Here is a 57,671-nt window from a genome sequence, read left to right as displayed (position 1 = left end):
ATGTTATTAGTCGATCAAAAGGATGATATCGCCCTCGCTGCCTTTGATCGCTATATGGATAGGCTCGCCCGATCACTGGCCCATGTGATTAATCTGCTCGATCCCGATGCGATTGTGCTGGGTGGCGGTATGTCAAATGTTGAGGCGATTTATCCAAGATTACCAGCCTTATTAACCCGTTATGTGGTTGGCCGTGAATGTCGTACCCCTGTGGTCCAAAATTTTTATGGCTGCTCATCGGGCGTTCGCGGCGCCGCTTGGTTGTGGGAAAAATAATCCCTGCGAATGCATTTCCCGTGTTTACTTTTATACCATCGCCCAGCGTAATGCTGGGCGATGCGTTTATGGCACTTTTGATGCTATGATGGCGCTTTTTTGAGGGGGCTTGGTATGGATATCCTGTTTTGGGTCAAAAAAGTGGTTTCTCAGGGGATCATGCCTATTCCCTTTATCCTGTTGTTATTGCTGGTTTCAATATTCGTTTGGCGCCGTCGCAGCCTAGCTAAATGCCTAGTCGCGAGTGCGTTTTTCCTGTTACTTTTTCTTGCTAGCCAACTGAGTGTCAATACCCTAGTGCGGCCGTTAGAAGCGCAGTATCCCGTTAATTCCACTCCTATTACTGGCCAGTGTTATGTGATGGTATTAGGTTCGGCCCATTCTGATATCCAAGGTGCAACGGCGGTGCAATCACTTTCAGCCGTAGCCCTTGCAAGACTTTCTGAAGGCATACGGCAACTCAACTTAGGTCAGGATTGTAAGTTGCTGGTGAGTGGCTGGGGAGGCGAACTTACCCAGATCCCCCATGCTGAAATGATGGCCAAGGCTGCCGTTGAGCTGGGCGTCGACAAGAATAAGATCATTCAATTTCCCCTCGCACGGGATACCTTAGAAGAAGCGCAATATGCCAAATGGGAGCTAGGGGAGGAACCTTTTCGCTTAGTCACGTCGGCCTCACATATGCCAAGGGCGATGGCGATTTTCGCTGCGAAAGGGTTACATCCTAGTGCAGCGCCAACGGATTTTATTGCGCGGGATGACTTTGGCTGGCGCGTGACAGGGGATCATTTATTAGCCTCCCAACGGGCTATCCATGAATATATTGGCCGTTTATGGTTATGGGTAAAACAGGAATAAAGTGATGACTTTAGAGTCAGATGTAGTCTCGATTCGGCCATTGTCTAAGCGCAATGGGCTGACGTTAACTTGGATTGGTGCCAGTGCTGTTATGTTAGGCTTTGGCTTGTTTATTGTTTTTCCTGACCTAATGGCACTCGGTTTAGTCTTTTTTAGTTTAGGCGCCATAGCGTTGATCTTAGGTTTAGCTAAGGTTTATGAACCTGAAACGACCATTAGTCTCGACGAACAAGGGCTGACCTATTTCCATCGCCGCGGCAAGGTGTTCATCACTTGGGATAATATTCAGCGGGTCGATATTCCTAGGGTAACGCAGGGTGTAGATACGATTGAACTGTCCTATTTAGGGATAAAACTCAAGCACCTTAATCCCATACTCGATAATATTTCCCTACGTTTAGCCGCGGGATTACTAACTGAGCAGCGCCCTTTGTTAGTCACGGCAGCCTCCCAGCAGGAGGACCTTGCCACCTTAGAAACTTACCTTGGGGCCGAATTTAGCCCGTTGGTGGTCGAAGGGGACCGTTATCGCGGCGTATTAGCGATGTTTGGTCACCGATGTGTGATGCTCAATACTCACCTCGGTTATCACCTTTATATTCCCCACGATAGTTTGGACCGAGACCCCAAAGAATTTATTAAACTGTTAAGGCAGCGTATCGTACAGGGGATGCCATAGTTAGTTCTCTAGGGCATCATCACTAATCTGCATTTCACCGAGTTGTTCGACTCATTCAGTAGGAGCTGACCGAACAATTGCAAGACCTTGCTAAGGGGGAGGCTATCGACGTTGTCTTCTATCCTAGGGAATGTTATTCCTGCATGGATTTGATTGCTCAGTCATTAAATAAATTTCGCTGCCAATAAGCCAAACCAAACATTTGGCCCCAACACCTGTCGCGACCGATTTATGACGTTGATAAAAGTTAATTAACTTGCTAGCCTGATAAGTGGTTTTAACATTTTTACAATAAAATACAAGGATGTATTTATGTTTAAAGTATTTACACCGTTTGCTGTGTTACTCTTTTTTGCATACATAGAATCTGCTGAATATCCTTCACATGTCGGTAATTCGCCGTTTAGTTTCGATAAAACTAACACCCCTTCAAATACATTTGTTGTTTCGGATAAAGGTCAAGACAATGACGTATATCTCAAGCGCGACGATGCAAAAATTTTTGACTTTCAATTCAGTCTGAAAATCGATCGTTATGTCGGTGATGTCGTCAAACTCAAAGAAAACAAGTTGATATCGGATAAGTTCATAATATCTTTGCCGGTATTTGATGTCGACAACGAATCCGAATTACAAGACTGCGATTATGATGGTGAGTTAGATCATTTGGCCGCAGAAATAGATGAAGTGTATTTCAATGGTGAGAAAATTGGTGTCTTGTCAGGTTCAAATGAATTGTGGGTAGAGAATACCTTTGAACTGGATATTTCGAAATTAAATCTGCCTATATCTCCTGGCGAGGTTAGTGAAAACTTAGTACAGATAAGAATCGATACCGGAAATGAGTTTGTGGAACTCAGTTCTGGCGCCATTGGCTGTCAAAAATGGGCGGTTGAAGTTGATTACGTGACTCTGGAATATCAAGTAGCCGATCCTGTTTTGTTTTTACCAGGTATGGGGGGGAGTAAATCTGCTTTTAAGAATAGTGGTTACATACAAGTTGTAGAAGATTTTGGTTTGCCATATCTAATTATTGAGCATGACCATTACCCAGAAAATAATGCTTGTATCGACAATGATGCCGGTTCAATAAAAGAGTTTAGTGTTGATATTTTAAATGCAGCTAAAGAATTTTCAGAAATGTATAAAAATAATAATTTTAATCTGATAGCACATTCAAAAGGAGGATTGGACGCAAGGTATTTTGTATACCTGGCCAATAATAGCAATGTCTTAGTTGAGAATGGAGTTATGGATGGCAGCGTTATCTTAAAAACTATGAGTGTCAATTCGCTAGTGAGTCATGGTTCACCATTCTACGATACCATACTTGCTGATGCTATAAAATTTGACCAGATTAAATATTCTAACGAAGCTAAAATATTGTTTGCAGATATATGTGATATAACTATTGATGTGGCAACAAAATTTTCTGAAGATTATAGTTTTCCATCTAATCAGAAGTTTTTGTCTATTAGTGGCAATATTGATTCTGATGATAATGGAACACTCTCTTCTGATGAAGTAAGCGGCAATCAGGTTAATCAAAATTTCTCCCAGAGAATGTTCGATTTAATAAATGGGGTAAGCCATTGTGAAGTAAATTACGAGAAAGCGTACTTTCAAAGTTTTGAATATAATAAACCAATTTATGTGCCAATACCGAATTCTTCACCAAAACAGAATGATTTAATGGTAAGTGTTGATAGTGCATCTCCAATGGACTCAAATAAAAACGTTTCAATATATGCGAATCATGGCACTGTAATTAAAGACAGGGCTCAAGAGGTTTTTTTAAACGAGGCGCTTGGTGGAATGTTGGATTGGAGTAATTTGAAATGAACAAGCTGATTTTAAGTATATTATTAGGTATCTTAGCTGCACTCTACACTTTTAGTGCTAGTTCAATACCACAAAGCATACAGATTCATAAGTCAGCCGAGATTATAAATGGTGAGTTTTCAACATCATTTTTGTCACCTGCTCTTGACAAGTTTGTCATTTCGATCCCTATGAATTATGAAACAAATGTTAGCGATATTCAGTTAATTACGCCGAGTGGAGTTGTCATTAACTCCGAGAATGCTTCAAGTTACAATTGTAACTTTCTATTCTTTACCCCATTGACTCCGGAAGAACACTTAATTTCGTTAGAAAATAGCCTTATCATAGAGCTCAACAATGTTGCCTCAGGTAAATATGTCATTACAGGAAAGGCGAGTGGCACTCAAAATCTAATTCCAATCAGAATAAAATTCCCTGCTTCAAAAATAAAGTTTGCATTGACAGTTGGTGAAGTTGGTCCAAATAAAAAACCAATTAGCGTAGGAAATATGTTTCCTGTATATGTGCAACTGTATGATGATAGCGTTCCACTGGCTACAGCCGAAGCCTCTTTTGAATTTGTGAAAGATGGTGTTGTAGTCAGCAAGATTATAGCTGTAGATGATGGCTCTGGAATGGACTTCAAAGCCAGTGATGGGAGTTATCATGCTTTTTTCACCCCTGAGGTTGAGGGGGAGTACACTGTGCTTGTCAGAATTAATGGCACTAATTTAAACGGTGAGAGATTTGAAGTCAGTGTTGACCAAAGCTTTAATTCTATTCTTCCACAAGTATATGTTACCGGCAGTGTTAATGAGATATTGGTCGACTTGGATAAAGACGGTTATATTGATGAACTCAGATTGGAGTTTGAGACTGCTGGCCAATTTCAATCGACAGGATTTTATTACAATAGGGTTACATTAGAGACCGAAGATGGAACTAAAATTTTTTCTGGGCGCAAAATGGATGCTACAGAAAATAAAATTTCTGTAACGTTTAAGGGGGAGGAACTCAGGAAGTTAGGATATTCAGGTAAATTTACAGTTTCAGATTTCTGGCTTGATTATGGTTATTTGAGGATTCAAGATAAAGATAATTTTTACACTACTTCATATTTTGAACATGATTCCTGGGAGCGTGACGATTTACTTTATTTAGGTAATGTGACATTCGAGCCTATTGACAGTGAGGATGGGCGTTTCATCGAAATGATAGACGCATCCTTTGAGGTCGATACGCTTCCCGCAACAGCAAAGTTTGGCTATTCGGCGACAATAACCACTGTCGGTGACGAGCATGTCGGAGTCTATGGCAATCCTGACATCGAACTGAAGAAAGGGGTTAACAGAATTACATTCTCCATTCCTGCAGCTGATTTCGCGAAACTACAATCAAATACGGCATTGAAAATAAAACAATTAACCATGTATCCCTTAATAAAGGGTGGCAAGGTTATATCTAAAAGAAATGTGGCTACCAGTTTAGTATATTCGTGTTGGGACTTTCGAGGTTGTTCGACGGCCGACAATTCGATTCCTGTAGCTGTAGATGATGCTGTGACTTCTCTTGGAAAAGCAATGTATATACATGTTGCTCAAAATGATCTTGATGATGACGGCGACTTACTTAAGGTTAACTCAGTAACACCCGCTCAGCATGGGATAGCAGAAATAGTCGGTAATTCTATTCAATATACGCCAAGTTCAGGCTTTGAAGGTGATGACGTTTTCCAATACGAAATAGTTGACATTCATCCAAGAAATAATATTTTGAAGGGTGGTTCTGCACTTGGCACTGTGCGCGTATCGGTAAAACCCAACCATGCACCTATTGCCAATGCAGATTCCTATCATATCCCCGAAAACATAACCTCGTATTTCAAGGTGCTAGTTAATGATACTGACCCGGACGGCGACGGACTCTACATTTCTTCGTTCACGCAACCCAGTCACGGCACTATTGTCAATTATGGCAATCAACTTGGATACACTCCAACCCCAGGTTACCTCGGCAATGATAGTTTCAGTTACACCATCATTGACTATGATGTTGCATCCAACATCGTCAAGGGCGGAACTGCGACATCTCAGGTGACTTTGCAGATAGGCAACGTGGTAAATCGTCCTCCAGTTGCAGTGAATGACGCCTATTCACTGTCTCCTGGATCCCAGTCAGTTTTGAATGTGTTGGCAAATGACACTGATCCAGATCAGGATGACTTGCGAATTTCAGGCTATTCTTTGCCAGGCAAAGGCAGTCTAGTGGTAACAGATAAGCTCATCACTTACACTGCCAATCTCAATGCCAGTGGTACAGATACTTTTGCCTATTCGATTTCAGATGGCAGAGGCGGGTCTTCCAATGCAATAGTTAATATTAACTTTGTGCTTGCAAACAACCCTGCCGTGGCCGTAGATGATGTGTTCGAAACGACCGAAAATACCACTCTAGTGATAGATGTGCTGCGCAATGACTATGATCTCGAAGGGGACCACTTCAATGTTATTCGCTTCACTCAGCCATATAATGGAACAGTGACAAGAGGTATAGCAAACGAGCTGGTTTACTCTCCTGACGTTGACTTTGTGGGTGAAGAAGTCTTCTCATACACAATTCAAGATGCCCAGGGCAACCTTTCTACCGCACAGGTGCATTTGTCGGTCAGTAATATTAGACCTCAAGTTGTTGCCCTTGACGATGTTGTCTCTATTGCCATCAATACGTCAATCGAGATAGATGTATTAAGCAACGACTCGGCGTCATCATCTCAAGGATTGGCTATTTCTGATTATACTCAGCCAGCACATGGGACGGTAAGTCTTGCACACGACAAGTTAACCTATACCCCACAAGCTGGCTTCTTTGGCGATGATGTGTTCACTTATAGGGTGATAGATACACTTGGAAATGCAGCTTCTGCTTCTGTATATGTTACTGTGAATAAAGGCAACACAGCTCCAGTTGCCATGGATGATGTTGCCTTTACCCAAGCCAATGTTGCTGTGAGTATCGATGTGCTTTCTAATGATACTGACGCAGATAACGATCCCATTCAGTTAATCGGCTTCAGTCTGGGCGCTCATGGCGGCACTCTTTTTTCTGGAAGTAACATAATCTATCAACCAGAGTCTGGTTATGTCGGGCAGGATTCTTTCACTTACCTGATTGCCGATCCCTCAGGTGACAGATCTCAGGGGACTGTCCTAGTGAACATTGTTGATGGCAATAGTGTCCCTTCGGCCGAAGACGATGCCATTAGGGTCTATCAGGGCGCAAGTATCAAATATGACGTTCTGTCCAACGATTCAGATCCCGATGGAGACCTGCTGACTATTGAGTCTGTCACTCAAGCAACTAACGGCTTCACGGAAATAGAAGACAATAAGGTTAAATACACTGCTCCGGCAAATTTTGTCGGTACGACCCAATTTACTTACGTGATCACAGATGGTCAGTCAAGGGCTACTGCTACCGTTTTAGTCACTGTTGAGCCAAATCCAAACAATGCTCCTGTTGTCGAAATTCATGCTCCCGTCGATGGTCAACAGTTTAGTTTTGGATCGTCAATCCAGCTAAATGCCATCGCATGGGATATTGAAGACGGAGACCTCGGTAACTTTGTTACCTGGACCTCCAATATCGATGGTGAATTAGGAGAGGGGAAATTGGCGGATGTCATCTTGTCCCTTGGGCAACATACTATAGTTGCAGCCATCGTCGATTCCAGACAAGAAGTGTCTTCAGATTCAGTGACTATTAACATTGTGCAAGCTGCTGGTCAGGTATTCACCAACGTTTCACAGTTCGAGATACCTGATAATAAAGGTTATGGAGTGTCTTCAAGCATCACAGTGCCCTCGGATATTTATCCATCAGGCATCACAGTATCAGCCAAGATATCGCACCCCAACCTAGCCGACATTGCGATTCAATTAATATCACCTTCTGGTCGACATTATAACTTGGCTAACCCTGGTAGCTATGTTTTGAATGAAACATGGATTATTGACTCGAATATGATTGAAACGGTGAAGGGTGTTTGGACGCTCAAGGTTAGCGATCAAAAGAAGAATAACCTTGGTACATTAACACAGTGGAGCATTCAGTTTGATTAAGTGAAGAATGTTAGAGGCGTTGTGTTCGCTATTATTCGGCGTTGCACTGTTTTACAGTGCAACGCCCGGAGATACAGGTGTCTCTTTTTCCCTATGTTGCAGGATTTGGAGCCGCTCTACATATGCTTTGCTATCAGGCTGATATTATCCGGTCTTATCGCTTGGTATTTCGGGCCTGCTAAATGGCCGAATATGTTGATTTTGGGGCCATAGGCATGTTGGCTGTTGACTTGGTATACCCTGTTGAAAAAAGAATCTATTAGCCCCCAACCAAGATAGTTGCCGCGGCGACATAGTATTTGGATGACAACAATTCCTTATGATAGTGAGACCATAACATTTCTTATTAGGTGGCCAAATTCAGTGTGCCACTACAATAAAAAAGGGGCCCCGATGGGACCCCAATGAGTTGCAGAGATAAAATCTGGGTTGTGCAGGGCAACCCAAAGGTACTAGTACTAGTGTGCTACCTCTGCGTGTACCTTATCTATGCCATAGGTTTTACCTTCAGCATGGCAGGTCGCGCATGATTCTACTGGTAGGTTAGGATCAGTCATTGCATCTGCTTCAACCATAGCACCGTTACTTCTAAAGTGAGCTACAGCAGCCGCATCTGAGTGAGCGTGACAGCTACGGCATGACTCGGCCACTGGGCTAATATAATTAGCACCGACTTTGATTGCGCGTTTGCCAGAGGCTAAACCACCATCGCTTGCGAACAGTGCGGTATCATCTTTATGACATGCGGAACATGCGGTTTCAGGTGATGGGTAACCGACTAATTCACCTTGAGCGTCACGGAAGATGCCTGCGATAACATCGAAGTTACCACTGTGGAAACGGTGCGCCACAGTAAATAAGTCTTTGTTATTAAAGGTTACATCTGGATTAATGACCTTGCTACCATCTTCGCCTTTGTAGACGACGGTTTTATGGCCAGAAGCACCCGTTGTATCGTTATGACAGTTCATACATTGGTCAAAGGTGTAAGTTCCGTGTCTGGTGCCCTTGATATAATCTAAGGTGCCGTGACAGGCATTACATTTTGCTTCTTCTACCGTGATACGAGTGGGATCTGTCATCCGAGCCGTGCTGACTGCACTACCATCTAAGCTGTAAAACTTAACAGGAGACGCGTTACCAATTGGGTTTGTTGGACCAAACTCAAGTCCTGTTGCATTACAACTGCTGAATTTACCCTCTTTGATACAGGCATTGGCCTCTGAACTCACATAGATAGTACCGACTGCTTGTGCGTCAGGGATATCTTTTACGAAGGTTAAGACACCACCAGCAAGAGTACCATCCTGTAGTTTTAGGCTGATGGCTGTTGGTTTAACATCACGCCACGCATATACAGTACCGTCAGTTGCTACATTGCCTAATAACAAGCCGTTAGCGACTAACATACCTGTTGGATTACTGGTGGCATTATAAGTAGCGAGACTGGTGCCATCAGCGATTGGTGCGCCATTCATGGTCACATTAGCTTTGATGGTTAAGGTCTTCATACCCAGAGTGGCAGATGGAGCGACTGCTGCGCTGGTAAAGTCCACTTTGAACAGATCTGCATATTCGGCACGCTTACCGACACTGTGTACCGCTTCAGGCGTTAAGCTGCCGCTACCGTGACAGGATTTACATTGAGTGTCGTCGGCTTGAGCTAAACCAAATTCTGAATGGTTTTCACCAGTGGCGAAGTTGACATTGATATGGCAACCCACACAGGCTTTAGCATAAATATTCGTGTTATAGCTTGGTGCGCCATCATGGCAAGACTTACATTCTTTCAGATCAGATGGGAAACCAATCTCACCAAAATATTCTTTTGCTTCACCGCTTAGGCTATCACTAATGTGATGACCCGCATGGAGCCTGTGGATCATAGGGCCAAAGTCAAATACCCAACCTTCTGCCAGTTGCGCATCACTTGGAACTTGATCAGGGTTATGACAAGTTACGCAGTTTTTAACATCTTGGTAGTTATGATGGGCTTCAATCTTAGCGATATGGCCGTCTACTTCACCGTGACAGTTTTTACATGCAGCACTGGATACTGTGTCTTTACCCGATACACCTAATTCATCAGTTGCAGGGATAAAATCAACGGGGACAGATAGCACTTTATCTGATAAAGCGACACCTGCGCTGTTGGTGATATTGTACGCACGTAAAATTACCCTATGCACGGCATTGGGGTTATCGTTTGGATTAATGATGGGTGCCGTACCATCATTGGCCCAAGTGGCGGTATAAGTACCAGGAGCTGCAGCATCTTCGGTTAATGTACATACCTTAGTTGTACCGTTAAGGCCAGTAGGGGTACAGGTTAACGAAGTCGTATCGACATTGTTTGCCATGGCATTGTTTTCCCATTCAATGGGAGCGCCAGTTCCTGAGGTATTTTCATTGGCCGTTAACGAGTAAATGGCAATTCGACTGAGTCCCATAAAGGGAACATCTTTACCCGCATTTTTACCTGTTAGAGAAAATTTAACACTGAAGCCTTCGCTGCTCGTCACTTTAATATCCGCGGGACTTAAGGTGAAGTTCAGATCGGTAATGGATTCAGCGGTTTTAGCAAAGGATCCCGCTGGGAGTCCTGGGGTGCCTGGTGTTCCGGGGGTGCCTGGAGTACCTGGTGTTCCAGGTGCGCCATCTTGACCATCGTCACCGTCCCCGCAGGCGGTTACACTTAGGGCACTGACGAGAGCCAGTGCCAGTAGAGATTTATTGTAGTTTTTCATCATCGCGTCCCTTTTCTTTCTATAGACTGCGTGCGCAGTGACTCTAATATAGAAGGAACCCTCTACTTATAAAGTGGTATTTGCAAGTTTGTGTCTATTATGTGAACGATGATTTAACACCCTAAAATGGTAATTCCATATTCTGAAATTAAGTATTTCGAAAATTGAAATTTTGTGTGATTTATTTGAGCTTTATCCCAAATATTTATTTTAATTTTAGGCGGTTAGTGAAATTAATTCTCAATTAATCTTTGGCGTTGAGACTGTTCTGTATCTCTATCTGCTGAATATTTGACTCGATTATTGTCTTTTTTAGGGAAGATGTTCACTAAGATGGGACGGGTTATTTTAAGGTTGGCCACAGCTATCGTTAACAGACACAACTTGGATTTAACACTGTTACATTTTTACCTGCTAGGGGAAGCTTAACTGTGCTCGGGAAGCAAGGCACTAACCAGTGAACTGATTACAAGCTCACACTGTGCTGGTGTGTAACGTCTATGGGTTCTGGGTTTTTCTACCAAAAAGTATTGGGGTGCAAACATACCATCGTGTAGCCGAGCTAGCTCGGTAGTGGGGAGCGGAACTAATTTTAGCCCTGGTAAATGTTTAATGGTTTGCATATCGATGCTAGAGCAAAAGGCGAGGCTCTGCATGGTCAGTATGTGTGCATACCATTCCTCCCTCTCGAGCACTTTCTCGATGGAAGGTAGTATTATTCCCTGACGCTGACAAAAGAGTTCAAGGGGATCGATTTTATTGTTAAAACCTTTCATTTCAATGCATAAAAACGGATAACGGCAGATCTGTTCTAAACTGATTTGTGAGGCAGATTGCCAGATAGAATGGTGTTTTGAAGCGACTAAATACACACTAGATATTCCACCGAGTCTCGTTAACATTAACTCCTTATTTTCGATGTTTTCTAGTGAGATACCAAAGTCCAGTTCACCCGCATGGATAAGCTCGGCACTGTTCTCCTGCCATGGGCGTAAATGTATTTTGCCTAGTTGTGCCATGACTTCTGGTGAACATAATTGGGGGGCTAAAAAACTGAGTAACCCTTTGCTGGCAGCAATATTTAGCGGTAAGTCTGTATTACTGGCGGTATTTTGATTTTGGAGGGCCGACTGCTCTAAATGGTGAACAGAATCAGTGAATTGGCATATGGCAACATAGAGACTTTCGGCAAGAGGCGTCGGCTTTAGGCCTTGTTGGCGTCGATAGAAGAGCTCATCATTAAAGGCAAGGCGAAGTGCATTCAAACTGCGGCTAATTTTAGGGGCAGAGACCCCCAGTGTCTTCGCGGTTGTGTTGGCATGCCCAGTATCAAAAATACTCTTGAAGACGAGTAGGGTGAAAATATCTAGCTCACAGATTTGTTTAAGTAACGGGTGGCTCATTTCAGTTTACCTTATGATGAGTCTTTGAGTGCTTATCTTGACTGTTTGCTAATGGGGTTTACGGGGTTATTGTTACCATTTCCTCATGGTATGTAGTGCAAACCCTACGCTATAGGGTATTAAAGTAGCAGTAGTTCCGAGGATTTACTGTGATCCCCCTCTGTAAAATAACAAATTTGTAACCATTGTAAATTACAGGGAAACGCGATAGGTAAGTCATTGGCGATTAAATTGCCGATGACGGAGTTGTGAGATTAACCGATAAATCCTTAGGAAATGTCGGTTTTGAGTGGCTCTGAAGCTAGCGGTAAATTTTTAGGTTCGTTGGGCGCGGCTAAACCGTGGGTTTGGATGGTGCAAATATCTTCTTTTATCCGTAAGCCAATAAATTGTCCGCCTTCCAGTATCTGCATCGATGTACTTGCCACATCACCATCTACGATGCCATGGCGCTGGATCACTAAGCGTTCGCAGATTAAGCGGCCTTTAAAGAAACCATCAACGATAAATTCTTGGCACTTGATTTCACCTTCAAGCCTACCACCTTGCTCAAGCGTAATATTCGCCTGGGAAAGAATTTGGCCGCTGACATCGCCACCAATCAAGACATCACCGATAAATTCAATATTCCCCGTGAGTTTAGTCCCCTTGGCGATAAAGCTAAGTGTAGTGGGCGGTTTTTTGGGGAAAAAGAGTTTTTTGCCAAACATGATCATGATGCTGCTCAATAGAATGAGGGTCGATAGTATCGTTAATGCCAGTATAAAGCTAAGACTTATCCTAAGGGGATTGCCTTAGCTTTTCGTTTGTTCATCCGTTTTTATCTGTATGGCCTGACTTGGGCAAGGAGCGACACAGGCACCACAGCCAGTGCACAGATTAAGATCAATTTTGGGTGTGGGCGCCTTACCAATGCTAAGCGTGAAAGTAATGGCCCTAGGTTCGCAGGCGTCTTTACAGCTTTGGCACCAAATACCTTGCTGGGTTAAGCAATTATCTTGGATATGAGCTTTGTAATGCCAAGGGGTTTGGGTTAAATCGAACAGGGCTTCAGGACAAGCTTTAGCGCAAAGGGTGCAGAAAGTACACTCGTTATCCTGAAAGGATAATTCGGGAAAGCCGCCATCACCTTTGCGAATAATCTGAGTTTCACAGGCTGTAATACAGGCGGAGCAACGGGTGCAAATATCGGTAAATTCAATATCTTCACGAACCCATGGCGGTCTTATCGCTGTACTTTTACGGCGATTAAAGAGACTGCGACGACTATGGTTAATGCTTTGTGTCATGTGGCTTCTCGAACAAGATTAAGCGGTCAAACCTTAAAGAAAAATGGCTTGGGGAAATCCACAAGCCATTGAGTTGATGACTAACCGTGATAACCATTAGGATTACTTGATTGCCAGTGCCAGCTACTGTTTGCCATGTCCTCTAGGCTATGGGTGGCTTGCCAGCCCAGATCTTCCCGCGCATGGGTAGGATCGGCATAACAGGCGGCAATATCACCGGGACGGCGAGGAGCAATTTGGTAGGCAATGGCTTTGCCACAGGCTTTTTCAAAGGTCTTGACCATATCTAATACGCTATAGCCTTGACCCGTACCTAAGTTATAGGTCACAAGTCCTGGCTGAGTGCCCAGCTTTTCAAGGGCCTTTAAATGGCCGTTGGCTAAATCCACCACATGGATATAGTCACGCACCCCAGTGCCATCGTGGGTCGGATAATCATTACCGAATACACTCAGGGCATGGCGCTTACCTACGGCAACTTGCGCAATAAATGGCATTAAATTGTTAGGAATATCATTAGGGTCCTCGCCAATTAAACCGCTGGCGTGGGCGCCAACGGGATTAAAGTAGCGCAGACGGGCGATATTCCAACTTGGGTCGCTATGGTGAAGATCGGCAAGGATATGCTCGACCATCAGTTTAGATTGACCATAGGGATTGGTGGCTCCCGTTGGAAAATCTTCGGTGATAGGCAGGCTTGCGGGGTCACCATAGACGGTTGCCGATGAACTAAATACAAGATTTTTAACCTTAAACTCCGCCATGACTTGGCAGAGTATTAAGGTTCCAGTGACGTTATTCTCATAATATTTGAGGGGTTTAGCGACGGATTCTCCCACCGCTTTTAATCCTGCAAAATGGATAACAGAGTCGATAGCGTGGTCACTAAAGACCTTCTGCAACAATGCCTTATTAAGAATGTCGCCCTGGTAAAATGTGACCGTTTTTCCTGTGATTTGCTCTACACGGTTTAAGGCTTCGATGCTCGAATTAGACAGGTTGTCTAACACGATCACTTCGCTTCCCGCATTGAGTAATTCCACCACAGTATGGGTGCCAATATAACCGGCGCCTCCGGTCACTAAAATCGTCATTATTTAATTCCTTTTACAACGGTTTTTAAGTAATGGGCAAAATCTTCACCGATTTCGCTGTGGCGCAGGGCGTATTCCACGTTTGCACGCATATAACCTTGCTTATTACCGCAATCGTGGCTCTTACCTTCCATGTAGTAAGCATTTACCGTTTCTTGCTTCATTAGCATGGCAATCGCATCCGTTAATTGGATTTCATCGCCTGCGCCCGCTGGGGTTTTGGCCAGCAGTGGCCAAATGGCTGCAGGTAACACGTAACGGCCAACAACGGCTAAGTTAGAAGGTGCGTCATCAACGGCGGGTTTTTCAACTAGCTCGACTAATGGCTCCGACTCACCGGGTTGTAGATCGTGGCCGTTCACATCGGCAATACCATATTGATTGACTAAGTGGTGTGGTACACCCTCTACCATGATTTGACCCACTTGGGTTTCATCAAACAGGCTTACCATCGCGGCAAGGTTGTCGGTTTTTAAGTCGCAACTGGCATCATCGATAATCACATCCGGCAGCAATACGGCAAAAGGTGCATCACCTACTACGGATTTAGCACATAAAATGGCGTGTCCTAAGCCTTTCGCTTGGGATTGACGCACGCTGATCACTGTTACATCTTTTGGACAAATAGATTGTACGGCTTCAAGCAATTGACGTTTTACCCGGCGCTCTAGCTGGGCTTCTAATTCAAAACTGGTATCGAAATGGTTTTCGATAGAGTTTTTACTGGCGTGGGTCACCAGCACAATTTCTTTGATGCCTGCGGCAATAGCTTCACTAACAACGTATTGGATCAATGGCTTATCAACAACGGGTAGCATTTCCTTAGGAATAGCTTTCGTTGCTGGCAGCATACGAGTGCCTAGGCCTGCGACAGGGATCACTGCTTTACGAATTTGATGTTGTTTCATTGCGAACCTTTTAGGTCAAGGAGATGCGGTTATTGGCCAATATTGTAAATGACCTACACAGAAAAGCTATTTGTAAACGCTGAAATTTATCGGTATTTCTGCGTTTTATCAGTCTATCGTTTTAGTTTTTTAGCGTGGGTGTCAAGTTTTTCCTCTGCAGTGACTACTATAGTCGCCCTCTAAGTCATCGTTTTTAATGAATATGTAATATTTGCTTTACGTTTGCGTCACCTGATAACACCAACAATAAACTGTGAGGGAGTTAACAAAAAACGAGGCTTAGATCACTATGGACAGTATTAGCGTCAGCCATGAAGTGAATTTTATGACTAAAGATACAACCCACATCGCCCCCTATGTTGCCAGAAGAGCCGATGACTCCGGGTATATAGATTACCCGCAAGAAGAACATGATATCTGGAGCCAACTTTATGCTCGCCAAGCGGTCAATTTGCCCGGTCGAGCCTGTAAAGAATATCTGCAAGGGTTAGATGCCTTGGCGATGCCAAAGGATCGTATTCCACAACTTGCTGAAATTGATACTGTATTGCAGGCAACGACAGGTTGGAAAACGGCAGCCGTGCCCGCATTGATCTCCTTTGGGCGTTTTTTTGAGCTTTTAGCCAATAAAGAATTTCCGGTAGCGACCTTTATCCGCCGTAAAGAAGAATTTGATTATCTGCAAGAGCCTGATATTTTTCACGAAATATTTGGCCATTGCCCTTTGCTGACCAATCCATCATTCGCACATTTTTCCCATATGTATGGCCAACTGGGCTTAAATGCCAGCAAGGAAGAAAGGGTCTTTTTAGCCCGTTTATATTGGTTTACCGTTGAATTTGGTCTGCTCAAGCCAAAGGATGGGCAACTGTGTATCTATGGTGGTGGGATATTAAGTTCGCCCGGCGAGACCTTGTATGCGATGGAGAGCGAAGTGCCAGAGCGTAAACCCTTCGACCTATTAGATGTGCTGCGTACACCCTACCGTATCGATATTATGCAACCTGTTTATTACGTGATTGAACATATTGATATGTTAGATGAAATCGCCATAATGGACATTATGGCTTATGTCACTAAGGCCCGTCAGTTAGGCTTATTTGCCCCTAAATATCCACCTAAGGCGAAGGCAAGTTAAGCCAGTGTTATTAGAAATCCTTCTGATTTAGTTAAGTAAAAAGGCAACGATAGGCACATTATGTGTTGCGAAAAGATGCGTTGCGAAAAGGAGTATGTATGACCGCGTTATCAAATATGAAATGTGAAGCTTGTCAAGCCGATGCACCGAAGGTGACCGATGAAGAACTTGCCGAGCTGGTGAGAATGATCCCCGATTGGAGCGTGCAAGTACGCGATGGCATTATGCAGCTTGAGCGAGTGTATAAATTTAAAAATTTTAAATTGGCGATGGCCTTCACTAATAAACTTGCCGATCTTGCCGAAGAAGAATTTCATCACCCCGGCATTTTAACTGAATGGGGCAAAGTGACAGTCACTTGGTGGTCGCACTCGATTAAAGGACTACATAAGAACGACTTCATCATGGCTGCCAAGACAGACCAGTTATTAGATTAAAAAATTAAACTATTAAATCAGCGTCTTATTGCTAATTCGACGCTGATTTTTGTTTGCTGTTACAAATGTGCTGTAAACTTGACTTGCCACTTTCACATTTACCTTCTAACGTATATACGCCCAGCTATCAATCCTACCGCTTACGTCTGCGTAAAGGCGAGCGTGCTCATCCAGCAAAGATCACTTTAAGCAAAGTGGATGGACAATAGCTCTGCACGGTTTATCCCAAAATTCGAATCAAAAAGGGAATATCAGTCATTATGCGCTTGGAAGTTAGCTGTCAAGATCGCGTGGGTTTAGCGAAAGATATCTTAGTCGTGTTAGAACGTTATGGCATTAATTTAATTGCCATCGATGCCAGTAACCAAGGCTTTTTGTACCTACAGTTTGCCGAAATCAGTTTTGAAACCTTAAGTGCCCTGATGCCACAGATCCGCAAAGTGGAAAGCGTCCACGATGTGCGAACTGTCTCTTTTATGCCATCGGAGCAGGAACATTACGCCCTCAAAACCTTACTTAAGACCTTACCCGATTCAGTGTTTTCCATTGATGCCAAAGCCCGTATTCGGATTGTTAACGAATCGGCACTGCTGAATATTGGCATGGCGGAGCATGAGGTGCTCGATGAGTCGTTAAATCATTGGGTTCAAGGCTTTAACTTCAGCCGTTGGTTGAGCGAAACCCAAGTACTCCCCCAGGCGGCTAGGGTGCAAATTGGTCCGAATGAATATCTCGCCGAGATGCTGCCGATTTACCTGCCCGATGAGGATGATAAAACCATCCTCGTTGGTGCTGTGGTGTCGTTAAAATCCCCCGCGCGGGTAGGGAAACAGTTTAATGCGCTGCAAAATCAAACCACGGGCTTTGAAAATGTACTCGCCAGCAGTGACAAAATGAAGGAAGTGCTTAAGCAAGCACGCCGTATGGCACAGCTCGATGCGCCGCTGCTTATTACGGGTGAAACCGGCACAGGTAAAGAACTCATGGCCAGAGCCAGCCATGATGCCAGCATGCGCCGCGAAAAACCCTTTATCGCCATTAACTGCGCCGCGCTGCCCGACAGCGCCGCCGAAGAAGAATTATTCGGTTATGTCAGCCAAGGCAAAGTGATTAAACGCGGCTTTTTTGAAGAGGCCAAGGGCGGCACTGTGTTTCTTGACGAAGTGGCGGAAATGTCTAAGGCAGCGCAGGTGAAACTGCTGCGTCTGTTGCAGGATGGTACTTTTAGGCGTATTGGCGGCGATGAGGAAGTGCGTGCTGATGTGCGGATTATCTGTTCAACCCAGAAGAATCTCGCCGAACTTTGCCAAACGGGGGAGTTTAGGGAAGATCTCTACTATCGCATCCATGTGCTCAGTTATCACATTCCCTCATTACGTGAGCGCAAGGTCGATATTATTCCACTGACCGAAATGTTCCTCGAGCATTACAGTCAGCAGCTCTCGAGCCCAGTACGGCGGATTTCGGCCCAGTGCCGGGATCATTTATTGACCTATGCCTGGCCTGGTAACGTTCGTCAATTGAAAAACGCGGTATTTAGAGCCGTGTCTATGTGGGATGGTTCGGCCGAGCTGACGGTCGAGCAGCTTAAATTACCGTCCTACGCCGAAGGGTTTGGTTATTTCGATAACGCCTTTGAGGGGAACCTTGACGATGCGATGAAGCAGTTTGAGGCGAGTCTCCTACGGCGCCTGTATCCGGCTTACCCGAGTACGCGGCAGTTAGCGAAAAAGCTGGGCGTGTCCCACACTGCTATCGCCAATAAACTCAGGGAGTATAAGATTTCTAAGCGCCGTTAAGGGATAGATGTAACATTATCGTTCCACTTAATTGCCGACTTTTTAGTCAGATTGTTCACCTAGACATTGAAGCGTGCCAATTCGATTCTAGGTGTAATAGTTAGTTTACAAAATGTGAAATAATAGCGCTAAATGTGATTTTGCTCACGCTATAGGAATCTGACCGTGCATCGGGTATTCCTACGCGCAGCAAATCCCTTTGGGCCGAGTCATCGGGGGCTTCATTAGCGCGTAAAACCCGCGCAATTAACCGAATTTCAGTTGGCAAATCCTATAGTCCAACATAAAAAGACAGTACGCCGAGCCGTAGAAGCACAGGAGCAGATATGAAACTTGCAAGTTATAACAATGGACGCCGCGATGGTCAGTTGATGTTAGTCAGCCGTGATCTCAGCCAAGCGGTTGCCGTTCCCGCAATTGCCCACACTATGCAGCAACTGCTCGACGGTTGGGCGCTGTTAAAGCCCCAATTGCAGGAATTGTATGATGCGCTTAACGAGGGCAAATTAGATAACGCCCAAGCCTTTGATGAAGCTAAATGTTTATCGCCATTACCCCGCGCCTACCAATGGGCCGATGGTAGTGCCTATGTGAACCATGTTGAGTTAGTGCGTAAAGCCCGCGGCGCAGAAATGCCGGAAACTTTCTGGACAGATCCACTCTTTTACCAGGGGGGCTCCGATAGTTTTATCGCACCTAAGGCTGATATCCCGCTGGCGAGTGAAGATTGGGGTATCGACTTTGAATCTGAAATCGCGGTTGTCACCGACGATGTACCTATGGGTGTGAGCAGTGAAAATGCGGCTAAGCATATCAAGTTACTCATGCTAGTGAACGATGTGTCGCTGCGTAACTTAATTCCTGGTGAGCTGGCTAAAGGGTTTGGTTTCTTCCAATCTAAACCATCGAGCAGTTTTTCTCCTGTGGCGGTAACGCCAGATGAATTGGGCTCCCGTTGGGAAGATTCAAAGGTGCATTTACCGCTGATCACCCATTTAAACGGTGAATTATTTGGTCGTCCGAATGCGGGCGTTGATATGACTTTTAATTTCAGCCAGTTAGTTTCACATGTTGCCAAAACTCGCCCATTAGGCGCGGGTGCCATTATTGGTTCTGGGACTATTTCTAATTACGACCGCAGCGCAGGTTCGAGCTGTCTCGCTGAAAAACGTATGTTAGAAGTGATTGCCGACGGCAAAGCCACTACGCCCTTTATGCGTTTTGGTGACACAGTGCGCATCGAAATGCTCGATGATAATGGCGCCTCCATTTTTGGTTCAATCGATCAAAAAGTGGTTGAGTATAAAGCTTGATATTGCCCCTAACGGGATGTATCTATCATAACAACGGGGCTGAATGGCCCCGTTTTTATAAGCACTTTTATTTTATAAGGAAGTGGTCTGATGAAACTCTACGGTTATTGGCGTTCCAGCGCCGCCTATCGTGTTCGTATCGCGCTTAATCTTAAGGGCGTAAGCGCTGAGCAGCTGTCGGTGCATTTAGTGCGCGATGGTGGTGAGCAGCATAAAGCGGCCTATAGCGCCCTAAATCCTCTGGAATTGGTGCCTACCTTAGTCGTGGGCGATGAAGACGATAGCGATGTGCTGTCTCAATCCCTTGCGATTGTTGAATACCTCGATGAGCTATATCCCAAAACCCCGTTATTGCCGGCATCGGCACTCGAGCGTGCCCATGTGCGTGCGATGGCGCTGACTATTGCCTGTGAAATCCACCCACTAAATAACCTGCGTGTGCTGCAGTATTTAACCCAAACCTTAGGGATTGATGAGACGGCAAAAAATAGTTGGTATCACCACTGGATTGCGAGTGGTTTTGCGGCCTTAGAAACTCTGCTTGTACGCCATAGTGGCCGTTATTGTTTTGGGGATGCGATAACCATCGCCGATATCTGCCTAGTGCCGCAGGTGTATAACGCCCAGCGTTTTAATGTGGATTTAACCCCATACCCTAATATTATGCGCGTGTGGGCCGAGTGCAATCAGCTTGCCGCCTTCATCGAGGCGATGCCCGAGCACCAGGCGGATGCGATATAAATAGGACTGATTATGGACAGTTCCCTGTGATCCAAGGCGATAACAGCGCGCCCCATGAACTTGAGTTACAGACCCGTTTACTCGAATGGATAACCCAAGACAGTGAGCGGGTTAGGGCGCTTCAACTTGCCGCGCAGTGCGCGGCAGAATATGCACTCCCGCAGTGGTGCTTGGCTGCGGGGTTTGTCCGTAATTTGGTGTGGGACCGTTTGAATGGCTTTGAGCCTCGTCCGCTAAACGATATTGACCTGATTTATTATTGCCCGCTAGACATTCGCCCTGAACGGGATAGGGCAATTGAAGCCTATCTACGCCGTTTAGCGCCTGATTTACCTTGGTCGGTGAAAAATCAGGCTCGGATGCATCTTAAAAATCGAGACGCACCCTATATTTCCTGCATTGATGCTATGGCCCATTGGCCCGAATTAGAAACCGCAGTGGGCATTTGTGCCTCATCCAATGGGCTAGCCGCTGGCAGCCTTAACTCTCCCTACAGGCTTATCACTCCCTTTGGCTTGCAGTCACTCTTTGCGCTGAAATTAAGTCCTAATCCCCGCAGGGCATTAGCAATATGCCAGCAAAGGATCGCCGCTAAAGGCTGGCTTAGTCGATATCCTCTCCTCTGTCTCGAATAACGATTTTCTATTAGCCGTATTTTTATTAGCAATGGCTTCTTTGTGGCTAATATCACCGCGATTTAGGGCATTGCTCTAGCCCTAGCTATGTAGATCAAATGTTAAATCGTTTTTTAAGTACTACCCATAACGAGGGGGTTTAGTGATGGCTAATAAATGGCGCAGCTCACAAAAAATAAACCTGCATTATCAATAAGTGTTCACATTGCGTGATCAAGATCCCACGCGTAATACCTAAAAATGGGTACAACGGCACACCTTTGATTTGGATCAATAAAGTGGTCGTATTTCTCTGGCAGGGTAAGCCTCAATTGTTAAGGATGTAATATAAAACAAAAACCTATGTTGTACATATGGAGTATGATGATGAATAAAAATACTGTTTCTACACTGATCGCTGCGACCCTACTAGCCGCTGGTTTTACTGCTTCTGTTTCTGCACATCAAGCGGGCGATATTATCGTTCGTGCCGGTGTGGTCGTTGTTGCGCCGAATGAATCAAGCCAAGATGTTGCGGGTAACGGTGAGTTTATTGTGAGCAGCGATACCCAGTTAGGTTTGAACTTCGGTTATATGTTGACCGATAACTTTGGGGTTGAATTATTAGCCGCCACACCGTTTAGCCACGATGTCTCTTTAAATGGCGTGGGTAAAATCGCCGAAACCAAACAGTTACCACCTACCTTAGTGGCCCAATATTACTTTGGTGATGCGCAGTCAAAATTACGCCCCTATATTGGTGTCGGTGTGAACTACACCAACTTCTATGATAATGAATTTACAAATGATTTAGGCGGCGCTTTAACTGACCTAAGCATGAGCACTTCTTGGGGTTTAGCGGCTCAGGTCGGCTTAGATTTTCAAATGAGCAAAAACTGGTTACTTAACGCATCTGTGTGGTACGCCAAAATTGACAGTGACGTGAAATTCAAACTGGCCGATGCGCCTGTCACCATTGAAACCGATATTGACCCATGGGTTTATATGGTGAGTGTGGGTTACACTTTCTAATGCTGAATAAGCATTAAATAAAAAGGAGCCTTAGGCTCCTTTTTTGTTTATTACCAATACGTTAAGCTAACTTTTTGGCTTTTTAGCTTTCCAGTGGCGAGTGTTATAGATAAATTCGGGTAATAATACGGTGAGCCAAGCGACGAGGCGCCAGCGTTTGGTCACATAGACGCGGCGTTTGCCTTGCTTCATCGCTTTGATGATTTGCGCTGCCACTTGGGGAAGAGGCGCAAGCCAAAGCGCACTTTGCTGCATGGCTGCCTTATCGAGCAAACCGAGTTGGATATCGGTAATGGTAATAGGCAACTTGAGGCGCTGGGCATGCATACTTAAGCCTTCAAGGTAATTTTGCCCAAAGGCCTTTGAGGCGTGGTAGGCCACACTCGGTCCACCGCGCAGTCCTGCAATCGAATTAATTGCCGCCAGTTGCCCATACCCTTGCTCGCGAAATAGTCTAAACGCCGTATTGCAGATAGCGGCAAAACCTCGCACATTAACGTCGATAATGTCCTGCTCTGGCTGCCAAGGCAGCTTTGGATCATAGCTATTAAGGCCAGTATTGACTAAGACTAAATGGGCGCCCCCTAGGCTATGCCAGACGGTTTCAAGTTGCTTGATAATGGCTTGAGGCTGATCTATCTGCAGTGCAAATACTTGTACTTTTGTCGGTAATCTTGAGGCAAACTCCCGTAGCGATTCTGGATCTTGAGCAAATAAGGCTAATTCAACCTGTTGATCTGCCAGTTGCTTTGCAAGTTCGCGGCTTAAATGTGAGCTAGCGCCCACAATTATCGCAGTTGCTTGGGTCATAAATTTTTCGGCAACGAAATGGTGGCTTATGATAGGAAGATATGTTCAGCAAGACAAGATTTATAGCACGGACATGTGGACATCTAGAAGTCTTTATGTATGATTAGGAGAAATAAAATGAGTCAATGGTCAAACTTGAGTGTGCTGATCTCGGCGGTGCAAAAATTCACCGCAATCGCATTAATTGCTGTGACGGGGTTATTAGCAGGTTGTGCAACCCCCAATGCGGTGGTCGAGATCAAAGGTGAGGCTATGTACCGTGAGCGAATCGCGTTGCCCAGCGAAGCCAAACTCATCGTTCAGTTGCTCGATGTGTCTAAAATGGATGTGCCTGCCATAGTGATGGCCGAACGTGTGAGCCAAGGGGCACAAACCCCAACACAGTTCAGTTTTACTATGGGGCGGGATCAGTTTGAAGCTGGGCATACCTATGCCGTAGGCGCAAGGATAATGCTCGGTGATAAGTTATTGTTTATTAATACTCAAGCCTATCATGTCGATCTCAATTCGACCGCGGCTATGACCATAATGCTTGAGAAAGTCGGTGGCTAGTTAGCCCGCTCAGAAGTGAGCTGACATACGCGCCGGATCCGTTGGTATTTACGAACAGAAGAGGCGCGGTATGCCGGTTAAAATTCCAGATCATCTGCCCGCGGCAGGGGTTTTAGAGTCAGAAAATATTTTCGTGATGTCCGAAACGCGGGCGGCGAATCAGGATATCAGGCCGATGAAGGTACTGATCCTGAATCTGATGCCCAATAAAATCGAGACAGAAACCCAGTTATTGCGCTTACTCGGTAACACGCCGCTGCAGGTGGATGTGGATTTATTGCGCATTCACGATAAAGAATCCAAACACACCTCCATCGATCATATGAACACCTTCTACCGTGACTTTGAGGATGTGCGCCACAAAAACTACGACGGCCTGATCATTACTGGGGCACCGCTGGGGCAAATCGATTTTGAAGATGTGGTTTACTGGGACCATATTCGCGAAATTATCGATTGGTCCCAAGAGCATGTCACCTCAGTGCTGTTTTTATGTTGGGCGGCCCATGCGGGTTTATATCACCTCTATGGTTTACATCGAAAAATTCTGCAGCAAAAGCGTTCTGGCGTGTTTGTGCACCGCCGCACTTGCCAGCATTTTCCGCTGCTACGTGGTTTTGACGATGAATTTTTTGCGCCCCATTCCCGATTTGCCGAAATGGACCTAGAAGAAATTAGGCAACATCCACAGTTGCAAGTGCTCGCCGAATCCGATGAGGCGGGGGCCTATCTGGTTCTTAGCCGCAATAATCGCAACTTGTTTGTGATGGGCCATCCTGAATATCAAAAATCGACCTTAAATGATGAATATCGCAGGGATTTAGCCCAGGGCTTAAATCCAAATGTGCCACAAAATTACTATCGCAATAATGACCCGAAAGCCGACGCGATTGCCCGCTGGCACAGCCACGGTAGCCTGTTGGTCAGTAATTGGCTCAATTATTACGTTTACCAGTTAACGCCCTACGATTTAAGCGATATGACGGCGATGACACCGTGGGAATCGCGTTAGAAGATGTCGAGCTAATATTTTCCCATAGCGCAACAGGGATACGAGACATCGTCGCGGTTAGCTTCCATTATTATCATTGATGATTAGGTTGCTTTATGCTGATTTGGCTTGTATTTAATCGCATCGACGAATGCCATAAAGGCTGGTGAAGCTTGGCGGCGATTTGGATAGTACAAATGGTAACCCTGAAAATAGGGACTCCAATCGGTTAATATCATTTTTAGTCTGCCATCAGCCAAATAAGGAGCAGCTAAAGGTTCGGGTACATACGCTAGCCCAATGCCGTCCAGTGCGGCATTGAGTACATGGATAATGCTGTTGAACACTAGTTGTCCATCGACTTTCACTGTGAAGGCTCGTTGTTGTTTTTCAAATTCCCAGGCATAAATAGAGCCCGCTATTCTATGTCTAATGTTAATGCATGCATGTGCGGTTAATTCATCAGGTGTTATCGGTGCTGGGTTTCGCTCAAAATAATCGGGTGAACCCACCACCACCAATCGCCAGTCGGGCCCGATGCGGACTGCGATCATGTCTTTGCTGATAGCCTCTCCCAAGCGGATCCCTGCATCAAAACGCTCCTCAACCATGTTGGTAAAACCGTAATCAATATACATTTCTAGCTTGATTTCTGGGTACTCACGCAAAAATGTCGCCAGTATCGGCCGTAAATGTAGTTGGATCTGATCATCGGTGCAGGTGAGTCTAATCGTGCCTTTAGGTTTATCCCTGAGCTCACTTAATGCTTCTATTTCTAAGTTGATCTGCTCAAACAGTGGAGTTAGGGACTGGGATAAGCGAATGCCTGCTTCTGTGAGAGATACATTTCGTGTGGTGCGAGTAAGTAAGCGTACGCCTAATCTTTCCTCTAGACCTCGAATGGTATGACTAAGTGCCGAGGGGGTTACACGCAACAGGGCTGCGGCTTTGGTGAAACTTTGCAGCTGAGCCACGGCCAAAAATGCCTGCAAATCGTTCATCTTCTGGTTTGCCATTACTGAATTTATCTCACAACTACATAAAGATTATACCTACTAATCAAATCTTAAACTGTCTGTCAATATGAACTTATGTTTTTGTCAGTTAATCATGTGTTGGAATGAATACAACTAGTTCTGCGGGTCATACCGCAATATTGAATTGCTGGAGTGGGGTTGTTGCGTTATCAATTTGTGCTTTCGCATTAGTTACTTCAGAGTTTTTGCCGGTCAGTTTATTGACTCCCATTGCGAGGGACCTCGATGTTACAGAGGGAATGGCTGGGCAAGGGATCGCTATTTCTGGCATTTTCGCTGTAATAACAAGCCTGTTTATTTCTTCGCTCTCAGGCAACCTTGACCGCAAGCTCCTATTGTTGGGGCTCACTACTGCTATGGGGATATCCGGCGCTATCATTGCCCTTGCTCCCAACTACCCCATCTACATGCTCGGACGGGTGCTGATTGGTGTGGTTATCGGCGGTTTTTGGTCTATGTCAGCGGCCACCGCTATGCGTTTAGTTCCTACACATCAGGTTCCTCTCGCCTTAGCCATAGTTAACGGCGGTAATGCCTTGGCAACGGTATTCGCTGCACCATTGGGATCATGGCTTGGTGAAGTTCTTGGTTGGCGTAGTGCTTTCTTCTGTTTGGTCCCCATCGCACTCATCGCCTTAGTGTGGCAATGGTACGCGTTACCTTTTATGCCTGTTACTGGGCGGTCAAGCCGTTCTGGTCATGTATTGCAGATGGTTCGGTTATTAAAACTTTCGGGCATCAAGATGGGGCTAGTGGCCAGCAGCATGATGTTTATGGGGCAGTTTGCATTATTCACTTATATCCGGCCGTTTTTGGAAACTGTCACTCAGTTGCATGGCACCACTCTTTCATTTGCGCTGTTGGTAATAGGTGTCGCCGGGGTTATTGGCACTTTGTTGGTGGTTAGAGTTTTGCAATGGGGGTTTTATCAGACATTGGTCGTGATACCACTGCTAATGGCCGCAACGGCACTTGGTCTGATCGCCGCAGGTACATGGTTTACGGCTGTGATTGTGCTACTTGCGCTATGGGGACTGACTGGCACTTCGGCTCCTGTCTGCTGGTGGGCGTGGATTACCAAAGTATTTCCAAACGATGCTGAAGCGGCAGGTGGTCTCTTTGTTGCCATCATTCAACTGTCTATTGCGCTTGGTTCTACACTCGGGGGACTCCTGTTTGACTACAGTGGCTATCAAAGCACCTTTTTGCTCAGTGCCACACTTTTGCTGATATCAGCATTACTTTCAATACTCACGGCACAGGCCTCTACTAACACTATTCACAACAACTGAAGATATAAGGAAAAATCATGGGTGAACATTTAGAGCAAGTCACACAAAATGATGATACACCAGATACATCACGTCGAAATCTGTTGAAAATAGCAGGTGTAGGTATCGTAACTGCCAGTGTTTCATCAATGGCAGCCATGCCAGTTGCGGCTGAGACTGAATTACAGCTTGGATCTGAGTGGGATAAAACTTTTGCTAAAAGTGATAAGGTTGACCATAAAAAAGTCACCTTTAAAAACCGTTATGGCATCATTTTAGTCGCTGATCTTTATCAGCCCAAAAATATCAGTGGTAAATGTGCGGCTATTGTCGTCGGTGGTCCTTTTGGGGCCATTAAAGAACAATCTTCCGGTTTGTATGCACAAATCATGGCAGAGCGTGGTTTTGTTACACTCGCATTTGATCCTTCTTTTACCGGAGAAAGTGGGGGAAAACCGCGCCATGTGGCATCGCCAGACATCAATACTGAGGATTTCAGTGCCGCCGTCGATTGTCTTGGTTTATTGCCCGCAGTTGATCGCGAGCGAATAGGTATTATTGGGATTTGTGGCTGGGGAGGTATGGCCTTAAATGCAACCGCTGTCGACAAGCGAGTAAAAGCAGTCGTTGCCAGCACTATGTATGATATGACTCGAGTGATGTCCAAAGGTTATAACGACGGTATGACTAAAGAACAACGCACGAAAACGCTGGAGCAGCTTAGTTTACAACGGTGGCGTGATGCAGAGAAAGGCGAGCCGGAATTAGGCCCCATTTTTAACGAACTCAAGGGCGGTGAGCCGCAATTCGTAGTGGATTATGCTAACTACTATAAATCTCGTGACCGTGGTTTTCACCCAAGAGCCATTAATTCAAACAGCTCTTGGACTATTACTAATCCGTTGTCCTTTATGAATATGCCTTTATTGTCGTACATTGATGAAATATCACCACGCCCTATGTTGTTAGTTCATGGTGAAAAAGCGCACTCGCGCTACTTCGCGGAAACGGCCTTTGCCGCTGCCGCAGAACCTAAAGAGTTGATGATAATTAAAGGTGCTACTCATATTGACTTGTATGACCGGGTTGATGTTATTCCCTTTGATAAAATGACCCAATTTTTTCGCCAATACCTGTAAGTGACAGCGGCGTTTAGCCGCAGCACTCTAATTACAATCCACGATGATTTATATAAGGAATTTACGATGACTATCAAAGCGTTCGGTGCTGTTGCTGCTGATCAACCCCTTGGCCCACTGAATATCAGCCGCCGCGCACCTAGTGCCCATGATATCCAAATTGCTATCGATTTTTGCGGTGTATGTCATTCCGATCTGCATACTGTACGCTCGGAATGGGCGGGTACCTTATATCCCTGTGTGCCAGGGCACGAGATCGTTGGGAGGGTTACCGCTGTGGGTGAACACGTCACCAAATTTAAGATAGGTGATTTAGTGGGCGTAGGCTGCATTGTTGATAGCTGTAAACAATGCGCTGATTGTGACGACAACCTAGAAAATTACTGTGATCATATGATCGGCACTTATAACGCCCCAACCACTGATGCGCCAGGTCATACGCTCGGTGGCTATGCCGAACAAATCGTGGTTCATGAGCGTTATGTGCTGCGTATCCGTCATCCTCAAACGCAATTAGCGGCAGTGGCTCCTCTCTTATGCGCGGGTATTACTACTTATTCTCCGCTTCGCCATTGGAATGTTGGACCGGGTAAAAAAGTCGGTATTGTTGGCATTGGTGGTCTTGGGCATATGGGCATTAAGCTCGCCCATGCAATGGGGGCGTATGTTGTTGCATTTACCACTTCAGAATCTAAACGTGATGCTGCCAAAGCTTTGGGTGCTGACGACGTGGTTATCTCCAAGAATGCCGATGAAGTGGCGAAACATGCGCAGAGTTTTGATTTGATTGTGAATACCGTTGCAGCTCCCCATGATCTGGACGCTTTACTTAGCCTATTAAAACGCGATGGTACTATGACCTTGGTTGGCGCACCTGCAACAAACCATCCATCCCCCGATGTTTTTAATTTGATAATGAAACGCCGTACCCTTGCGGGTTCAATGATCGGCGGGATCCTTGAAACCCAAGAGATGCTCGATTTTTGTGCAAAAAACAACATCGTTTCAGATATAGAACTGATTAGGGCTGATGAGATTAATACCGCCTATGAGCGCATGCTGAAGGGCGATGTGAAGTATCGGTTTGTTATTGATAACGCAACATTAACGCGATAACCGATCTGACTATGAGTGATGGGATGCATCAAGGTAGCTGGACATTCTACTGATGACGTTGCCCATTTCACTCTAACTTGGCTGCTATTGAGTTGTGCTTTCTACGGGTCTTAGTACCATAGGGGCACTCTTTGCTAGTCAACACATGATATCAATTCTATTAACAGAACCCCGCTCTTTTAATTGTTCTTTGCTGTAAATCCTTGCTGACATTTCCAACTGAGAAAATCTGCACATTAGACCAAGGAATACTTGCTTTACGTTCGCGTAAACGTCAGAGTGGTTTTATTGTCGATTTTATTAAACGTCCCGAGACTAGCACTAGGCTTAGTGGTCAATTTAGGTTGGAGTTTCCATGAGTACTGAACAGTTAAATCAAGATATCGTTATCGTTATCGTTGCCGCTAAACGCACCCCGATGGGCGGATTTCAAGGGAGTTTATCATCCGTAGCATCGCCAGCCTTAGCGGCGACGGCGATCAAAGGCTTGTTAGCCGATACCCAATTGGCGGGTGAACATGTCGATGAAGTCTTGATGGGCTGCGTATTGCCCGCAGGTTTAGGTCAAGCGCCTGCGCGTCAGGCAACCTTGGGGGCCGGATTGCCGCTGTCTGTCGGTGCGACGACTGTAAACAAGGTCTGTGGTTCAGGCATGAAGACTGTCATGTTAGCCCACGATTTGATTAAAGCAGGCAGTGCAAAAGTGGTAATCGCTGGCGGTATGGAAAGCATGAGCCAAGCACCGTATCTCTTGGATAAAGCCCGTAGCGGTATGCGTATGGGCCATGGCAAAATGCTCGACCATATGTTTTTAGACGGTCTTGAAGATGCCTACACGGGTGGCGCCATGGGGACTTTTGCCCAGAAAACCGCCGATGAATACGGCATTACCCGTGAGCAAATGGACGCTTTTGCCCTAAGCTCGCTCGAAAAAGCCAATGCGGCGATTAACTCGGGTGCCTTTAAAGCTGAAATTACCCCTGTCACTGTCAGTGATCGCCGTGGTGATATGACTATCGATACTGACGAGCAGCCCGGTAATGCCCGCCCTGAAAAAATTCCTACGCTGCGCCCAGCCTTTAGCAAAGACGGCACTATCACAGCGGCCAACTCTAGCTCGATTTCCGATGGTGCTGCGGCACTAATGCTGACCTCGCGTGGCGAGGCTGAGCGTTTAGGCTTAACTGTATTAGCGACCATTAAAGGCCACACCACCCACGCCCAAGAGCCTTCACTCTTTACCACTGCACCGGTTGGCGCTATGGCGAAATTGCTGGCGAATGTGGGTTGGTCAACGGATGAAGTCGATTTATTTGAAATCAACGAAGCTTTTGCCATGGTGACTATGCTTGCCGTGTCTGAACTCGGTTTAGATATCGCTAAGGTTAACGTTAATGGCGGCGCCTGCGCCTTAGGTCATCCTATTGGCTGCTCGGGTTCACGTCTGCTGGTGACCTTAATCCATGCATTAAAAGCCCGCGGCCTTAAGCGCGGAGTTGCCTCTCTGTGTATCGGCGGCGGTGAAGCGACGGCGATGGCCATCGAAGTCTAATCGCTAAGGTTTTAGTTAAATCAACAAGGCTTAAATCAACAAGACGGGCTGGCAAGGGCAATCACTTCCCTTGAGGATAATCATAATATCGCACCGCTAGCCCATCACTCTACAAGGAAAAGGATTGCAACATGACCACACAAGTAAAGCATTACATTGACGGCGAGTTTATCCAAGGTACTGGCACATCAAAGATTATTGTCACCAATCCCGCGAATAACTCGCCGATTGCCGTGATTAATGCTGCCACGAGCGAAGAAGTTCATGCCGCGATTGCTAGCGCCAAAGCGGCCTTTAAAACCTGGAAAGAAGTGCCCGTGTCAGAGCGCGCGCGCGTCATGTTGCGTTATCAGCATCTGTTAAAAGAGCATCACGATGAACTGGCGACCATTCTTGCAAAGGAAACTGGCAAAACCTTCGAAGATGCCAAGGGCGATGTATGGCGCGGTATCGAAGTCGCCGAGCACGCCTGTAACGTAGCATCATTATTGATGGGCGAAACCGTCGAGAACGTTGCGCGTTCAATTGACACTTACAGCTACACTCAACCGCTCGGTGTGTGTGCCGGTATTACGCCATTTAACTTCCCGGCGATGATCCCATTATGGATGTTCCCACTGGCGATTGCCTGCGGTAACACCTTCATCTTAAAGCCTTCAGAACAGGATCCTATGACGCCGCAGCGTTTGGTTGAGCTGTTTGTTGAAGCGGGCGCACCTAAGGGTGTGTTGCAATTAGTGCATGGTGATAAAACCGCCGTTGATACCCTGCTGGCAGACCCTGCGATTAAAGCGATTTCCTTCGTCGGCTCAGTGGCCGTGGGCCAATATATCTATAAAACCGGTACAGATAATTTAAAACGCGTACAAGCCTTTGCGGGTGCGAAAAACCACTGCGTTATCATGCCAGATGCGAACAAACAGCAAGTAATCAACAACTTAGTTGGCGCATCTGTGGGCGCGGCGGGTCAGCGCTGTATGGCGATTTCGGTGGCCGTGTTTGTTGGCGCCGCGAAAGAGTGGATCCCAGAGTTAAAAGAAGCCTTAGCCAAGGTTCGCCCAGGTTTATGGGACGATAAAGCCGCGGGTTATGGCCCGGTTATCAGCCCAGCAGCTAAGGCGCGAGTGCTTAAACTTATCGCCCAAGGTAAGGCCGAAGGCGCCGAGTGTTTACTCGATGGCAGCGATTTTACCGTGGAAGGTTACGAGTCCGGCAACTGGATTGGCCCAACCATGTTCAATAAAGTCACTACCGACATGAGCATCTACAAGGAAGAAATCTTCGGCCCTGTACTGTGTTGCATGGAATCAGACTCCTTAGAAGCGGCCATCGAACTGGTTAACGCTAGTCCTTATGGCAACGGCACATCTATCTTTACCGCCAGCGGCGCCGCTGCCCGTAAATATCAACACGAAATCGAAGTCGGCCAAGTGGGCATTAACGTGCCCATTCCTGTGCCATTACCTTTCTTCTCATTCACCGGTTGGAAGGGCAGTTTCTACGGCGATCAACATGCTTACGGTAAGCAAGCGGTGCGTTTCTATACCGAGACTAAGACCATCACTTCCCGCTGGTTCGAGTCCGATATCGCCGTGGCTTCTACGCCAAATATGAGCATTAACCTACGCTAAGCTCGGTGATTTACCTATCAAGCTATAAACCACGGCGTCTTTATGGCGCCCAATTTATTAAATAAAAGAAATGACCACAGAGTCATAGGAGAGCCAGATGGATTTTAATTTCAACGATGACCAACGCCAGTTTGCCGATCTGGCGCGCCAATTTGCCGCAGATGAGTTAGCCCCTTTTGCCGCTAAGTGGGATGAAGAACATCATTTCCCTAAAGAGGTGATCCAAAAAGCCGGTGAGCTGGGTTTTTGCTCACTCTATTCGCCAGAATCCGAAGGTGGCATGGGCCTATCGCGCCTCGATGCCTCGATTATTTTTGAAGAACTCGCCAAGGGCTGCACCGCGACCACGGCCATGTTGACCATTCACAATATGGCAACTTGGATGGTGACGACTTGGGGCACGCAAACCCTGCGTCAGACTTGGTCCGAGGCGTTAACCACAGGACAGATGTTAGCGTCCTATTGCTTGACTGAGCCGGGCGCCGGTTCGGACGCCGCATCTTTGCAAACCAAAGCGGTGCGCGACGGCGATGAATATGTGATTTCGGGTTCGAAAATGTTTATCTCGGGCGCGGGTGCAACTGAATTGCTGGTGGTGATGTGCCGTACGGGCCAAGCTGGACCTAAGGGGATTTCGGCGATTGCTATTCCAGCCGATGCCGCTGGTGTTATCTATGGTAAGGCCGAAGATAAAATGGGCTGGAATGCCCAGCCGACTCGCCAAATCACCTTTGAAAACGTGCGTGTGCCAGTAGCTAACCTGCTCGGTGAAGAAGGCCAAGGTTTTACCTTCGCAATGAAAGGTTTAGATGGCGGACGCATCAATATCGCGACTTGTTCAGTGGGGACCGCGCAGGCGGCCCTTGAGCGTGCAACTCAATATATGAATGAGCGGCAGCAATTTGGTAAACCCCTAGCGGCATTCCAGGCGCTACAATTTAAGCTTGCCGATATGGCAACTGAGTTAGTCGCTGCCCGCCAAATGGTGCGTCTGGCCGCCTTTAAACTCGACAGTGGCGACCCAGAAGCCACTGCCTATTGTGCGATGGCAAAACGTTTTGCTACCGATGTGGGCTTTCAAGTTTGTGATGCGGCGCTGCAAATTCATGGCGGATATGGTTATATCAGGGAGTATCCGTTAGAGCGTCACTTCCGTGATGTACGTGTACACCAGATTTTAGAAGGCACCAACGAAATTATGCGCCTCATTATCGCCCGTCGTTTGCTCGATGAAAATGCCGGACAAATCCTTTAAGCTGTCCTGATGGGACTGTAGGATTTGGCGATAACAGATTGGAAATATAAGGGAGTCGATATAGATGGAATATTTAGTTGAACGTATCGAAGGCCATACGGCCATTCTGACGATGAATAACCCGCCAGCAAACACTTGGACCGCCGAGAGTTTACAGGCACTCAAGGCTAAAGTGCTTGAGCTAAATGCCAATAAAGAGATTTATGCCTTAGTGCTTACGGGCCAAGGGCAAAAGTTTTTCTCCGCCGGTGCCGATTTAAAGCTATTTAGCGATGGTGACAAAGGCAATGCGGCAACGATGGCAAAACACTTTGGCGAAGCATTTGAAACCTTAAGTCAATTCCGCGGTGTGTCGATTGCGGCGATCAACGGCTACGCTATGGGTGGCGGTTTAGAAGTGGCGCTCGCCTGTGATATTCGCATTGCCGAAATCCAAGCGGTAATGGCATTACCCGAAGCGACAGTCGGTTTATTACCCTGCGCGGGTGGCACTCAAAATCTGACCGCTTTAGTCGGTGAAGGTTGGGCTAAGCGGATGATTTTATGCGGCGAGCGTATCGATGCCACCCAGGCATTAAATTTGCGTTTAGTCGAGGAAGTGGTTGAAACGGGTGAAGCCCTCAATGCGGCCATTGCCCTTGCGGCGAAGGTGGCGAATCAGAGCCCGAGCAGCGTCACCGCCTGTAAAACCCTTATCCAAGCGGGCCGTAATATGCCGCGTAGCCAAGCCTTACCAATAGAGCGTGAACTGTTTGTCGGATTGTTCGATACCGAAGATCAGGCCGAAGGCGTGAATGCGTTTTTAGGGAAACGTAAAGCCGAGTGGAGAAACCGCTAATGACCCATGCAGTAGATCAGGCCACGACCACACAAAATGTGGTGTTTCAGACCTTAGCCACCGCTTCTGGCAAGTTGATTGGAGTGGTGACACTCAATGTCGAAAAAGCCCTCAATGCCTTAGATTTAGGCATGGTGCGCGCGATGACGACGCAGCTCAATTTGTGGAAAAAAGATCCGTTAATCGCCTGTGTGGTACTCGATGGCAGCGGAGAAAAGGCCTTCTGTGCGGGGGGCGATGTGCGCGCGTTATATCACGCGTCTGTTGCCGCTAAGGGACAAGTGACTGAGGTCGCTAAAGTATTCTTCGAAGAAGAATATCGTCTCGATTATCTACTGCATACCTATGGTAAACCTGTGCTGGTATGGGGAGATGGCATAGTGATGGGCGGCGGTCTGGGTCTGATGGCGGGCGCGAGTCATAGAGTGGTGACTGAAACCTCCCGTATCGCTATGCCTGAAGTCACCATCGGGCTTTATCCCGATGTGGGCGGCAGTTATTTCCTCAACCGTATGCCGGGCAAAATGGGACTGTTTTTAGGACTCACCGCCTATCAAATGAATGCCGCCGATGCCTGTTATGTGGGACTTGCGGATCACTATTTAAATCGTGACGACAAAGAACTGATGTTTGATGCCATGGCAACCCTCGACTGGAGCGACACGCCTGCGCTGAACCATCAAAGACTCGACTCTATGATCAACGAATTGTCGAACCAAGTGGACATCCCTAAGGGCGATAGTTTACTGGCCGAGAGTCAAGAGATTATCGACCGACTGATGGCGGGCAGTTTGACGGATATCGTCAGCCGTATGTCGACCTTAAGTACCGAAGAAGCTTGGTTAAATAAAGCCTGTGCGACCATGTTGGCGGGTAGCCCAATCAGTTGGCATTTGGCGTATATTCAAACCCAACTCGGCACCAAACTCAGCCTAGCACAATGCTTTAAATGGGAATTAACCGTCAGCGTTAATGTTTGCGCCAAGGGCGATTTCTGTGAAGGGGTACGGGCACTGTTGATTGATAAAGACAGACAGCCAAAATGGCAATTTGCCGATGCGCAATCCGTGCCAAACAGCGTTATCGAAGACATTTTGACCTCACCTTGGGGAGAAGAACATCCCTTAAGCCAATTAAGCTAAGCCAATCGATGGCAGGCAAAGCGAGCACTTTGCCTGCCATTTTTATCTGGAATAAAAAACTATCTGGAATAATAACGACACCAGAACACAGGAGTGATGGCATGAGTACAGTAGCATTTATCGGTTTAGGTAATATGGGCGGCCCAATGGCGGCTAATTTATTGAAAGCGGGCATGACGGTTCGGGTATTCGACTTAGTGCCAGCCGCCATGCAAGCCTTGGCCGACCAAGGCGCATTAGTTTCTACCACCGCCTGCGGCGCCGCGGCGGGTGCGAATGTGGTGATCACTATGTTGCCCGCGGGCAAGCATGTAAAAAGTTTATATCTTGGTAATGGCACAGATAAAGGCCTGCTCGAGGTGGTCGCTGGCGATACTTTGCTGATTGATTGCTCGACTATCGATGCCCAAAGCGCCCAGTTAGTGGCGGCCGAAGCGGCTAAAAGCGGCATCGAATTTATGGATGCCCCCGTTTCTGGCGGCACGGCAGGTGCAGCGGCGGGAACCTTAACCTTTATTTGTGGTGGTTCGGACATCGCCTTTGAGCGCGCACAACCCGTACTTAGCGCTATGGGCAAGAATATTTTCCATGCGGGCGGAGCCGGTGCAGGTCAAGTTGCTAAAATCTGCAATAACATGTTGTTATCTGTGCTGATGGTGGGCACTTCCGAGGCGCTGCAAATGGGGATTGACCATGGTCTCGATCCTAAAGTGTTGTCGGACATTATGAAGGTCAGCAGCGGCGGTAACTGGACGTTAGAGAAGTACAACCCATGCCCAGGCGTGATGGAAACTGTGCCGTCTTCTAAGGGCTATCAGGGCGGCTTTATGGTAGATTTGATGGTTAAAGATCTCGGCCTGTCACAGGAAGCTGCATTATTGAGCAACTCCAGCACGCCAATGGGGGCACTTGCCCGTAGCTTGTATGTGAATCATGCACGACAAGGCAATGGCCGCCGAGATTTTTCCAGTATTTTTGAGCAATTTGCACCACTAAAAAAATAGACATTAAAAACAAGGGATAACCAGATGGATTTAAAAGATAAGGTGGTCGTCATTACTGGCGGCGCGGGTGGTTTAGGCTTAGCAATGGCGCAAAACTTTGCCCAAGCGGGTGCTAAGTTGGCGCTTATCGATGTGGATCAAGAAAAACTTGAACGTGCCTGTGCCGATCTCGGTGCCACCACTGAAGTCCAAGGTTATGCGTTAGATATTACCGACGAAGAAGACGTAGTCGCAGGCTTTGCCTATATTCTCGAAGACTTTGGCCAAGTTAACGTGCTGGTTAATAATGCCGGTATTTTGCGCGATGGCATGTTAGTCAAAGCCAAAGACGGTAAAGTGACTGACCGTATGTCATTCGAGCAATTCCAATCGGTGATCAATGTTAACCTTACCGGTACATTCCTCTGCGGCCGTGAAGCGGCGGCGGCGATGATCGAATCCGGTCAAGCGGGCGTGATTGTAAACATTTCAAGCCTTGCTAAGGCGGGCAATATGGGCCAATCAAACTACGCTGCCTCTAAGGCTGGCGTTGCGGCCATGTCAGTAGGCTGGGCCAAGGAACTGGCGCGTTATAATATTCGCAGCGCTGCAGTCGCTCCCGGCGTGATCGCTACCGAGATGACGGCGGCAATGAAGCCTGAAGCCTTAGAGCGGTTAGAGAAGTTGGTACCCGTAGGGCGTTTAGGTCATGCCGATGAAATCGCTTCCACCGTACGCTTTATTATTGAGAACGACTATGTCAACGGTCGTGTCTTTGAAGTCGATGGCGGTATCCGCATCTAATGGGAATTCCCTATCGTTGCTAAGCAAAACCGAGTCTAGGCTCGGTTTTTTATTTATTGCTAATATATTGCTCGCCTTTGGTGGAATTTGCTTGCTGGAGTTGACATTTGGTTGTTAACCTTCAACAATCGCCATCCACTTTTTTACATAAGTTTACAAACATGTTTAACGACATGATGATGGAGTTGATTATCTGAATGTCTTGGCAGGAAAAAGCCCTTTGGCTTGAGAAAATCACCAAACGTATGATGCTGATTGTGGGTATTTTAGGTGTGTTAGTGATCTACAGCGGTTTCTTTTTCCTCCTATTTACGGGTCGTTCGCTGGCTGTCATTCCGTGGTTTTTCCTCGTGTCGCCTTGGATCTGCATTTATTTTGGTTTGACACAGGTGCAGCAACTAAAAGTGTTAAATTGGTTTGTCCAAAAGTTTAAAAAATAGCCCAAAGGTACATTGAGATACCGCTGCGGTTGCTAACATGATCGAACTTGGGGAAAAAATGGAATTACGACGCTATTTTCCATATCTGTTAAGCCTAGCTTTACTGCTGCTTAATGGCTGTGAGCGTACGGATACACAGAGCTCATCCGCCAAGGAACATGGCGATAGAATTGTTGCTCCCTATGGCAGCTGGCAATCACCCCTTTCGGCGGCAGAAGTCTTTGAACAGGTAGATGATATTGCCGAGTTACAGAGTGTGGATGAGGCTATTTATTTTTCCGAGTCCAGCGGCAAAGCACAGGGTAAGGTTGGAATTAAACGCCTCGATAAATTTGCCAATGTCACTGAGGTGGTTCCCCCTGAGTTCAACGCCAAGTCCGCAGTATATGAATATGGCGGCGCGGCATTCTTAGGCATAGGTCAGAGCCTGTTCGTGACCAAACTGCAGGATCAGCTGTTTTATCGTTTTGCCCCCAATCAACCCCCGCTTCCCTTAACCCCCAATGGCACACGCCATGCCGATTGTATTTCCTATCCTAAGGGATCACGCATTATCTGCGTGCGAGAGGATCTCCGCCAAGGTGGGGAGCCAAAGGCGAGCCTAGTCACTATCAATCTGAATTTTGCAGGGGAGGGGGATACCTTTGTCTCTGGCCATGATTTTATCAGTTCCCCTCAAATTTCCCCCGATAACACTCAGCTTGCCTGGATAACATGGGAACATCCCTATATGCCTTGGGATAATAGTGTGTTGTGGCTTGGGGATTTAGATCGTAAGGGCCAGTTGCGTCATGTCCGCAGAATAAACACCCCTAAAGACTCCTCCGTAACCCAGCCGCTGTTTAGCCCTGATGGTCAGCTTTATGTGGTATCCGATATCAATAATTGGTGGAATATTTACCGCGTCACGCCTGAGGGCTCGCTCGCGCCTGTGCTGGCCAAAAACGCCGAGTTTGCCGTACCCGATTGGCGCTTAGGGAATCATAATTACGCCTTTGAAAGCGCCAATACCTTGATTGCCAGTTATGTTGAAGGTAATCAGGCAGCGTTGATCCACATACATTTAGACTCAGGATTAACCGAGTCTTTAGCGGTGGATTTTGCCGAAATCGCCCAAGTGGTTAAGGGGGAGGACGGTGTCTATTTTGTGGGTGCTAAAGCCACTCCTGAAAAGGGCATTTACCGTGTCGTTGGCCGTGGTACTGAGCTAGTCTACGCCCCAGCGCTGCCAAAACTGGATCCTAACTATGTGTCGCGGGCGAAAAATATCGCCTTCAATACGGGCAAAAATCAGCAGGCTTACGGCTATTTTTATGGCCCAGTGAACCCTAACTATATTGCACCAAACGATACGCGCCCGCCGTTGATTGTCATGTTGCACGGCGGCCCGACGGCAAGGGCGAGCCTCGCCTATCGCAGTGATATTCAATTTTGGACCAGCCGCGGCTTTGCCGTACTGGATTTAAACTTCCGTGGCAGCAGTGGCTTTGGCCGCGCTTACCGCCAGAGCCTCTATGGCAACTGGGGGCAGAGTGATGTGGAGGATGCGATCAACGCGGCCAAGTATTTAGTGGCTAAGGGTTGGGTGGATGGTAGCAAACTGGCGATCCGTGGGATCAGCGCTGGTGGCTTGACTGTGATGTCATCCTTGGCTTTTTACGATGTCTTCCAAGCTGGGGTGAGCTATGAGGGGATCAGCGATTTTGAACAACTCGCCAAAGGCACCCATAAGTTTGAAACGGGTTATCTAGACCAACTAATTGGTCCCTATGCTGAAAATAAAGCCCGCTACCGTGAGCTATCGCCTTTTTACCATCTAGAGGGACTCAATGAACCTTTACTGATCTTTCAAGGGCTAAGAAATAAGATAGTACCAGCGCAGCAATCCCGGCAAATATATGAGGCGCTTAAGGCAAAGGGTGTACCTACGGCCTATGTAGGCTATGAGGATGAGCCCGATGAGGGCAGAAAACCAGAGCATAAGGCGGCGGGGTTAGAAACTGAGTTGGCTTTCTATGGCAAAGTATTTGAATTTACCCCTGCGGGTAAGCTACCAAAACTCGTGCTGGATAATGCATCTGCACTGCGACGCAGATAATTACGTCAAACTAAAATAATACTAACAATGGCTTGTGAATGGGTTGATGGTTTATGCCTTCGCTTTTTATCGCCTAAATGCACGGCTTAGATTGACGGCTTAGGTTTACGGATTAGGCTCATTATTTAGGTTGATTGCTTAGGCTCATGGTTTAGGCACTCGATTATCGCGCAGTGGGGCTGTGTCCCTCCTTGGCACTCGTTCACCATTTGTTGTAACTGTGTCCTGAGATTGTGTAGCTTCAAAATTTGTTGTTCTACATAATCAAGGTGGCTGCGGGTCAGTTGTTTGACATCTTCGGCATTGCGACTCTCATTATCCCTTAACTCCAGTAGCTGCTTACAGTCCTCTAGGCTAAAGCCGAGATCGCGGCATTGATGTACAAATTTAAGGGATTCAATATCCTGCTGGCGATAGACGCGATATCCCGCTTCATTTCGACCGCCACAGACTAAACCAATATCGTGATAATAACGGATACTCTTAACACTTAAGCCCGTCTGTTTCGCCACTTCACCTATCTTCATCTTGACCTCGGTTATTTACACCTATAATGCTAAGGTGAGTCGCCGATAAATTCATCCTTGACTCTCCCATAGTGGGAGACTCTATCTTAATCCTATCGTGTTTAAGTTCAACCAAGGAATATCCCATGTCTCAGATAAGACTCTATGTCGCCAATATGAATTGTGCCGGCTGTGTTGCCAAAATTGAAAAGGCTTTTGCTGCCCAGCAGGGTATCGAAGCACGGGTAAATCTCGCCGATAAGCAAGTTACAGTAAACGGTGCAATGAGCACTGATACCGCATTGGAGCTGATGGCAAATGCGGGCTATCCGGCGCAGGTGGTTATCGATGCCAAGGCTGCTGCAGAAGAAAAGCGGCGAGAAGATGCGGCCGAGTATCGACTGCGGATGCGCCAAGCGCTAGCCGCGCTCGTTGTGGGCGTGCCTATGATGCTCTGGGGATTACTGGGCGGTGAGATGATGATCAATAGCCCTAGTATGCAGTTAGGTTGGGGCATTATGGGGCTGGTCACCTTGGCTTTGCTTGTCACCACGGGCGGACATTTCTACCAAGGAATGTGGCGCGCGCTTAAGGCAAAAACCACCAATATGGACACCTTGATCGTGCTGGGGACGAGTACTGCATGGGCCTATTCCATGTTGGTGGTTTTGATCCCAACGGCATTTCCTATGGATACCCGCCATGTGTATTTTGAGGCGAGTGTGATGATCTTAGGCTTAATTAACCTAGGCCATGCCCTCGAGCTTAAGGCGCGGGGGAAAACCAGTGAAGCGGTGCAGCGTCTGCTCGGCCTGCAATCTTCTACCGCTATTCGCATCGGGGAGAAGGGCGATGAAGAGGTTGAGATTAGCTTGCTAAAACTTGGGGATAAACTGCGTTTACGCCCAGGAGACAGAGTCGCTTTAGATGGTATGGTGGAGTCGGGCCAATCACTGCTGGATGAAGCTATGCTCACGGGTGAACCTATTCCCGTGCCTAAAAATATCGGCGATAGCCTCAGTGCTGGCACAGTCAACGGCAATGGCAGCTTAGTGTATCGAGTGACCGCTGGGCTTAAGGATACGCGGCTTGCCAAGATTATCGCCTTAGTGCAGGAGGCGCAAACCTCTAAAATGCCCATTGGCCGGCTGGCGGATAAGATCTCGGCGGTGTTTGTGCCGAGTGTGGTGGTTATTGCGCTACTGGCGGCTTTGATCTGGTTCTTTGTTGGCCCCGCTCCCGCCCTAAGCCATGCGCTCGTGGTGCTGACCAGTGTGCTGATTATTGCTTGCCCCTGCGCCCTCGGGCTAGCAACGCCCATGTCAATTATGGTGGCCGTGGGCCGCGCCGCACAGATGGGCGTACTGGTCAAAAATGGCGAAGCCCTACAGAGTGCCAGCAAAGTCGATTGTGTTGTGCTCGATAAAACCGGCACAGTGACCTTAGGTAAACCCCAAGTGACGGATGTGAATTGGTCATCTGTCATTGCTGAAGAGGAGCAATTATCCCTACTCGGTGCGATTGCGAGCCTAGAGCAGCATTCCGAACATCCATTGGCGAGTGCGATAGTCCACTATGCCAAGCAATCCATAAGCCTATTGCCAGAGACGCAAGTCTTCACTAACCACCAAGGCAAAGGGATTGAGGGGCAAGTAGAAGGCGCGGCGCTGCTGGTGGGCAATCTCGCCCTGATGCAAGCCTTTAATGTGGCCGAACAGCATGGCTCTGGATTAGAGATTGAGGCGACTTCACACTTTGCCAAACAAGGTAAAACGCCTATCTATGTGGCCAAGGCGGGCAAGTTAGTGGCCACTATCGCCCTTGCCGATCCTATTAAACCCGATGCAAAAAGTGCGATCCAGGCTATGCAACAACAGGGGATCCGTGTGGTGTTATTGACGGGGGATAATCCGTTAACGGCACAGGCCGTTGCCGATAGCGTCGGTATTAGCGAAGTGATAGCCGGCGTATTACCCGAGCAAAAGCAGCAACATATTAAAGCATTGCAACAACAGGGGCATATTGTTGCCATGGTGGGGGATGGCATTAATGATGCGCCCGCCTTGATGAGCGCCGATGTGGGCATTGCCATGGGATCGGGCACTGAGGTGGCGATTGAGAGCGCCGATATGACGCTGCTGTCCCATCAGCTGATAGTGATTGCTAACTTATTGGCCCTGTCGCGGGCGACCATTACCAACATTAAGCAGAATCTGTTCGGTGCCTTTGTGTATAACAGTTTAGGTATTCCGGTGGCGGCGGGCGTGCTTTATCCCTTAACGGGCATGTTGTTAAGCCCTGTGATTGCTGGCGCGGCCATGGCCTTATCTTCGCTTACCGTGGTAACCAACGCCAATCGTTTAAGGAAACAGCAGTTGTAGCCTCAGCCTTGACGCAGATCCGATTTGGATTTCGCCGCCATGACAAGGCGTTGCAGGGAGAAGGATGAGGCCTTTTTAGTTGATAATTTAGCCCAAACTGCTATAGTGCCACGTTTATTTTTACCCCCTCAGGCTAGTGGAAATTGGTTTATGCTTATTTGCACTGCCAATAGTCTGGCCAACATTACTCGATTTGGAAGTTCATTTTGATCACAACAGCGAATATCACCATGCAGTTTGGCTCTAAGCCACTGTTTGAAAACATCTCAGTTAAATTTGGCGGCGGTAACCGTTACGGTCTTATCGGTGCAAACGGCTGCGGTAAATCAACCTTCATGAAGATCCTTTGCGGTGATCTAGAGCCAAGCAGCGGTAACGTATCTTTAGACGTGAACGAGCGTCTGGGTAAGCTAAGCCAGAACCAATTCGGTTATGAGGAATACACCCTGATCGACACAGTGATCATGGGCCACCGTGAGCTGTGGAAGGTTAAGCAAGAGCGTGACCGTATTTATTCTCTGCCAGAAATGAGCGAAGAAGACGGTATTGCCGTGGCAAACCTTGAGATGGAATTTGCCGAGATGGACGGTTACACCGCCGAATCTCGCGCCGGTGAACTGCTACTTGGTGTGGGTATTGGCATTGAGAGCCACTTTGGTTTGATGTCTGAAATCGCTCCAGGTTTAAAACTGCGGGTTTTGCTTGCTCAAGCCCTGTTCTCAGACCCAGATGTACTGCTGCTTGACGAACCAACCAACAACTTGGACATCGACACCATCCGCTGGTTACAGGACGTATTGAACCAACGCGACAGTACCATGATCATCATTTCCCACGACCGTTACTTCCTAAACTCGGTCTGTACCCATATGGCGGACTTAGATTACGGTGAGCTGCGCGTTTACCCTGGTAACTACGACGAATATATGCAGGCAGCGACTCAGGCCCGCGAGCGTTTAATTGCGGATAATGCGAAGAAAAAGGCTCAAATTTCTGAGCTGCAAACCTTCGTTGCCCGTTTCTCCGCCAACGCTTCTAAGGCAAAACAAGCGACCTCCCGTGCCCGTCAAATCGACAAAATTAAGCTGGATGAAGTCAAAGCCTCTAGCCGCGTGAACCCCTTTATTCGTTTCGAACAGGAAAAGAAACTGTTCCGCAACGCCTTAGTGGTTGAAAACTTAACCAAAGGTTATGGCACACCGCTATTTAAGGACTTGAACTTAATCGTAGAAGTGGGTGAGCGTATCGCTATCCTAGGTGAAAACGGCGTGGGTAAAACGACCCTGCTGCGTACCTTAATCCATGATATCCCACAGGATGAAGGCCATATTCAGTGGTCTGAAAACGCCAACATTGGCTATTACGCCCAAGATCACGAATCTGATTTCGCGAACGACATGACTTTATTCGAATGGATGAGCCAGTGGCGCAAACCCGAAGATGACGATCAGTCTGTCCGTGGTATTTTAGGCCGGATGTTATTTGGCGCCGACGACATTAAAAAGTCCGTTAAAGTGCTGTCGGGTGGTGAGAAGGGCAGGATGTTATTTGGCAAGCTTATCATGCAAAAAGCCAATATTCTGATGCTCGACGAACCGACCAACCATATGGATATGGAATCTATCGAGTCATTAAACAACGCGCTGGAAAAATACGAAGGTACACTGTTGTTTGTGAGTCACGATCGCGCATTCGTATCGTCACTTGCCAACCGTATCCTTGAAATCACCCCTAATGGCGTGAATGACTTCAAGGGCACCTACGATGAGTTCCTCGCTAGCAAGGGCATCGAAGGGTAATTTTTTGCCTTAAGAGTACTAAAAAAACGCCGCTCAAATTGAGCGGCGTTTTTGTTTATGGCGTTTGCCTCGGCTTAACGGTTATTGTTTTGCCTCGGCTTGTTGGTCGACATAAATCAAGCTATCAGTGTCAAATCCTCTGGCTTTGGCCATGTCGACAAATTGCTGGATCACCTCGGGGGATACCGTTGGGGTTCGGGCTAATAGCCATAAATAATCCGTATCTGGCCCAGAGATAAAGGCGTATTGGTAATCTTGTTGGTCGAGTCCAAACACCACATACGAGCCATAAAAAGGCCCGAAAAAGGAGACTTTCAAGTAGGCTTCGTTCTCCCCATTCACAAAATAGGCTTTACCTTCAGCTTCTTTCCATTCCTGTTTAGCGGCAGAATAGCCCCGATTAATGACCTTCACGCCGCCATCGGGCTTAAGGCTGTATTCGGCAGAAACTTGGGTTAATCCGCGCTCGAAGGAGTGGTCAAGCCTAGCAATTTCGTACCATTTGCCTAAGTAGCGGTCGAGCTCAAAATCCTTAACGGGTTCGACATAGTTGGGCATTCCTAGGCAGCCTGTCAGGACCAAGGCGCTGATCATTAAGAGTAGTTTTTTCAAGTGAGGCTCCTATCAACAAGGTTTAGTTTATTTTAATCATCAATCAATTATGGCAAACCGAGGGATCTTCTGCGCTTTTTAGGGCTTTTCTCTGGCTCAGCCACCCCTGAGTTATGCCAGCCAGTATAATCAATCCAACACCGCACAGCTGCTGAGCCGTTAAGGCCTCATAAAATAGCCACCATGCCAGCGTCACCACTACGACAGGTTCCACATAGGAGAGTGTGCCATAGGTGACCGAGGTCAGTTGGCTTAAGGCTTTTACCGCAAATAAAATCGCTAAAAATCCCGGAAAGAATCCAATGGCAAGCAGCCAAGCAAATTGATTGAGGCTTGGCAGCAATGGTGTGGTTAGCACTAAGGGCAACAGGCATAAAGCGCCAATACTTAACTGTACGAGTGTGCTTTGGTAGGGCGAGGCCGCGCTGGGTTTTCGATTGATTAAGATAAAGCTGCTATAGGTCAGTAACGACAGTAAAGCATAAAAATATCCCAATATTTCATAATCATATAGCGACTGGCTCGATGTGATGGGCAGCATTAATATAAAGCCTGCTAAGGCGAGTACCACACTTGCCATACTGAATCGGTTGAGTCTTTCATTAAACACAAAATGCGCAAATACCGAAGACACCACAGGCGCGAGGTAGATGATCATAATCACGGTTGCCATTTGAGTGTATTGAATGGCCTCGATATAAAAAGCCATAAATCCCGCGAGCATAGCGCCATTTATCAAGGTGCGTTTGCTCGGTTTATGGCGAATTTGCTGTCCTTTTCCCGTTAACAGCATATAGGCCATTAAAAATAGGGCGCCGAGTAGCAGGCGGTAAAAGGTAATATGTTTGGCGGGCAGGGCTGCAAAGCGTGCGAATACGCCAATAGTGCCCATTAAGGTGGCAGCCAATAGGGCAAAAATTAAGGCCAAAGCGGGGGGCGGATTCATATGTCACCTTTAGCGTACAGTCCAGTACTGTAGAAACAGTCCAACGGGTAAGGACGCTGAGTTTGCCCTAAAATACCTTGCTAGGCTAGCGAGGTATTAGATTGCACTGTAGTTGTAGTGCGAGGGCCAAAGGCCACTTATGCCATTAATGACAAAGGGGCATTTGTTATCGACGATATAAGGGGCGCGCCTCTTCACTTTTAGTTTCACTGATACGAATTTCGGCGATTAATCGACTCGGGGTTGATTGGCTGATAAAGCAATCAAATGTCAGTTCATGAGCAAGCTGTAAATGAACATGGGAACGGTTCGGGGTGAGGGATTTTAATATATCAAAAGTTAATTCAATATCGTTTTTTTCTTCGGCGATGTAGTTTGTTTGATAAATAAAGTGTGGCCAAGTTTGATTGTTTGACTCAATGATATAAGCGCAACGCTCATTGGCGGGAATGCTATTAGGGAGTTGTTTATTAAAATTATGCATATTTAAGGTGTTTTTAATAAAGTGATATTCGGTATCATTGAAAATAATCAGCATCACTTCCTGTCTTACGGGATAAAGCGGGTTTAAATCGATATTCATTTGTGGTTGTTTATCTGGATAAGTATAAAGATTATTATCAGCGATGAGAACTTGAACATATGGCTGCCGATAATAGTCTAAGATTTGATTATCCGTTAAGCAATTTTCAATTAAACTGATGTTGGTTATTTCTCCCTTGAACAAGGCTGTTTCAGCGCATATGGCTTTTAAGGTATGTTGAACCGTTAAAGGCATAATTTGTTGCTGAAGCTCGATTTCATCGCCATCGATATAACATTTTAGCTTATGGTATTGGTAGCTGATGGATAATAAATGCCAATAATCATCATTGAATCCACCAGGAATTGATACCATTTCAATAGACAATAACCGACTATTAACAACAGATTCAATATGGCCCAGTGCATTAATCTTGACCATAAAACCGGTATGATTAAACTCACAAAAATATTGAAAGACCAGCCCCCCATGCGGGGTTTTTATCCAAGCTTGAAAGGTGAAAACATCGAGTGTCCCTGTGCCTAAGAGGTGTGTTTTAGCCGTATTCTCTGGCGTCTCTTGAGCTATTTCTTGAGATACATCCTGAGTTAAGCTATTCGAGCCAGCATATAAGGTTTTTGAGGTTTTCATGGGCGATATCCTTGGGTTATGTCATGCATAACCCTTTGGCTTTATTTCCGATAAACACCATCACAGGGAGGCATTAATTCTATCGCGGCCATCGGCCTTTGCACGGTAAAGGGCCGTATCGGCGGCGCACACCATGGCGAGTGAGGTGCGAAATTGCCCATTCACTTCACTGGCAATCCCTTGGCTGGCGCTTACTGAGACATAATCCCTGAGCCCTTGGTCAGTAAAGCGAATGTTATTAATCCCTTGCTGAATCTTTTGCGCTATGGTCAGCGCCATTTTGGCATTATGGTTAGGTAGGATTAGCGCAAATTCTTCGCCGCCGTAGCGGGCGGCAAGACCAATGTCGATAGGCACAATAGTGGCAATCACTTTTGCAATTTTTCTAAGGCATTCATCACCTTGGATATGGCCAAACTGATCGTTAAACACTTTAAAATAATCCACATCGATAATAACCACGCTAATGGGGCGCAGTTTGGCGGTGCATTCTTCCCAGTATTGTTGCAGCATTTCATCGAAATAACGACGATTCGCCAGTTGGGTGAGGGAATCCGTGGCAGCGAGTTTGCGCAGTTTTTGGTTTTCTTCCTTATGCTGAGTTAAATCGTGCATCACCATCACAAATACAGGTTCATGGCTGGGAATATAAGAGATTGATAACTCAATATCTTTGGCCTTGCCGGAGGCGCTGATCAGCGTGGTTTCCTGCGCAGGGTGTTGCACGGGGTGACCACAGTTTGTGCCTAATTGCACATCGTGGCTGAGCAGATTGTCATAGCGGGCTTGATGATGATCGGTTAAAAAATTACGCCAATCTTGGCCCTTTAAACTCGCCTGCGGGCAATCGAGTAGCTTGGCACTGCGTTGATTGCACGAACGGATAAAGCCATTGGCATTTACTAAGATCACCGGCTCAGTTAAATGTTGAATAAAGAGTTCAATGGTCTCTAGGGAAGAATGCTCGAAAAAGTTCAGCGGTAGCTCGGCAGCTTTTGCATGCAGAGTTGAGGGCAATGCAGCATCATCGACTATGGATAAGGCGGGTTGTTGGCGAGCCAGTTTCGGTGAGTTTGTCATTGTTATCTTTCTCCGTGAACTTTAATCATCTGCGCTAGGCGCTTTTCTGAGGATGACTTTATTCTGGCGGAAGAAAAGATACCTTCTGCTTACCTTCTTGTTTAACTTTATGATTTTAAATGTTTTAAATTCTACCTTCTGCGCTATTTAGTTTGCGCGGAGGTAGGATGGTTAAAGAAGGGACAGGGTTAGCTGTCCCAAAGCGACTTCCTTTAACAAAGATTAGTTTTGTGGGCGGTTGGTAATTTCAGGATCAGGACTTAATACCAACAGAGTATTGGTTGTATTGCTCAATACAAATTGGAACTTAGTAGTACCTGGGGTTCTATCTAGGTCGACGAGTTGTACTAACATACCATCGCTGCTGATGGTGACTGCATCGACGATTTCGTCGAACGGGGTCACAAAACCTACACCGACAAATTTTAACCCTTTACCAGTTTGGTCATTTAGCAGGTAGGTTATAGTACCAGCTTGAGTGATGGTGACATCACCTAGGCACGGCTCACCGCTGGCATCGGTATAGATAAATACTGGTTCACCATTTTCTAGGGTAACATTGACTTTAATAAATTGAGCAAGACCTTGTGGTGCGAACATTTTTACTTCCTTTTCATTGTGCCGTTATAGAATAGCGTCATTGTACATGTATACAATTAATAGAACGCTCAAATAAGAGTTTATACTTTGGTTCTCTACTTAATTCCATTAGTTTTTTAATACGTTCATTTGCTTTGCGGCAAAAAGAATTAGTAATTTTAATAGGGTATTCGTTGCTCTCGGAAATTAGTAACTCACTTTCTGCTAGTTTGAGTTCAAAAGCCATATTTTGTGAATAGCTTTTTGATAATGTTAGATACGACTCGTATGCTTTTTCTGCGTAAGTTTTGGCATCTTTATATTTTCCAGAGTTCATGAAAAAATAAGATGATGATAAGTAAAAATTAGCCCACACCTCAGATTTTTTTTGAATTTCATTAAGATTTTTATCTGCAGACATAGAAGCTTCTAGTGTGCTAATTTTGTTCTCTGGAGTTTCCTCAATTGAATAGTTACTTAATCTGATTACTTGGAAAATAGAGTAATATCTCAATGTTTTCCATATGTCATTTTTGGGATCTTGCCTTAGTATTTCTTCAACAGTTGATAGGTTTAACTTTGCTTGATTAAGAGCTTCATCTTTATGTTCAGTATAGCTAAGCAAATCTGCGAGAGTTTGGTAGCTTCCGCTTAGTTTTTCTAGCAAATAAGGACTTTTAATATGATTACCTTGCTCTAATTCTTTTTGCAGCTCCTTATGGATTGATATTGCTGTGTTTATGTCACCCAAAGACACTGCCGCACTCGCTAACCAAGAACGTGCATTCGCTACATCCGCAATCAGCTGACTATCCTCAGGTGCTTTTGCCAAGGCGAGCCATTTAAGTCTTAGCGACTCTTCAAAATCCTGTCTCGCTTGATCAAACTCCTGCTGTTTCATCGATACTGAGCCAAGAGTGTTATGGGCGTATGACAGCTCCATTAATGCATCTTTATCCTCTGGCGCTAGGGCATACATGGTTTGGCTATAGGCTAAGTACTGCTCGAAGAACGGGCGTGATGCCGCCCAGTCGCTAACATCATATTTCAGTTGTCCGAGCCAAAATGCATTGGCACCTAAGGTTTTTAGCAGGGCTAAGTTTTCTGGCTGCAATTCGAGCAGCGGCAGCATTTTCTCCTGCGCGGCGAGCAGGGCGCTGCGGGCTTCATCGATTTTATTGCGTGAATAGGCGACTTCGCCCATGGCCTCTAAGGTCTGCCCATGTTGGAAGCGGGCATCAAAACTTAAGTGCGCATCATCCTCTTTATTGGAAAAATCAGTGAAATATTCCAGTGCCTTATTGCTGATACCATCGAGTAAATCCATCCGGCCGATGCCGCGCATCTTGTCGGCGAAATCACCCACCATAAAGCCAAGTAAATCCTCGGCGGCGAGACGTTTTTGCTGGGCGAGCTTTTCGGCTTCGATACTGCGCACGCTCATAATAATTGAGGTTAAGGTGAGGACGCACAGCAGGGCGACGGTCACGCGCCTAGTCCAGCGCAGCATAGTGGCGCGTTTGCTGGAGGCGGTAATAAAGTCGATTTCCCGTTCATCTAATACAAATAACGGGTTTTGACTAAGGCTTTGGGCCTCTTTTAACGGTTTACCCTCGGCGAGTAAATAAGCGCTGTGTTTGGCTTCGCTTAGCCAACGTTTAGATAAATGCTGCAGGCGGCTTTTAATGCTTAAGCTGTCATTATGCTCGCTAATCCAAGCGGTTGCACGCGGCCAGCGGCGTAGCAAGGCTTCATGGGCGATGCTAAAACAGGGTTCACCATTTTGCAGGTGGGACACAAATAAGCGGCTATCGACCATGGCTTGCACTAGGGCGGTTTCGGCTGTGCTTTGCAGTTGCGACCAGCGGGCGGTGCGGCTAGTGATGGATTTTTCATCCTCACGCAGGGTGACTAACAGGGACAAAATCCGCGGCAGACTGGCTTTTTCGGCCTCGGTTAAATGGGAGATGGCCTGCTCGGCATTTTTACCGATAGCGCCTTCGATGCCGCCCAAGGTGCGATACACAGAGACTAATAGTTTGTCATCGTCGCTGCGCTGTAAATACAGCGCCTGCAAGGTGTATTGCAACATGGGTAGCGCATCTGGGTTGCTGGCAGCATCGCTACAGAGCATTTCATCGAGCGGCATGGCGGTGTCGCTGTCAATGTCCCAGGTTAAATTGGCGGCAACGGCTGGCAGGCGGATCATCTGCAACAGCTCGGTGCGAGTGGGCGGCGCTAAGTCAAAATGGGCGCCGCGCGCTTTGCCCGCCATCAGGCTGGGATAGTTAACCAGTAGCGGATAAAAGTCGTTGCGACAGGCACTTAAAATCAACACCGCATGGGAAGTGGCAAGGCGCTCTAGCAACTCGATAAAGGCGCTGCGCTCGGCATCGCTAAACAGCGGCGATGATAATAATACTTCTAATCTGTCGATAAATAAGGCAAAGCGTGGTGTAGCATAGGTCTGATTTTTAAGACTTTGTTTACATATGTCGACAATGCTCTGCGGATCTTGCTCAAGCTTGGCGGCAAGCGAGTCGGCGCTCATTCCCTCAAATACTGGGATATCGTTTACCTCCCAATCGAGCATGGCACTGGCCAGATCGGTGAGCAGTTGTCCCTTGCTGACATCGGCAAAATCGAGGCTGCTGTAGGCCACAACCCCAACACCATTAAAGCCATTGGCGGCCATAAGGTTAGGCAATACACCGGCATTAATTAAGGAGGATTTACCGCTACCACTCGGGCCCAAAATTAAGCAGAAGGCGCGGCCAAATTGGATTTGTTGGCTAATGCGATTCAGCAGCGTGCTAATTTGTTCGCTGCGACCGAAGAACACGTCGGCATAGTTGGCGCTGTAGGCTTGCAAGCCCGGAAACGGTGAGCCACCTTGCCAAGTCTGTGGCGTGGCGCTGGCCTCGTGGCCGACGGGAAAGCGCACCTCGGCTAAGGTGCGATAGCCACGTTTGCGAATGGTCTCAATGTAACGGGATTCGGTGGCGCTATCGCCTAAGGCGCGACGTAACTGGTTGATAATCTTGTGCAGTGGATTGTCGCCCGTGTCGACCCCCGGCCAGCAATGGCTAACAATTTCGTCGCTGCTGATCACTTCACCGGCGTTTTGGCAGAGAAACAACAATACATCCATCGCCTTAGGTTCAAGTTGTTTAACTTGTTTACCCAGAAGCAGGCTGTTGGCGCTGGGATTGACTTGCCATTCACCAAAAAAAAATGTGCTGTCACTCATAGGATTTCCATTGCTTGAGCATCGACTAAGGCGGGGAATAGGGAGCCGCGAGTCGCTGTTATTTTTATTGTTAGCGCGTTTTGTACATTGAGTGTCATCATTTTGCATGACGTCAAAACATTGACATTATGCCTAGACCCTTTGTTATTTAAAAGGAATAACCCTAGGTAATCAATGTAAATTTTATATCGCCATTGTGACGATGTTGCGTGGCTTAGCGCTCTGTTTATCACAGGGTTGCGGGCTTTGGCTATCAGGTGGCAGCCTTTGTTATTAAGTTGAGACGGCTTGCGCTGTGGCTTGACTCGCGACAGCGCTCAAAAAAAGAGTGCCCAAGGTGGGCACTCAAAGCGGTTGCGAAGGGAGAAATGGGAAGGGTTAGATTCAATTGAGTTAGCGAGTAAGCACCAGCGCATTGGCCTGAAAACTTAACCGTGCCATTTGCCCTTGATCCTGCAGCTCTAACCCATTGAGTTCAAAGGGCGGTTGCAGGCCTGAGGCTTGGATTAGCTTAGGGTCAAATATCAGCTTTAGCTTAGAGGACTCTGGCGTTAACCAATTGGCCGCTTGGGTGCGCATAATCGCCACCTTTTGGCCTTCGGCATTGGTGCCTGTGAGCACGCCACTTAAGCCAAAACGTCCGGCCTCGGCGACATCCAGTTCAAAATTCACTTGGTTTGGCAATCCCTTGTCCCACACGGTCAGCACTTCTGGCTTGATACTGGCCGAATTCACATAGGACTTAAAGACAGATTTCACCGTGCGCAGTACTGGGCGGCCATCGACTTGGGTTTGTACTGTGACTTCAATTTCACTGAAACCCGCATTGCTATTGGCTAACTGCATGCCCTGGGGGATTTGGGCTTGCCAGGTATCGCCTTGTTTTACCATGGTAATATTTTGAATTTCGCCATCGGCTTGCTTAAGTTTTGCCTGGGGCACGAAAGCGTTATCACTTTTGCTGAGTGCGAGTTTAAGCCCGAGGGTTTGCGCATCTGCCGCGACCACTGTGGGGGCTTTCAGACTCAGTTGATAGGGCGAACCTTTTTCCTTCACATTGACTAAGTAGCTGGCGCTCGGCGTTAGCGGCTGACTGACTTGGAGGCGATATTCTCCCGGTGTGGCCTTTTCCGACATTTGCAGGGCGCTGGAATCATCGGTTAACCCTGCGCTGGCTAGAGCTTCGGCACTGACCATAGATTTGACTAAGGACTCTGTTGCTATTGCACTGCTGGACGCAGCTTTGCCCTGCGGCGTTTGGCCTATCCGCTGAATTTGTACACGCTCGGGAGCAATGGCCTCGGCGTGCATTAGTGCGCCAGAGCTAGTGTCTCCCCTAGGGGCAATTCGCACTAAACTCGCCGCTTGGCTCATGGTCAGCGTCACGCCCGCATTGAGCTCGGCGCCGGTGACATTGAGCCAATATTCGTCACTTTGGCTAGCTTGCTCCAGTATGGGAAGGCTCGCTTGATATTCGCCGTAGAGCGGGGTGATAAAACTGACGTAATCCGTATTGGTATTGATGGGCGCAAGTGTTGGGCTGGCAATATTGCTATCGACAAGATCGGTATCGCTTGGCGCGGTTAAGGTTAACCCCTTGGCATACAGTGGGCTGGCTTCTTTTTGCGGCTCAGGGGTTGGCGCATCATCCTGACAGGCGCTAAGCAGTCCGCTTAGGGCTAAAACACTGGCAAGTTTGCCGAGTGTGTGCATGTTAAATGTAGGCATGGGAGGACTCCTTAAATATGGCTACGGATCAGCGTGTCTAAGTTAAAGCAGGCACGGCGACTCTGCTGATGACTTAGCGGTTCTTGGCCTCGGGTCTTTTGTTTATCGGTAAACCAGACAGTGCCTGCGGCTTTTTGCGAGCTGCAATTTAAGAAACCATCGGAGCAGCTATCGAGCCAGTTTTGGGTGGTTTCGAGGGCCACTTGATACTGATAACCCGCGCAGTAGCTGTCGCTATCCCAAATGGCGGAATCGACATCTGAGCCCACGACCACCTCGAAGGGTTTTCCTAAGGCTGGGCGCCCCGAAGTGCCATAGAGCCAAGTGTTGTTGTAGTTGGCCATCCAGCCTACTTGCTGTTGTTTGACCGCATTGCTGCCATAGCCGAGGAGCCAACCTAAACTGGTTTCGAACACATTACCTTGGTTAACGGCATCGGCCAGCGGCGTACCAGCACTGGAAGGGGCGAGGGCGATAACCTTTGAGGTAGCGTTGATCACCGCGGGATAACGGCTATCCCAGGTGGGATTTGATAAAATCCAGCGCACGACATTGCCGCCATTGGAGTGGGTGAGCAGGATCAAGTCGTCGATATTCTTGGCTTGGATAAAACCGTTGAGCTGGGTAGCGAGGCATCCTGCGGCAGTTTCTTCCCACATATATTGGTCAAAGTCGCAGTTGATCACTGTGTAGTTGTTGGGTACTGGGATGCCCTGACGCACCGAGTTCACAAATTCGGGCGTCCAGTAATCGGCTAGGGCATTGGTTTGATGACCCGTGCCGTGGATAAAGGCAATACCAGTTGTGGCTAATGTCGCTGGGCTGACAGCTAACAGACCCAAGAGCATAAGGGCTTTATTGATCTTCATGGGCATATCTCGTGTTGTTGGTCTTGTTGATAGTGGCCGCGCAGTCCGCTAAGGCACTCAGGATTTGCCCTAAATTAGCAATCGGCTGGCATGGCTCTGCTTATATGCGCTTAAGCGCGCGTTACTCATTTGGGGTAAAACATGACTCAAGGCCTGAATACGACGGAATAGATTAAATGCGCTAGTTTACGTCGGCATCATATGGGGCTGATGCAGTAGGCAATTATCAACAGGACTCAACTCAAGTTTATTAACCTAAACGCAACATTTTGTGCTGGCAAGTAAAAAAATGGCCATAGATTTTAATTGCATGGCAGCATTTGATTGGCTTCGTTTTAATGTCAATCGGAGGAGTGATAAACCGATGATAAGCAATGGCTAATAAACGGTATTTCATTTTATTGTGTTTGAAATTTTGGGCATTGTAAGCAAAAGAATTTTCTGTGACATCTGTCTTACACTGAGATTAATAGGTTTATCATTCTGTATATTAAAGACTTTTGTGATGGACGTTTTAAGCTTAAGTATTGGTTCCTCGATATAATCATCCCTTTAGTGCATTTAAGGGCTAAACCTATTAGTCTGAGCTTAATCTGATTAACACTAATACCGCCTATATCTTACAATCCTACGCCATCTTGCGAGCGGCGAAGAGATGTAGGGGTAATGGGCGGAACTCTACGGGCAAAAGGGAGAATACATTTGGCAATAGAACACAATGAGATGGTGAGCTGCTTAAGTGGGTTGCAATGCCGCACTAATTTCACCATAAAAAACATTACCGAGTACATGCTACCAGAGACCAAAGAGGCCTTTTATTTACACCTCGACGGTAAATCCCCCAATCTGATTATTCGCCCCGCCTTTGAGGTCTTTTCCGGCGAATTAGCCACGATTGCAGGTGTGCATGCCAAATATGATTATTTCCATAATGGGGAGATGACGCGTTTTCCTAAGCGTTTGCATAAGAGCCTGACCGAAACCCACTATGGCCTCGCCTTTAGCTTTGATAATGTTGAAGCCGTGCAGCAATTTATCGCCCGTTTGAGTGCTATCGTAAAAGGAGCATAAGCAAAGGGGCATAAATAGAACGGTTTCATGTCTGAATAACATTCCGTAGCCATGTTTTTTTCTCCGCTGTGAGCCCGGTTTACATTCCTCAAATTTGATGAAAATGAGGAATTACCCAGGGCGTGTTACGTGAACCTAGGAGCCCCTATGAACTTTGGAAGAGAAATAAGCTTAAATAAAAAAATCATAGGCCTGATTATCGGCTGTTTACTGCTGCAACTGATGGGATGTGGCGATAACTCGCTAAGGGTATTTGGCACAATCGAGCGCGATAGACTGACGCTCACCGCGCCCGTAGGAGAGTTGATTACTCAAGTGAATGTGGTTGAAGGTCAACAAGTTAAGGAGGGCGAGGTATTACTCAGACTCGATGCGACTTCGGCCAATGCGCGTCTTGCCCAGCGCCAAGCGGAACTTGAACTGGCCAAGGCTAAACTTACTGAGGCGGTGACCGGCGCCCGTTTAGAGGATATTGAAAAAGCGAAAGCCGCGTTAGATGGCGCCAATGCCAGTGTAAAAGAGGCGTTGCTGAACTTTGAGCGAACAAAACGCTTATTCGCCACAAAAGTGCTTAGCCAAGCGGATTTAGATACGGCCCGTGCGGCGCGGGATACCAGTTTAGCTAAACAAGCCGAGGCGCAGCAAAGCCTGCGATTGTTAGAAAATGGCACCCGTAGTGAGCAGCTAGAACAAGCCAAAGCGGCGGTAGCCGCCGCCAGTGCCAGTGTTGCCCTCGAACAAAAAGCCTTAGCAGATTTGAGTATAGTGGCGGCGCGAGATGGGATTGTCGATACTCTGCCCTGGCGGGTGGGCGATCGTATTGCGGCCGGTACTCAGTTGATTGGTTTGCTGGCGAGCGCAGATCCCTATGCGCGGGTGTACCTGCCTGCGACCTGGCTAGACAGAGTGAAGACAGGGGATAGCGTCAACATTCGTGTCGATGGCCGCGAAACGCCGATTGTTGGCACAGTACGTAATATCCGCAGCCAACCCGCCTACACGCCGTTTTATGCCCTGAATGAGCGCGATAGAGCAAGGCTGATGTATCTCACCGATATCGATATTGCGGCAGAGGGGCAGGATTTACCCACGGGCATGGCAGTCGAGGTGGAACTGCCATGAAAAGCGCCGATTTAGCCATCGAAACCCAGGGCATGACCCGCGCCTTTGGTGGCGTCAATGCGGTGGAAAATCTCGATCTAGCCATTCCCAAGGGCACAATTTACGGTTTTCTTGGCCCCAATGGCTGCGGCAAATCGACTTCAATTCGGATGTTGACTGGGCTACTGAGTCCCACCTCGGGGGATATTCGTGTCTTGGGTGAAACCTTGCCCGGCGCCGAGGAAAAACTGCGTCGCCGCATTGGTTATATGACGCAAAAATTCTCCCTATATGACAATCTTTCGGTGCGGGAAAACCTTGAATTTGTTGCACAAATTTATGGCCTTAATCGTCGCCAATCCGCCCAACGCTTAGTGGAGCTATTGGCGCTGTACGATTTAGCCAGCCGCGAGAAACAAATGGCGGGCTCGATGAGTGGTGGCCAGCGGCAGCGTTTAGCCCTCGCGGCGGCGACGCTGCATCACCCTGAATTGCTGTTTTTGGATGAGCCCACCTCGGCGGTCGACCCCGAAAATCGCCGCGAGTTTTGGGAGCGCTTATTCGATCTTTGCGCCCAAGGCACGACGATTTTGGTCTCGACCCACTATATGGATGAGGCCGAGCGTTGCCACGGTTTAGCCATTCT

Annotated in this window: 48 protein-coding genes (2 of these 48 running past the window's edge); 31 read left to right on the top strand and 17 right to left on the bottom strand. The window is 47.0% G+C overall.

Annotation, left to right across the window (positions count from 1 at the left end; all coding sequences use genetic code 11):
- The 5 genes from mak to MJO46_RS05490 all read left to right on the top strand — a co-directional run.
- A protein-coding gene (mak, locus tag MJO46_RS05510; protein ID WP_253988451.1) for a fructokinase crosses the window boundary here: on the top strand, positions 1–276 show its 3' portion. The gene continues 642 nt to the left of window position 1, outside the view; only the last 276 of its 918 coding nucleotides appear in the window; its start codon lies off the left edge, out of view; the stop codon is at positions 274–276.
- 159 nt (positions 277–435) lie between these two features.
- A complete protein-coding gene (locus MJO46_RS05505; RefSeq protein ID WP_253988464.1) occupies positions 436–1,134 on the top strand; it encodes a YdcF family protein in 699 nt (232 codons plus the stop codon).
- A 4-nt stretch (positions 1,135–1,138) separates the two neighbouring features.
- Entirely contained in the window at positions 1,139–1,813 is a 675-nt protein-coding gene (locus MJO46_RS05500) for a DUF2982 domain-containing protein (RefSeq protein ID WP_253988450.1), read from the top strand.
- 312 nt (positions 1,814–2,125) lie between these two features.
- Positions 2,126–3,655, top strand: coding sequence for a hypothetical protein (locus tag MJO46_RS05495; RefSeq protein WP_253988449.1), 1,530 nt, complete (start codon positions 2,126–2,128; stop codon positions 3,653–3,655).
- Positions 3,652–7,755, top strand: coding sequence for an Ig-like domain-containing protein (locus MJO46_RS05490; RefSeq protein ID WP_253988448.1), 4,104 nt, complete (start codon positions 3,652–3,654; stop codon positions 7,753–7,755). The genes MJO46_RS05495 and MJO46_RS05490 overlap by 4 nt, the downstream gene beginning before the upstream one ends.
- Positions 7,756–8,213: 458 nt before the next feature.
- Here MJO46_RS05490 and MJO46_RS05485 read toward each other — a convergent pair whose 3' ends face one another.
- The 6 genes from MJO46_RS05485 to galU form a co-directional block, all read right to left on the bottom strand.
- Positions 8,214–10,505 carry an OmcA/MtrC family decaheme c-type cytochrome gene (locus MJO46_RS05485; RefSeq protein WP_253988447.1) on the bottom strand — a complete coding sequence of 764 codons (2,292 nt, stop codon included), beginning with the start codon at positions 10,503–10,505 and terminating at the stop codon, positions 8,214–8,216.
- 422 nt (positions 10,506–10,927) lie between these two features.
- On the bottom strand, positions 10,928–11,905 hold the full coding sequence (locus MJO46_RS05480; protein WP_253988446.1) for a LysR family transcriptional regulator: 978 nt from the start codon (positions 11,903–11,905) through the stop codon (positions 10,928–10,930).
- Positions 11,906–12,174: 269 nt separating this feature from the next.
- Positions 12,175–12,615, bottom strand: a complete 441-nt coding sequence (locus MJO46_RS05475) for a polymer-forming cytoskeletal protein (RefSeq protein WP_253988463.1) — start codon at positions 12,613–12,615, stop codon at positions 12,175–12,177.
- A gap of 84 nt (positions 12,616–12,699) precedes the next feature.
- Positions 12,700–13,194 carry a ferredoxin-type protein NapF gene (gene napF / locus MJO46_RS05470; protein ID WP_253988445.1) on the bottom strand — a complete coding sequence of 165 codons (495 nt, stop codon included), beginning with the start codon at positions 13,192–13,194 and terminating at the stop codon, positions 12,700–12,702.
- 80 nt (positions 13,195–13,274) lie between these two features.
- Positions 13,275–14,288, bottom strand: coding sequence for a UDP-glucose 4-epimerase GalE (galE, locus tag MJO46_RS05465; protein ID WP_253988444.1), 1,014 nt, complete (start codon positions 14,286–14,288; stop codon positions 13,275–13,277).
- A complete protein-coding gene (gene galU / locus MJO46_RS05460; protein WP_253988443.1) occupies positions 14,288–15,196 on the bottom strand; it encodes a UTP--glucose-1-phosphate uridylyltransferase GalU in 909 nt (302 codons plus the stop codon). The genes galE and galU overlap by 1 nt, the downstream gene beginning before the upstream one ends.
- A gap of 325 nt (positions 15,197–15,521) precedes the next feature.
- On the opposite strand from galU, the gene phhA reads away from it, so the two are divergent.
- The 7 genes from phhA (at position 15,522) to ompW (ending at position 22,270) form a co-directional block, all read left to right on the top strand.
- Complete coding sequence (gene phhA, locus MJO46_RS05455; protein WP_253988462.1) at positions 15,522–16,334, top strand: phenylalanine 4-monooxygenase; 813 nt, start codon at positions 15,522–15,524, stop codon at positions 16,332–16,334.
- Between the two features lie 98 nt (positions 16,335–16,432).
- On the top strand, positions 16,433–16,771 hold the full coding sequence (locus MJO46_RS05450) for a 4a-hydroxytetrahydrobiopterin dehydratase (RefSeq protein WP_007646849.1): 339 nt from the start codon (positions 16,433–16,435) through the stop codon (positions 16,769–16,771).
- Positions 16,772–17,031: 260 nt separating this feature from the next.
- Positions 17,032–18,570, top strand: a complete 1,539-nt coding sequence (gene tyrR, locus MJO46_RS05445; RefSeq protein WP_253988442.1) for a transcriptional regulator TyrR — start codon at positions 17,032–17,034, stop codon at positions 18,568–18,570.
- Positions 18,571–18,896: 326 nt separating this feature from the next.
- Positions 18,897–19,883 (top strand): fumarylacetoacetate hydrolase family protein, encoded by a 987-nt coding sequence (locus tag MJO46_RS05440; RefSeq protein WP_253988441.1) that lies wholly within the window; start codon positions 18,897–18,899, stop codon positions 19,881–19,883.
- Positions 19,884–19,973: 90 nt separating this feature from the next.
- Positions 19,974–20,624 (top strand): maleylacetoacetate isomerase, encoded by a 651-nt coding sequence (gene maiA / locus MJO46_RS05435; RefSeq protein ID WP_253988440.1) that lies wholly within the window; start codon positions 19,974–19,976, stop codon positions 20,622–20,624.
- A gap of 26 nt (positions 20,625–20,650) precedes the next feature.
- Entirely contained in the window at positions 20,651–21,259 is a 609-nt protein-coding gene (locus MJO46_RS05430) for a nucleotidyltransferase family protein (RefSeq protein WP_253988439.1), read from the top strand.
- Between the two features lie 363 nt (positions 21,260–21,622).
- Positions 21,623–22,270, top strand: coding sequence for an outer membrane protein OmpW (gene ompW / locus MJO46_RS05425; RefSeq protein WP_253988438.1), 648 nt, complete (start codon positions 21,623–21,625; stop codon positions 22,268–22,270).
- Positions 22,271–22,336: 66 nt separating this feature from the next.
- On the opposite strand, the gene MJO46_RS05420 is transcribed toward ompW, so the two are convergent.
- Positions 22,337–23,080: an SDR family oxidoreductase gene (locus tag MJO46_RS05420; RefSeq protein WP_253988437.1), complete on the bottom strand. Its 744-nt coding sequence runs from the start codon at positions 23,078–23,080 to the stop codon at positions 22,337–22,339.
- A 117-nt stretch (positions 23,081–23,197) separates the two neighbouring features.
- On the opposite strand from MJO46_RS05420, the gene MJO46_RS05415 reads away from it, so the two are divergent.
- Together MJO46_RS05415 and metA are read left to right on the top strand one after the other, a co-directional pair.
- A complete protein-coding gene (locus MJO46_RS05415) occupies positions 23,198–23,632 on the top strand; it encodes a YbaY family lipoprotein (protein ID WP_198782897.1) in 435 nt (144 codons plus the stop codon).
- 70 nt (positions 23,633–23,702) lie between these two features.
- Positions 23,703–24,644: a homoserine O-succinyltransferase gene (gene metA / locus MJO46_RS05410; RefSeq protein ID WP_253988436.1), complete on the top strand. Its 942-nt coding sequence runs from the start codon at positions 23,703–23,705 to the stop codon at positions 24,642–24,644.
- Positions 24,645–24,727: 83 nt separating this feature from the next.
- Here the strand turns inward: metA and MJO46_RS05405 are convergent, their stop codons facing one another.
- Positions 24,728–25,624 (bottom strand): LysR family transcriptional regulator, encoded by an 897-nt coding sequence (locus MJO46_RS05405; RefSeq protein ID WP_253988435.1) that lies wholly within the window; start codon positions 25,622–25,624, stop codon positions 24,728–24,730.
- A gap of 119 nt (positions 25,625–25,743) precedes the next feature.
- Between MJO46_RS05405 and MJO46_RS05400 the strand changes: the two genes are divergently transcribed.
- From MJO46_RS05400 to MJO46_RS05345, 12 genes are all read left to right on the top strand, one after another.
- Entirely contained in the window at positions 25,744–26,952 is a 1,209-nt protein-coding gene (locus tag MJO46_RS05400; RefSeq protein ID WP_253988434.1) for an MFS transporter, read from the top strand.
- A 17-nt stretch (positions 26,953–26,969) separates the two neighbouring features.
- Complete coding sequence (locus MJO46_RS05395) at positions 26,970–28,070, top strand: alpha/beta hydrolase (protein ID WP_253988433.1); 1,101 nt, start codon at positions 26,970–26,972, stop codon at positions 28,068–28,070.
- Positions 28,071–28,136: 66 nt separating this feature from the next.
- Complete coding sequence (locus tag MJO46_RS05390; RefSeq protein ID WP_253988432.1) at positions 28,137–29,186, top strand: NAD(P)-dependent alcohol dehydrogenase; 1,050 nt, start codon at positions 28,137–28,139, stop codon at positions 29,184–29,186.
- A gap of 355 nt (positions 29,187–29,541) precedes the next feature.
- Entirely contained in the window at positions 29,542–30,738 is a 1,197-nt protein-coding gene (locus tag MJO46_RS05385) for an acetyl-CoA C-acyltransferase (RefSeq protein WP_253988431.1), read from the top strand.
- Positions 30,739–30,869: 131 nt separating this feature from the next.
- Positions 30,870–32,369: a CoA-acylating methylmalonate-semialdehyde dehydrogenase gene (locus MJO46_RS05380; protein ID WP_253988430.1), complete on the top strand. Its 1,500-nt coding sequence runs from the start codon at positions 30,870–30,872 to the stop codon at positions 32,367–32,369.
- A gap of 97 nt (positions 32,370–32,466) precedes the next feature.
- A complete protein-coding gene (locus MJO46_RS05375) occupies positions 32,467–33,624 on the top strand; it encodes an acyl-CoA dehydrogenase family protein (protein WP_253988429.1) in 1,158 nt (385 codons plus the stop codon).
- A gap of 64 nt (positions 33,625–33,688) precedes the next feature.
- The gene (locus MJO46_RS05370; RefSeq protein ID WP_198782905.1) at positions 33,689–34,462 is read left to right on the top strand and encodes an enoyl-CoA hydratase; all 774 of its coding nucleotides are present in this window, start codon (positions 33,689–33,691) and stop codon (positions 34,460–34,462) included.
- Positions 34,462–35,604: an enoyl-CoA hydratase/isomerase family protein gene (locus MJO46_RS05365; protein ID WP_253988428.1), complete on the top strand. Its 1,143-nt coding sequence runs from the start codon at positions 34,462–34,464 to the stop codon at positions 35,602–35,604. The genes MJO46_RS05370 and MJO46_RS05365 overlap by 1 nt, the downstream gene beginning before the upstream one ends.
- A 101-nt stretch (positions 35,605–35,705) precedes the next feature.
- Positions 35,706–36,608, top strand: coding sequence for a 3-hydroxyisobutyrate dehydrogenase (mmsB, locus tag MJO46_RS05360; RefSeq protein WP_253988427.1), 903 nt, complete (start codon positions 35,706–35,708; stop codon positions 36,606–36,608).
- Between the two features lie 24 nt (positions 36,609–36,632).
- The gene (locus tag MJO46_RS05355; protein ID WP_253988426.1) at positions 36,633–37,391 is read left to right on the top strand and encodes an SDR family oxidoreductase; all 759 of its coding nucleotides are present in this window, start codon (positions 36,633–36,635) and stop codon (positions 37,389–37,391) included.
- 197 nt (positions 37,392–37,588) lie between these two features.
- Positions 37,589–37,831, top strand: coding sequence for a hypothetical protein (locus MJO46_RS05350; protein ID WP_253988425.1), 243 nt, complete (start codon positions 37,589–37,591; stop codon positions 37,829–37,831).
- Between the two features lie 58 nt (positions 37,832–37,889).
- Positions 37,890–39,929 (top strand): prolyl oligopeptidase family serine peptidase, encoded by a 2,040-nt coding sequence (locus MJO46_RS05345; protein ID WP_253988424.1) that lies wholly within the window; start codon positions 37,890–37,892, stop codon positions 39,927–39,929.
- A 125-nt stretch (positions 39,930–40,054) separates the two neighbouring features.
- Here MJO46_RS05345 and MJO46_RS05340 read toward each other — a convergent pair whose 3' ends face one another.
- Complete coding sequence (locus tag MJO46_RS05340; protein ID WP_253988423.1) at positions 40,055–40,456, bottom strand: MerR family DNA-binding protein; 402 nt, start codon at positions 40,454–40,456, stop codon at positions 40,055–40,057.
- A gap of 125 nt (positions 40,457–40,581) precedes the next feature.
- On the opposite strand from MJO46_RS05340, the gene MJO46_RS05335 reads away from it, so the two are divergent.
- Positions 40,582–42,816 carry a heavy metal translocating P-type ATPase gene (locus MJO46_RS05335; protein ID WP_253988422.1) on the top strand — a complete coding sequence of 745 codons (2,235 nt, stop codon included), beginning with the start codon at positions 40,582–40,584 and terminating at the stop codon, positions 42,814–42,816.
- 206 nt (positions 42,817–43,022) lie between these two features.
- Positions 43,023–44,615: an ABC-F family ATPase gene (locus MJO46_RS05330; protein WP_198782913.1), complete on the top strand. Its 1,593-nt coding sequence runs from the start codon at positions 43,023–43,025 to the stop codon at positions 44,613–44,615.
- A gap of 81 nt (positions 44,616–44,696) precedes the next feature.
- On the opposite strand, the gene MJO46_RS05325 is transcribed toward MJO46_RS05330, so the two are convergent.
- From MJO46_RS05325 to MJO46_RS05290, 8 genes are all read right to left on the bottom strand, one after another.
- Entirely contained in the window at positions 44,697–45,227 is a 531-nt protein-coding gene (locus MJO46_RS05325) for a lipocalin family protein (RefSeq protein ID WP_253988421.1), read from the bottom strand.
- Between the two features lie 43 nt (positions 45,228–45,270).
- Positions 45,271–46,173 (bottom strand): DMT family transporter, encoded by a 903-nt coding sequence (locus MJO46_RS05320; RefSeq protein ID WP_253988420.1) that lies wholly within the window; start codon positions 46,171–46,173, stop codon positions 45,271–45,273.
- A gap of 166 nt (positions 46,174–46,339) precedes the next feature.
- Positions 46,340–47,347: a LamG domain-containing protein gene (locus MJO46_RS05315; RefSeq protein ID WP_253988419.1), complete on the bottom strand. Its 1,008-nt coding sequence runs from the start codon at positions 47,345–47,347 to the stop codon at positions 46,340–46,342.
- A gap of 60 nt (positions 47,348–47,407) precedes the next feature.
- Positions 47,408–48,427: a diguanylate cyclase gene (locus MJO46_RS05310; RefSeq protein ID WP_253988418.1), complete on the bottom strand. Its 1,020-nt coding sequence runs from the start codon at positions 48,425–48,427 to the stop codon at positions 47,408–47,410.
- 222 nt (positions 48,428–48,649) lie between these two features.
- The gene (locus MJO46_RS05305) at positions 48,650–49,027 is read right to left on the bottom strand and encodes a DP-EP family protein (protein ID WP_253988417.1); all 378 of its coding nucleotides are present in this window, start codon (positions 49,025–49,027) and stop codon (positions 48,650–48,652) included.
- 37 nt (positions 49,028–49,064) lie between these two features.
- Positions 49,065–52,256, bottom strand: coding sequence for a winged helix-turn-helix domain-containing protein (locus tag MJO46_RS05300; protein ID WP_253988416.1), 3,192 nt, complete (start codon positions 52,254–52,256; stop codon positions 49,065–49,067).
- A 393-nt stretch (positions 52,257–52,649) separates the two neighbouring features.
- Entirely contained in the window at positions 52,650–53,969 is a 1,320-nt protein-coding gene (locus tag MJO46_RS05295; RefSeq protein WP_253988461.1) for a DUF4785 family protein, read from the bottom strand.
- Between the two features lie 26 nt (positions 53,970–53,995).
- A complete protein-coding gene (locus tag MJO46_RS05290) occupies positions 53,996–54,853 on the bottom strand; it encodes a hypothetical protein (RefSeq protein ID WP_253988415.1) in 858 nt (285 codons plus the stop codon).
- Between the two features lie 723 nt (positions 54,854–55,576).
- Here MJO46_RS05290 and MJO46_RS05285 point away from each other — a divergent pair.
- The 3 genes from MJO46_RS05285 to MJO46_RS05275 form a co-directional block, all read left to right on the top strand.
- Positions 55,577–55,924 carry a hypothetical protein gene (locus MJO46_RS05285; RefSeq protein WP_253988460.1) on the top strand — a complete coding sequence of 116 codons (348 nt, stop codon included), beginning with the start codon at positions 55,577–55,579 and terminating at the stop codon, positions 55,922–55,924.
- Positions 55,925–56,071: 147 nt separating this feature from the next.
- On the top strand, positions 56,072–57,046 hold the full coding sequence (locus tag MJO46_RS05280) for an HlyD family secretion protein (protein WP_253988414.1): 975 nt from the start codon (positions 56,072–56,074) through the stop codon (positions 57,044–57,046).
- On the top strand, positions 57,043–57,671 hold the 5' portion of the coding sequence (locus MJO46_RS05275; RefSeq protein WP_253988413.1) for an ABC transporter ATP-binding protein. 328 nt of this gene lie beyond the right edge of the window; 629 of the gene's 957 nt are visible here — the first part of the coding sequence; it begins with the start codon at positions 57,043–57,045; the stop codon falls past the right edge of the window. The genes MJO46_RS05280 and MJO46_RS05275 overlap by 4 nt, the downstream gene beginning before the upstream one ends.

The organism is Shewanella sp. KJ2020 (assembly GCF_024197625.1).
GTDB lineage: Bacteria > Pseudomonadota > Gammaproteobacteria > Enterobacterales > Shewanellaceae > Shewanella.
Note: the sequence above shows the minus strand (reverse complement) of the source record. Positions and strands in the feature narration are given on the sequence as shown.

Excerpts from the sequence above, each read along its gene's own strand:
- MJO46_RS05505 (WP_253988464.1), top strand. The coding sequence starts at position 436 with ATGCCTATTCCCTTTATCCTGTTGTTATTGCTGGTTTCAATATTCGTT.
- MJO46_RS05500 (WP_253988450.1), top strand. The coding sequence starts at position 1,139 with ATGACTTTAGAGTCAGATGTAGTCTCGATTCGGCCATTGTCTAAGCGC.
- MJO46_RS05495 (WP_253988449.1), top strand. The coding sequence starts at position 2,126 with ATGTTTAAAGTATTTACACCGTTTGCTGTGTTACTCTTTTTTGCATAC.
- MJO46_RS05490 (WP_253988448.1), top strand. The coding sequence starts at position 3,652 with ATGAACAAGCTGATTTTAAGTATATTATTAGGTATCTTAGCTGCACTC.
- MJO46_RS05485 (WP_253988447.1), bottom strand. The coding sequence starts at position 10,505 with ATGATGAAAAACTACAATAAATCTCTACTGGCACTGGCTCTCGTCAGT.
- MJO46_RS05480 (WP_253988446.1), bottom strand. The coding sequence starts at position 11,905 with ATGAGCCACCCGTTACTTAAACAAATCTGTGAGCTAGATATTTTCACC.
- MJO46_RS05475 (WP_253988463.1), bottom strand. The coding sequence starts at position 12,615 with ATGTTTGGCAAAAAACTCTTTTTCCCCAAAAAACCGCCCACTACACTT.
- napF (WP_253988445.1), bottom strand. The coding sequence starts at position 13,194 with ATGACACAAAGCATTAACCATAGTCGTCGCAGTCTCTTTAATCGCCGT.
- galE (WP_253988444.1), bottom strand. The coding sequence starts at position 14,288 with ATGACGATTTTAGTGACCGGAGGCGCCGGTTATATTGGCACCCATACT.
- galU (WP_253988443.1), bottom strand. The coding sequence starts at position 15,196 with ATGAAACAACATCAAATTCGTAAAGCAGTGATCCCTGTCGCAGGCCTA.
- phhA (WP_253988462.1), top strand. The coding sequence starts at position 15,522 with ATGACTAAAGATACAACCCACATCGCCCCCTATGTTGCCAGAAGAGCC.
- MJO46_RS05450 (WP_007646849.1), top strand. The coding sequence starts at position 16,433 with ATGACCGCGTTATCAAATATGAAATGTGAAGCTTGTCAAGCCGATGCA.
- tyrR (WP_253988442.1), top strand. The coding sequence starts at position 17,032 with ATGCGCTTGGAAGTTAGCTGTCAAGATCGCGTGGGTTTAGCGAAAGAT.
- MJO46_RS05440 (WP_253988441.1), top strand. The coding sequence starts at position 18,897 with ATGAAACTTGCAAGTTATAACAATGGACGCCGCGATGGTCAGTTGATG.
- maiA (WP_253988440.1), top strand. The coding sequence starts at position 19,974 with ATGAAACTCTACGGTTATTGGCGTTCCAGCGCCGCCTATCGTGTTCGT.
- ompW (WP_253988438.1), top strand. The coding sequence starts at position 21,623 with ATGATGAATAAAAATACTGTTTCTACACTGATCGCTGCGACCCTACTA.
- MJO46_RS05420 (WP_253988437.1), bottom strand. The coding sequence starts at position 23,080 with ATGACCCAAGCAACTGCGATAATTGTGGGCGCTAGCTCACATTTAAGC.
- MJO46_RS05415 (WP_198782897.1), top strand. The coding sequence starts at position 23,198 with ATGAGTCAATGGTCAAACTTGAGTGTGCTGATCTCGGCGGTGCAAAAA.
- metA (WP_253988436.1), top strand. The coding sequence starts at position 23,703 with ATGCCGGTTAAAATTCCAGATCATCTGCCCGCGGCAGGGGTTTTAGAG.
- MJO46_RS05405 (WP_253988435.1), bottom strand. The coding sequence starts at position 25,624 with ATGAACGATTTGCAGGCATTTTTGGCCGTGGCTCAGCTGCAAAGTTTC.
- MJO46_RS05400 (WP_253988434.1), top strand. The coding sequence starts at position 25,744 with ATGAATACAACTAGTTCTGCGGGTCATACCGCAATATTGAATTGCTGG.
- MJO46_RS05395 (WP_253988433.1), top strand. The coding sequence starts at position 26,970 with ATGGGTGAACATTTAGAGCAAGTCACACAAAATGATGATACACCAGAT.
- MJO46_RS05390 (WP_253988432.1), top strand. The coding sequence starts at position 28,137 with ATGACTATCAAAGCGTTCGGTGCTGTTGCTGCTGATCAACCCCTTGGC.
- MJO46_RS05385 (WP_253988431.1), top strand. The coding sequence starts at position 29,542 with ATGAGTACTGAACAGTTAAATCAAGATATCGTTATCGTTATCGTTGCC.
- MJO46_RS05380 (WP_253988430.1), top strand. The coding sequence starts at position 30,870 with ATGACCACACAAGTAAAGCATTACATTGACGGCGAGTTTATCCAAGGT.
- MJO46_RS05375 (WP_253988429.1), top strand. The coding sequence starts at position 32,467 with ATGGATTTTAATTTCAACGATGACCAACGCCAGTTTGCCGATCTGGCG.
- MJO46_RS05370 (WP_198782905.1), top strand. The coding sequence starts at position 33,689 with ATGGAATATTTAGTTGAACGTATCGAAGGCCATACGGCCATTCTGACG.
- MJO46_RS05365 (WP_253988428.1), top strand. The coding sequence starts at position 34,462 with ATGACCCATGCAGTAGATCAGGCCACGACCACACAAAATGTGGTGTTT.
- mmsB (WP_253988427.1), top strand. The coding sequence starts at position 35,706 with ATGAGTACAGTAGCATTTATCGGTTTAGGTAATATGGGCGGCCCAATG.
- MJO46_RS05355 (WP_253988426.1), top strand. The coding sequence starts at position 36,633 with ATGGATTTAAAAGATAAGGTGGTCGTCATTACTGGCGGCGCGGGTGGT.
- MJO46_RS05350 (WP_253988425.1), top strand. The coding sequence starts at position 37,589 with ATGTCTTGGCAGGAAAAAGCCCTTTGGCTTGAGAAAATCACCAAACGT.
- MJO46_RS05345 (WP_253988424.1), top strand. The coding sequence starts at position 37,890 with ATGGAATTACGACGCTATTTTCCATATCTGTTAAGCCTAGCTTTACTG.
- MJO46_RS05340 (WP_253988423.1), bottom strand. The coding sequence starts at position 40,456 with ATGAAGATAGGTGAAGTGGCGAAACAGACGGGCTTAAGTGTTAAGAGT.
- MJO46_RS05335 (WP_253988422.1), top strand. The coding sequence starts at position 40,582 with ATGTCTCAGATAAGACTCTATGTCGCCAATATGAATTGTGCCGGCTGT.
- MJO46_RS05320 (WP_253988420.1), bottom strand. The coding sequence starts at position 46,173 with ATGAATCCGCCCCCCGCTTTGGCCTTAATTTTTGCCCTATTGGCTGCC.
- MJO46_RS05315 (WP_253988419.1), bottom strand. The coding sequence starts at position 47,347 with ATGAAAACCTCAAAAACCTTATATGCTGGCTCGAATAGCTTAACTCAG.
- MJO46_RS05310 (WP_253988418.1), bottom strand. The coding sequence starts at position 48,427 with ATGACAAACTCACCGAAACTGGCTCGCCAACAACCCGCCTTATCCATA.
- MJO46_RS05305 (WP_253988417.1), bottom strand. The coding sequence starts at position 49,027 with ATGTTCGCACCACAAGGTCTTGCTCAATTTATTAAAGTCAATGTTACC.
- MJO46_RS05300 (WP_253988416.1), bottom strand. The coding sequence starts at position 52,256 with ATGAGTGACAGCACATTTTTTTTTGGTGAATGGCAAGTCAATCCCAGC.
- MJO46_RS05295 (WP_253988461.1), bottom strand. The coding sequence starts at position 53,969 with ATGCACACACTCGGCAAACTTGCCAGTGTTTTAGCCCTAAGCGGACTG.
- MJO46_RS05290 (WP_253988415.1), bottom strand. The coding sequence starts at position 54,853 with ATGAAGATCAATAAAGCCCTTATGCTCTTGGGTCTGTTAGCTGTCAGC.
- MJO46_RS05285 (WP_253988460.1), top strand. The coding sequence starts at position 55,577 with ATGGTGAGCTGCTTAAGTGGGTTGCAATGCCGCACTAATTTCACCATA.
- MJO46_RS05280 (WP_253988414.1), top strand. The coding sequence starts at position 56,072 with ATGAACTTTGGAAGAGAAATAAGCTTAAATAAAAAAATCATAGGCCTG.